Here is a 55,988-nt window from a genome sequence, read left to right as displayed (position 1 = left end):
GCCGCCTCGCTGGCCGCCGCTGGCGCTTCGGCCCAGACGGCGCCCAAAAAGGACGAAGAGACCAAGCTGGACACCGTGACCATCACCACCAGCACGCGTTCGGCCAAGGCGGTGGACAAGATTCCCGGCGCGGTGACGGTGATCTCCGAGCAGGAGATTGCGGACGTCGCCAAACTCACGCTGGACGCCACCGCCGTGCTGACGCGCACTGTGCCCGGCTACGGCGAGGCTTCGCAAAACCTGGCGGGCAATGGTGAGACGCTGCGCGGCCGCACTGCGCTGCGCCTGTTCGACGGCGTGCCGCAGACCATGCCGCTGCGCGATGGCAACCGCACCACGGCCTTCACCGACATGGGCATCGTTGGCCGCATCGAGGTCATCAACGGCCCGTCGGCCACCGAAGGCATTGGCGCCTCGGGCGGCATCATCAACTACCTGACCAAGGTGCCCACCAAGATGGGCAACGAGTTCCAGCTGACGTCGCAGTACGCCACCCAGTTCAAGGAGGACAGCGCCGGCTACCGCGTGGGCATGGTGTTCACGCACAAGGAAGATGCCTTTGACTTCCTGGGCGCCACGTCGAGTGCCGAGCGCGGCATGGAGTTCGACGGCAACGGCCGGCGCATCGGCATGGGCCAGAGCGGTTCCACCAACGACAGCACCAGCCGCAACCTGTTCCTGAAGCTGGGCTTCAACTTCGGCGCGCAAAACGAGCAGCGCATCAGCTTGAGCGCCAGCCGCTACCACCTGGACGGCAAGGGCAATTACGTGGAGGTGGTGGGCAACCGCGCCACCGGCATCCCCGACACCTCGGTGCCCGGGCGCACGCCGGGCGGCCTGGCCGAGTTCAACGCCTTCAACCAGTACGCGCTGAAGTACACCAACGACGACCTGTTTGGTGGCGGCCTGAGCATCCACATCTACAACATGGACGAGCACACCCGCTTTTTGTCCGAGTGTGGCACCACCGACTGCCTGCCGCTGAAGGCCGACCAGTCCAACCTGAACCGTGGCAAGCAGGACCCGCTGATCGCCCCGATCGGCACGCTGGTGGAACAGTCCGAGACCCAGTCGTTCAAACACGGCATCAAGACCAACTGGAGCACCGACCACCTGGGTGGCATCAAGGACCTGGAGTTGAATGCCGGCGTGGACGTGGTGTCTGACCGCACCGAGCAGAAGCTCGCGCTGACCAACCGCCTGTGGGTGCCGCCCATGCTGTACAAGAGCGTGGCGCCCTACGCGCAGCTGGCCTACACCTTTGGCATGGCCACCTTGAGTGGCGGCGTACGCCACGAAGGCGGCCAGCTGCAGGTGGACAGCTACACCACTGTGTGGGCGGTCAACCGTGCCTTCGTCACCGGCGGCACGCTGGAATACAGCGAGACGCTGCCCAACCTGGGGCTGGTGCTGAAGTTCGCGCCCGAGTTCTCGGCCTTTGCCTCCTACAGCAAGGGCTTCACGCTGCCCAATGTGGGCATTCCGCTGCGCAACGTCAACGTGCCGGGCCGCTCGGTCACCGGCCTGTTTGCCGACCTGCAGGCGGTGGTGGCTGACAACAAGGAAATCGGCTTCACCTGGAAGGGCAAGCAGGGCTATCTGCAGGCATCCACGTACCGCTCCTACTCGGAGCTGGGCTCTTCCATCAGCGGCAACGCCACGGTGGGTGACCTCGTCCTGACACGCAAGCCGGTGTCCATCTCGGGCTACGAGATTTCCGGCGAGTACATCTTCAACAAGGAATGGCGTGCCAACGCGCTGTACTCACACGTGGCGGGCACCACCTCGTCCGCCCAGGTGACACCGGGCCAGCCGCTGCCGCCGCTGAACCTGCAGCTGGGTGTGAACGACGTCAGCCCGAACAAGCTGATCACCTCGGTCAACTGGAAACCCAACGACACCTGGAGCGTGCGTGTGGGCACCACCACCTTCTTCGAGCTGACCACCAACGCCGGCACAGGCAGCGCCGAGCATTCCGATGCCTACACGCTGGTGGACCTGGGCGTGAACTACGACATGAAGAAGTACGGCACGCTGTCGCTGGGGGTGGAAAACCTGTTCAACCGCTACTACCTGCTGAGCTACTCGGCGCACGACCTGTTCCAGAACTTCTTCTCGGGCCGTGGCCGCAAGGTGTCGATCAACCATACCATCACGTTCTGAGGCTGGCCGCCTGCGGGCGGCCGTTTCGGGGGTCTTGTGCCGGTGTTCACGCACCGGTTTTTTTTGCCGTGAAACAACTGCTGATTCTGGGTGCGCTGGCTGTGTCAGCATGGATGGGAGCCAGCGGCGCGCTGGCTCAGGGGGCGGCATCTGCGCCTGCGCCCGCTGCCGACGCGGTGGTGCAGGGCTTCTCCACCCAGCGGCTGGAGCGCCTGCACCGCTTCACCGAGGAGCTGACGCACAGCGGCAGCTACCTGGGCGCCATCACGCTGGTGGCGCGCAACGGCCAGGTGGTGGACTTGCGCGCGCATGGCTGGCGCGATGTGGCCAAGACTTCACCGATGCCGGTGGACGGCATCTTTCGCATCCACTCCATGACCAAGACCATCGCCAGCGTGGCCGCGCTGCAGTTGATGGAAGAGGGCAAGCTGACACTGGACGACCCGGTGGCCAGGTACCTGCCTGAGTTTGCCAACCTGCGCGTGATGAGCGGTGGCACGGCCGATGCACCGCTGTTGCGCGCACCGCGCGGACCACTGACCGTGCGCCACCTGCTGACGCACACCGGCGGCTTTGCCACCGGCGGCGCCCAGGGCAATGACGAGGCGGTGAAGCTGTTCAACCGCTACGACCCGCACAACGCCGCCACACTGAAGGACTACGCCACCTATGTGGCCAGCCGGCCGCTGGGGCGCGACCCGGGTGAGCGCTTTGTCTACGACGGCGTGGGCCTGGAGGTGCTGGCCCGTTTGCTGGAAGTGGTGGACGGCCAGCCACTGGACCAGTTGCTGCAGCGGCGCGTGCTGGGACCTCTGGGCATGAAGGACACAGCCTTTGTCGTGCCTGCGGCGAAGCGCGCGCGCATCGTCGACATGACCACCACCGACGCCCAGGGCCGCCTGCTGCTGGCCGACACGCCCAGCGCCCGCCAGCCTGGCATCTCCTTGAACAACTACCCCAGCGCCGCCGGCGGCCTGTATTCCACCGCGCAGGACTACCTGCGCTTTTGCCAGATGCTGCTGGGCGGCGGCACGCTGGACGGCGTGACCGTCCTGGGCCGCAAGACGGTGGCGCTGATGCAGCAGAACCAGTTGGCCGGCGTAGAGTTGCCGGCCGGTCAGTTGCGCGATGGCGCGGGCTTTGGCCTGGGCGTCTACGTGGTGCTGGACGTGGCCCGTTACGGGCTGGGCTCGGTGGGGCAGTTTGGCTGGTCCGGCTCGGGCAGCACCTACTACACCGTGGACCCGCAGGAGCAGATGGTGGCGATGCTGATGATGCAGCACCTGCCCCAGGGCCTGCCGAAAGACCCGCCCAAGGTCAGCCAGCGCTTTTACACCCTGGTGTACCAGGCCCTGGTTCGCTGACTGTCGCTGGCCCCTTGTGGGCCGCATTGGCGGCCCTACCCAATCGCTATAGGATGTACCCATGAGTTCCGACGACGCCCAATCCGAACACCTGAACCCCTGGCCGCCGGTGGACCGCGCCACACCGGTGAAGACCGAGTACAAGTTCTCCCACGTCACCACCGGCCGTTACCTGCCCACGCCGGGCAAGGCGCCGGGCTGGCCGTTTGCCGAAATCGGCCACTGGAAGATGGACGTCACCGGCACCGCCGACGACTGGCTGCGCGAGCTGCAGGACTGGCGCAACGAGCACCTGACGCGCATAGGCTACAGCGACGCCAACTACCGCCGCCCCGAGCTGCAGTGGGCGCAGCGCAATTTCGTGCACGCGCAGATGATGGTGGAAGACCGCTTCTTCTACGACCCCGAGGCCGGCAAGTACACGGTGGACCGTTACCTGGACGACCTGGAGCAACGCTTTGGCGGCATAGACAGCGTGCTGATCTGGTACGTGTACCCCAACATCGGTGTCGACGACCGCAACCAGACCGACCTGGCGCACGACATGCCCGGTGGCCTGGAAGGCCTGAAGGGCGCCATCGCCGACTTCCACCGCCGGGGCGTGCGCGTGCTGCTGCCCACCAAGCCCTGGGACAAGGGCACGCGGGACCAGGGGCAGGAAGACTGGGTGGCGATTGCCGAGATCATCAAAGCCGTGGATGCCGATGGCATCAACGGCGACACCTACAACGGCGTGCCGCGTGCCTTTTTCGACGCCGGCCTGGCCGTCGGCAAGCCGCTGGTGCTGCAACCCGAGAGCACCATCTCGGCCGAAGAACAATTGATCTGGAACGTGCAGAGCTGGGGCAAGAAGGTGCCACCTGACGTGGTGCCGCCGGTGGCCAAGTTCAAGTGGCTGGAGCCGCGCCACATGATCAACCTGGAAAACCGCTGGGGCCGCGACCGCACCAACGACTTCCAGTACATGTTCTTCAACGGCGTGGGCTACAACGCCTGGGAAAACGTGTGGGGCATCTGGAACCAGCTGACGCCGCGCGACGCCCATGCCTTGAAGCGCATTGGCGCGCTGTACCGGGCCTTTGCGCCGCTGCTGGTCAGCATGCATTGGCGGCCCTATGCGCCCACGCTGCAGGCCGGCGTGTTTGCCAGCCGCTTCCCGGGCGAAGGTCAGGTGCTGCACACCATGGTCAACCGAAATGAGTACGACGCGCAGGGTGAACTGATCGCCGTGGCGCATGAGGCGGGCACGCGCTACTACGACCTGTGGCATGGTGCCGAGTTGCAACCGCGCATGGACGGCAAGGGCCAGGCCGTGTTGTCGTTGTTCATGGAGCCGCGCGGCTTCGGCGCGCTGTTGGCGGTGGCGGCAGGCGCGGAGGTGGCCGGGCTGGACAGCTACCTGGCCAAGGCGCGTGAGCTGGCCCAGGTCACGCTGCAAAGCTTGTCGGCGCAGTGGGTGGACATCCCGCAGCAACTGCATGCCATCGCGCCCACACAGTCGGCGAAGGAAGCGCCAGCCGGCATGGTGAAGGTGCCGGCAGGTGAGTTCGATTTCATCGTCGGCGGCAATGAGATCGAAGGCCAGACCTGGGCCGGCGTGGACTTCCAGTACCCGTGGGAGAGCACGGCTCGCCGCAGCCACCGCCAACGGATGCAGTTGGATGCCTTCTTCATCGACCAGTACCCGGTGACCAACGCGCAGTTCAAGGCCTTCATGGACGCAGCGAAGTACCAGCCGCGCGATGCGCACAACTTCCTGCGCGATTGGGTCAACGGTGCGCCGCCTGCAGGGTGGGGCAACAAGCCGGTCACCTGGGTGGGCATCGAAGACGCCCGCGCCTATGCCGCCTGGGCCGGCAAGCGCCTGCCGCGCGAGTGGGAGTGGCAATACGCTGCGCAGGGCACGGATGGCCGCCTGTACCCTTGGGGCAATGCCTGGCGTGCCGATGCCGTCCCGATGCCCAACCGGGGTCGCACCCTGGTGGCGCCGGCCGATGTGGATGCGCATCCACAAAGCGAGAGCCCCTTTGGCGTGCGCGACCTGGTGGGCAATGTGTGGCAGTGGACCGACGAGTACAGCGACGCCCACACCCGCGCCGCCGTGCTGCGTGGCGGCAGCAGCTACCACCCGCAGACCTCGCACTGGTACTTTCCGCAGGCCTACCGGCTGGACCAGCATGGCAAATACCTGTTGATGGCGCCGTGCAAGGACCGCTCTGGCTGCATTGGTTTTCGCTGCGTGGTGGATGCCGCCTGAGTTTTGCGCTAAAAAGCTAACCATGACTACAAATACATCCCCGCCGCGTGGGAGCGCGGCCATGCGCCTGTCAGCTGGCGACCAGGTGCAACTGGGCGGCTTGCTGGGCAATGCGCTGGAGGCCAACCGGCACGGCCGCCTGTTCCACTTCATCACCGGGCCTGATAGCCCGGCCATTGCCCTGTTCGGGCCCGAACACACCAGCACCAACCTGGAAGGCGACTGGTACGGTGAGCATGCCGGCAAGTGGCTGGTGGCCGCTGCCAAGGCGGCCCTGCGCAGCGGTGACGATGCCTTGGCCGTGAATGTGAAAAGCGTGGCGGACTTCCTGCTTGGCGTGCAGGGCAGCGACGGCTACCTGGGCACTTATGCGCCCGAGCGCCGCTTCACGCGCAAGCAGCCCGCCGGGGTGCGCACCTGGGACGGCGCGCCCGGCAAACGCACCTGGGACATCTGGACCCACAGCTACCTGGTGCTGGGCCTGCTGGAGGTGCAGCGCCTGTTCCCCGACGATCCGCGCTACCTGGCCGCGGCCAGCGCCATCGGCAAGCTGTGCTGGCGCACCTTCACGCAGGGCGGCATCAACATCATCACCCTGGGTAACCACCACGGCATGTCGGCCACGGTGTTGCTGGACGCGGCGGTGGACCTGTACCTGGCCAGCGGCGACAACCAGCACCTGGAGCTGGCCAAGCTGATCCTGCGCCAGGCTGACCAGCACCCCGAGCTGGAGCTGCTGCGCCAGGCACTGGCCGGCACTGATGCGGCCGAAATCGCCACCGGCAAGGCCTACCAGCTGTGCTGGAACCTGGTGGGCCTGGCCAAGCTGCACCGCGCCACCGGCGACGCGCAGTACCTGACGGCGGTGCACAACGTGTGGACCAGCATACGCCGCTACCACCTGAGCCTGGGCGGCGGTCCCTGGGGCGGCGTGGGCCACCGATCGCGCGAGGTGTTCAACCACCACACGGTGTTCAGCCCGCAGGGCTATGTGGAGACCTGTTCGGTGCTGGCCTGGATACAGCTGAACCGCGAGTTGCTGGCCATCACCGGCGAGCCGCGCTTTGCCGAAGAGATCGAATGCAGCGCCTACAACGACCTGCTGGGCGCCCAGGCGCCCAATGGCGAAGACTGGTGCTACTACACCTTCCCCAACGGCAAGCGGGTGCACACCACCTATTGGCGCTGCTGCAAATCCAGCGGCGCAATGGCGCTGGAAGAGTTGCCGGCGATTGCCTACGGCATCACCTCAGCCGATGAGCTGGTGGTCAACCTGTACGGCGCCAGCCGCGCCGAACTGCAGCACCCCAGCGCCGGCAGGGTGCGCCTGGTGCAGGTCACCGACTACCCGTTTGTCGGCGCCGTGCGCCTGGTGGTGCAGCCCGAAGAAGCCGGTGCGCAGTTCGCCGTGCTGCTGCGCGTGCCGGCCTGGGTGCAGGGCGCGCAGGTGGCGCTGAACGGCCAGCCCTGGGACCAGATCGTCACCCCCGGCGGCTACGTACGCGTGGAGCGGCGCTGGCAGGCCAATGACGTGCTGACGCTGGAATTTCCCATGCAGCCCACCGTGCACACCCGGGCCAGCAGCAGCGTGCAGGAGTCGCGCGGGCCCGAAGGGGAGCCCATTGCGCAGGAGGTGATGCACTATGACCACCTGGCCATCACGCGCGGGCCGCTGGTGTACGCGACCACGTTGATCGATGGCTTCAAGACCGCGGAGACGATCCGTATAGCCGACGACATGCCCAGCGACTGGCTGGAGGTGTTGCCACCGCCGGTGGCTGCGTCGGGCGAAGAGGGCGTGCCGGCGGCCGAAGGGCCTGCGATACGCATGCACCTGGGGTACCGCGAGCCGCTGGTGTTCCAGCCTTACTTCGAGGCGGGTGGGCGCAAGGATGGGGTCTGGCGGCTGACGTGGATGCAGGTGGTGCGGGGCACCCCGCCGGCATAGGCGGGATGATCCAGCCATGCCGGGCTACGCCGGCTGGTCGCGCGGCACCTGCTGCAGGTACTGAGCCAGCGTCTCACCCGTCAGCGGCTTGACCATCACCACAATGGTGTTGGTCAGCTTGCCCATGTCCACGTTCTCGCGCGTGCGCACCGGGGCAAAGCCCAGCGACTGCCAGAAGCGTTCCGCCCGCGCATGGCCTTGCACCACGCCCAGGCGCAGCCAGGTGGCCCCGTTGGCCGCGGCCCAGTCTTCCAGACCCTGGTACAGCGCGTGGGCGATGCCGGTGCCGTGCAGCGAGTCGGCCACCATGAACAGGCCGACGTGCCAGATGTTGGGCGCCAGCAGGTCGGTGACCACATTGGCCATGGCCACCAGCGTGCCGCTGGCGTCCGCGTAGCCTATGACCCATTTCTTCGTGTAGCTGAAGCCGGCGGGCAACTCGCCGGTGATCTCCTCCATCGCCTCGCCCACTGCGGCCGGCTCGCCATTGACGATGACGAAATAGTCTGCATTGGCATCAAAGAAGGCTTGCAACAAGGGTGCCTGCGCCGGCGCCAGCTCCAGCGTGTGCAACTCGGGCAGCGGCGAGGGCGGCAGCGTGACTGTGGCGGGCGTGCTGCCAGCGTCCACCGGCTGCTGCGGATGTTGCGGCAGCCCGTCATGCACCGTGAACCAGTCCGCTTTTGAGTCGGTGTAGATGTGCATCTGCGGCGGCGTGTCCAGCGGCGTGTCCAGTCCACCCAGGCGCAGCCGCATCTGTTCCCCCTGGCTGACGTAGATGGGAGAGCCGCATTGGCCGCAGAACCAGCGGCTGACGCCTTTGTCGTTGGTGTGGGCCTTCAGGGCACCCTGGCCTTGCACGACGGTGAAGTCGGTCATGGCCACCACCGCGTTGGCCGAGAACGCCGAGCCGCTGAGCTTGCGGCACAGCGAACAGTGGCAGTAATAGGCCTGACCCAGCTCGCCGCGGATTTCGTATCGCACCACGCCGCACAGGCAGCCGCCGGTGTGCAAAGAGGTTCCCATGCGCCAACTGTAGCGCGATACCGGCCTGTCAGCCTGCCAATTCCAGTGTTCGGACTGACACGTCACCCTCATCCACGACCAGCTCGCCGATCGAAATAGGCAGTGTGAAGCGCCGCGGCCCCGCGCTGCCTGGGTTGACGAACAGCACGCCGTCGCGCTCCTGCGTCAGCGGCTTGTGCGAATGGCCCGACACCACCACGCGCACGCCCGCAGCAGCCGGATCGATGTCCAGCTCGCCCAGGTCGTGGATCACATACAGCCAGATGCCAGCCAACTGCACCAGCTCGGTTTCGCGCAGCGCCTGCGCCCAAGGGCCATGGTCATTGTTGCCGCGCACGGCGGTCAGCGGCGCGATGGCCTGCAGTTGGCGCAGCACAGCGGGCTCACAGATGTCGCCAGCGTGCACGATGTGGTCGCAGCCGTGCAGGAAGGCCAACGCCTGCGGGCGCAGCAGGTTGTGGGTGTCGGAGATCAGGCCAATGCGCATGGCGGCATTGTCGGCGCTGGATCAAAAAGGCGCTCGGCTGGCGGCTGGCTGGACGGGGGCCGCCTCCACGGCCGGCTTGGGCAAGGCCGCCAGAAAGGCTTGCACCGTCTTGGCCGAGTTGCTGGATGCCAGTGTCAGGAAGGTGGCCATCTCGTTGTGCCGGTCGTCGCCACCGGCCAGGTCCGACAGGCTGCGAAAGGCGATGAAGGGCACGCCATTGGCATAGGCCACCTGGGCTGTGGCAGCGCTTTCCATGTCCAGCACCCGGGCTTGCAATGTCTTGGACAGGAAGTCGCGCATGGCCGCGTTGTCCATGAAGGCCGAGCCGGAGACGCCGTTGCCGCCCACCACCAGCCTGGGCTGGTGCGCCAGGCATTTGCCGGTGCTGGTGCAGCGCTCCAGCGGCAGGGCTTGGGCGTCTTGTGCCATCTGGCGTGCTGCCGCCAGCAGCGCCGCATCGGCCGGAAACCAGAAGCGGCGCTCTGGCGCCGCCAGCCCGGCGCGTGTGACTTCCGTGGCGCGCGGAAAAATCATGCCGAAATTGGCCATGTCGGCGCGCAGGAAGGCGGGCGGCTCATGCCGCCCGGGAGCGGTTTCGCGCGCGAACACCGACTCCAGGTACTGCCCCCATTGGTCCGCTACCACCACGTCGCCAATGGCCAATCCCGGGTCCACGCCGCCGGCGATGCCGGAGAACACGATGGCCTTGACGTTGAAATTGTCGACAACCCGCTGCGTGCTCATCGCCGCATTGACCATGCTGATACCGCTGAGCAGCAGCACCACGTCCTGGCCCTGCAACTGGCCGGTGGTGAAGCGCTGGCCGTGGATGTCTGTGGTCTGGGGGGACTTCAGGTTGGCGAGCAGGAGTTTCAGTTCCGGCTCGAAGGCGCTGAGGATGGCGATGCGCGGCTGGGCGTCAGAGGGGGTGGCGGCATAGACGCCATTGAGAAACAGCAAGCTCAAGCAAAGCAAAAAGATCCCTGGCCTTTGCCAGTGCCCAGACGCTGTCAAAGGCTGTTTGCGCATGATGTTGTCCAATCGCTGCTTGTCGACGCCGTGGCGTTGCATGGGTGGTTCTACCGCTGTTTGCCGCTGGGCCTTTGTCCCCGCCCCACGTTGGCTGCCTCTTGAATGAACGCCTTCACCAACCGCAGCCGAATCGTCGATCGCGACCACACAATTCCAATCCTTCTCGGCTCACAAGGCTCCGGCAACGGCAGCTTCACCACATTCAACCCTTCTGGCCACGGCGTCGCCCAATCCGGCACCAGGCTGACGCCCAAGCCCCGGTCCACCATCACCGCAATCGCATTCAGCGCGTTGATCTCAAACCGTTCCCTGGGCGTGATGCCGTTGGCGCGCAGGTAGCGGTCGGCCTGGTGGCCGCCCCACTGGTTGCGGTCGTAGCGTATCAGCGGCTCGCTGCCCAGCAGTTCGTGCGCGCCGCGCTTGGCCATGCTCTTGGGCGCCAGCACCACCAGCGGCTCCTCGCGCAGCAGCTCCCAGCCCACGCGCTTGGACAGGGCAAAGGGCGCCTCCAGCACGATGGCGGCGTCCAGCTCGCCGCTCTCCACCGCGCTGTACAGTTCGGGCGAGTAGCCGGGCTTGATGAACACCTTGATGCGCGGGAAGCGTGCCACCATCAGCGCCAGGATGTCGGGCAGGATGCCGGTCAGCGCGTTGGTGCCGGCGCCTATGCGCAGTTCGCCGGCGGTGACGTCGTCATTGGCCACGGTGTGCAGGTCCGACACCTCGCGCAGCAGGTTGCGGGCGCGCTCCAGAATGCGCACACCGGCCTCGGTGACGCTGACGGTGCGGCCCGAGCGGGCGATCAGTTGCGCGCCAATTTCGCGCTCCAGCGTGCGCACCTGCTGGGCCACGGTGGCGGGGGTGATGTTCAGCAACCGGGCGGCCGCCGCCATGGAGCCGTTGTCCACCACGGTGACGAAGGTGTGCAGAAACTGGGTGTCCATGGCGCGGTTGGAATAGCAAACAAAATATAGGGTTTGAATATAGCATCAGATGGTTTTTATTGCGATTCAAACTCCAGATACTCTGGGGACCTGTTCGTCAGCAGGCCCTACCGATTGCAATAACAAGATGGTCATGCGCAGCAAACTGTTTGTCCCCGGCACGCGCCAGGAGCTTTTCCACAAGGTCTTGTCCGGGGTGGCGGACGCGATCTCGCTGGACCTGGAGGATTCCGTCGCACCGGACCTGAAGCCGGCCGTGCGGGTCTACGTGGGCGAGTTCCTGCGCAGCGATGCGGCCCGCAGCACCGCCAAGACACTGATCGCCCGCGTCAATGCGCAAGACACCCCCCATTTCGAGGCCGACGTGCTGGCCGTGGCGCAGCCCGGCCTGGCCATGCTGAACGTGCCCAAGCTGGAGAGCGCCGCCGACGTGCTTGCTGCCGTGGCCCAGCTGGAGCGCGCAGAGGCGCGCAACGGCGTGGCCAGCCCCATCACCATCCTGGCCAACATCGAAACGCCCAAGGCATTGCGCAATGCCGCCGAAATCGCTGCTGCGCACCCGCGCGTGGTCGGCCTGCAGTTGGGCCTGGTGGACCTGTTCGAGCAACTCAACATGGACCGGCGTGACGCCGCCAGCGTGCATGCCGCCATGTTCGCGGTGCGCATGGCGGCCGGTGAAGCGGGCGTGTTCGCCTGCGACAGCGCCTATGCCGACATCCCCAACCTGGAGGGCTTCCGCGCCGAGGCGCTGCGTGCCCGTGCCATGGGTTTCGTCGGCAAGAGCTGCATTCACCCCAGCCAGGTGCCGGTGGCCAACGAGGTGTTCCGCCCGTCGGACGACGAAATCGCCTTCTCGCAAAAAGTGCTCAGCACGCTGAGCAGCGCCGCACCCGACGCCGCCGGTGTCTTCACCGTGGACGGCAGGATGGTGGACGCGCCCTTCATACGCCGCGCGCAGCGCACCGTGGCCGTGGCCCGCTCGCTGGGGCTGGCGCAATGACCGTGCCTCACAACACCGCCGGCACACCCACCCCGGCGCGCGGCCCTTTGTCCGGCGTGCGCGTGCTGGATCTGAGCGCCTACATCGCCGGCCCCTATGGCTGCACACTGCTGGCCGACATGGGCGCCGACGTCATCAAGATCGAGCCGCCGGTGGGTGACAACCTGCGCAAGTACCCGTCCACGCTGGCCAGCGAGAGCCGCGCCTTCCTGGGCATCAACCGCAGCAAACGCGGCCTGGTGCTGGATTTGAAGCAGGCCGAAGGCCTGCAGGTGCTGCACCGCCTGCTGGCCAAGACCGACGTGCTGGTGCACAACTTCCGCCCGGCCGTGCCGGCACGTCTGGGGATTGCCTACGAGCAGTTCCAAGAGACCTACCCACGTCTGATCTACTGCGTGGTCAACGGCTACGGCGAGACCGGCCCGATGAAGGACAACGCCGGCTACGACCAGGTGCTGCAGTCCATGACCGGCATCTGCCAGATGCAGGGCAAGCTGGGCCAGGTGCCCGAGATCGTCTACGGCTCGGTGGTGGATTACTACGCCGCCTCCATGGTGGCCAGCGGCGTGGCCGCCGCGCTGTACGAGCGCGAACGCAGCGGGCGCGGGCAGTATGTGGGCGTGTCGCTGCTGCGCAGCGCGCTGGCCATGCAGTCGGCCCGCTTCATCTGGGCCGACGGCGAGGGCCGCCACGTGGGGCGCGACATGCGCTCGGGCGGCGTCACCGGCCTGCACCCGGCACGCGAGGGCTACATCTACCTGTCGGCCAACACCCCGCATTTCTGGCAGGCGCTGTGCGACAAGGTGGGCCTGCCCCAGCTGGCCGCCGACCCGCGCTATGACACCGTGCGCAAGCGGGCGGACGCCGCGCACGAGATCCTGCCCCAGCTGCACCAGGCGCTGCAGCAGCACACCGCGCTGGAGTGGGAAGCCATCTTCGGCCAGGAGGTGCCCAGCAGCGCCGCCCGCACCATTGGCGACATGTTCGACCACCCGCAGGTGCTGGCCGAGGGCATGGTCACTACGCTGGAGCACCCGGCGGTGGGCCGCTACCAGGGCTTCACCGGCCCGGTGAAGTTTGGCAGCACACCCGGGCCGGCCGCCTTTGCCGCGCCGATGATGGGCCAGCATTCCGGCGAGCTGCTGCTGGAGCACGGCTACAGCACGCAGGACGTGGAGCACCTGCGTGCCCAGGGCGTGGTTGTCTGATGACTGGCTTCACCCCATGCTGACGCGGACCACATCCTTGTTCCGCCGCTTCTGCGCGGCCTCGCTGTGCGGCTTGATGCTGCTGTGCGCCGCCCTGCAACCGGCGCATGCCGATACCCTGGTCAGCATCGGCACCGGCAGCCTGCCGCCCTTGCCCGGCGGCGCGCCAGCCACCCAGTTGCTGACCCTGGGCGACCAGCCCATGGCGTTGACGGCTGACGCCGCCTGGCTGTTGGCGCCGGACCAGAAGGCCTGGGTGCGCAGCGCTTGGCAGCCGCCGGCCAACCTGCTGCGTGTCAGCAGCGACAAGGCGCAAGCCTTCCTGCTGCTGGCCCCCGGCGTGGCCGGTGCACCGCCGCAGGTGCAGCGCATCACCCTGGCCAATGGCCAACCCCTGGCTGCCAAATTGCCGGCGCTGCCGTTGCTGGCGGCGGACCCCTGGCTGGCCGTGCTGGACGGTTCCCTGTATGTGGCGGGGACCGATGCCAAGGGGGCGCTGCTGCTGCAAGGGCTGGCGCTGGATGATCCGGCCGCCGCCTGGAGGCCGGTGGCCGCCACCGGCCCCGCAGGCTTGCAGCTGACTTCCATGGTGGGCCAAAAAGGCGGGCTGTACGTCACCGCCCAGGGCACGGACGGCAAAGACAAGCTGCTGCAATGGACGGTGGCCGGCGGTTGGTTGGACAAGGCTGCGGCCCCGGGCAGCGTGCTCACCGGCAGCGCCCGCGCCATGGGCCAGGCGCACATCACCTACCTGGTGCAGGGCAACGGTAGCGCCGCGCCGCAATGGCAGATGTTCCACACCATCACCGGCTCCTGGGCCTCGTTGGGCGACCCCAAGGCGGCCGGCGCGCGCCTGGGCGCGCCGTGGCGCACCGGCATGCTGTGGGCGCTGCCTGGCACGGCAGGCGAGGGCGCCGCCTTTGCCTATGCCCAGGTGCAGCCGACCCAGTTCCTGCTGAGCTGGTTCGACTGGCTGATCATCGTGGTCTACCTGGTGTCCATGCTGGGCATGGGCCTGTACTTCTACCTGCGCGAAAAGCGCGCCTCCACGGCGGATTTCTTCGTCGGCGGGCGCACCATCCCGTTCTGGGCAGCAGGCGTCAGCCTGTATGCGGCCAACACCAGCTCCATCAGCTACATCGCCATCCCCGCCAAGGCGTTCGAGACCAACTGGCAGTACCTGGGCAACAACCTGATCGCCGTGCTGGGGCTGATGTTCGTCGCCGTGTGGATCGTGCCGCTGCTGCGCCGGTTGAACCTGATGTCGGTGTTCCATTACCTGGAGTCGCGCTTCCACCGGGTGATACGCACGCTGGCCAGTGCCTTGTTCATGGCGGTGCAGATCGGTAGCCGCATGAGCGTCATCCTGTTTTTGCCGTCGCTGGCCATTGCCACCATCACCGGACTGGAGGTGACCTGGAGCATCCTGATCATGGGCGTGTTCACCATCGCCTACACCGCACTGGGTGGCATGAAGGCGGTGATCTGGACCGACTTCGTGCAACTCATCGTCAAGATGGGCGGCATCTTCTTCGCCATCGGTTTCATCGTCTACATGCTGGACGGCGGTACCCAGCAGCTGATGGCCGTGGCCCAGGCCGAGCACAAGACCAAGCTGCTGGATTTCAGTTTCGACCTGACCAAGGCCACGGTGTGGGGCTTCCTGTTCTTGGTGCTGTTTGACGTCGTGCTGACCTTCCCCAAGGACCAGGTGCTGATGCAGCGCGTGCTGTCCACCAAGGACGACCGCGACGCCGGCCGCTCCATCTGGACCTTTGCCGCCATCATGATTCCCGCCGGCGTGCTGTTCTACGGCGTCGGCACGGCGTTGTATGTGTACTACCAGAGCCACCCAGAGCGCATGAACCCGCTGCTGACCATAGACGCCACCTTCCCGCTGTTCATCGCGGCCGAGCTGCCGGTGGGCGTGCGCGGGCTCATCATCGCCGGCATCCTGGCCGCCGCCATGGCCACCTTGTCCAGCATCATGAACAGTGTGGCCACGCTGGCCTCGGTCGATTTTTACGAAAAGTGGGTCAAAAACCCCAACCCCAAGACCAGCGTGCGCTTTGCCGAGGCCATGACCGTGGTCACCGGCCTCTTGGGCATGGGGGTGGCGCTGCTGCTGAGCCGCTTCGACATCCACTCGCTGTTTGACATCTCCATTGAACTGGCCGGTTTGCTGGGCGGTGGCTTTGCCGGCGCCTACACGCTGGGCATGTTCACCCGCCGCGCCAACTGGCAAGGCCTGGCCATCGGTGTGGCCGTCAGCATCACCCTGACCACGCTGGCCTGGTTCATGAAGCTGGTGCACCCGTACTTTTACCTGGCCATCTCCATTTGCCTGTGCATCGTGGTGGGCTATGCGGCCAGTTGGCTGTTCCCGGCACCGGCGCCCGAGTCGCTGAAGGGTCTGACCATTTACGACTAGGGCTTGGCCCTGGGGCCCCCGGGGTGGGGTATGACCACCTGGTCGTGGTTTTCCGTCATTTGGCGCCGCTGATCTGCATTTCGTCACTCGCGGCTGGGTCGCTGCGCGGCCAATTGCTATGCTGCGCTGTTTTCTGATTGACACAACAAAACAGGGCGCGCTGGAGGAAGAACATGAAGAACTGGATCAAGTGGACGGTGGTCGTGGTGCTGGCACTGGCCATCGTGCTGGCCGGCGTGGCTGGCTTTGGCATCTGGCGTGGCCACGCCAAGCGTGAACGCGTGGTCGCCCAGCCGGCCTACATGCTGGCCATGCGCGACGATGCCGCCGCCGTGGAGCGCGGCCGCTACCTGTACCTGTCGCGCGGCTGCACCGAGTGCCACGGCACCAACGGCGCCGGTCGCATCTTCGCGGACGACGCCAAGATGGGCCTGCGCCTGGGCGGCCCCAACATCAGCCCCGGCACCGGCAACGTGGTGGCCAACTACCGCCCCGAGGACTGGGAGCGCGCGCTGCGCCATGGCATCAAGCCCAATGGCCGCACGCTGATGGTGATGCCCTCGGAAGACTACAACCGCTTCACCGACGAAGACCTCGCCTCCCTGGTGGCCTATGTGCGCCAGATGCCGCCGGCGCGCGGCGGCAAGGCGGTGCTGGAGCTGCCCCCGCTGCTGATGGCCATGTATGGCTTCAACCTGATTCAGGACGCCGCCGAGAAAATCGACCACAGCCTGAAGCCCTCACAGCCTGTCGCCCAGGCCGTCACCGTGGAGCATGGCCGCTACGTGGGCCAGATGTGCGTGGGCTGCCATGGCGCCAAGCTGTCGGGCGGCAAGATTCCCGGCGCCCCGCCGGACTGGCCTGCCGCCGCCAACCTGACGCCCGGCCAGGGCGGCACCATGGGTGCCTACCCCGACGCCCAGGCCTTCAAGGCCATGCTGCGCAACGGCAAGCGGCCCGATGGCAGCGCGGTGAGCAAGGTGATGCCATTTAGCGCGTTGGGCATGATCAACGATGTGGATGCCGAGGCGCTGTACTTGTACCTGAAGTCATTGCCGCCGCTGGCAGCCGGCGGGCGCTGAGCCGTACCCCGCTTGGCGCGGGGGGGAACTCACGTGCGTGAGCGGTACATCCACCCCACCAGGAGGCCCAGCAGTGCGGTGCGCAGCAGGTCAAAGCCAATCTGCTTGGCCACCAGCAGCGGCGGCAGGGGCTGCACCACGTAATAGATCATGTAGGTGGGCACCACCGTGAGGAACGCCACCAGCAGGCCAAAGCGCAGGCCCTGGCCTGCCCAGGGCCTGTGGTATTCCACGCCGCGCTGGTAGATGGCCACGAAGGTCAGCGCAATGAACACATGGGCCAACAGCATCAGCGGGAAATACTGCTGGCTGTCTTGCGGCGTGCGCATGATGCCGGTCAGCGCCAGGTAGTCGGCCTGCAGCAGCAGGCCATGGAGCAAAAAGTCCGTGGCCATGGCGGCCACAAAAAACACCAGCGACGCCAGCCAGAAAGTCTTGCCCATGGTCTCGTTTCCTTGTTGTGGTTGTTGCGACAGGCCACTGTACTCCGGCTTGGCCCGCGGCGCCATCTGGCGGCGCCTGGCCTGTGCGGCTAAGATGCGTGGCTTTGAAGCCTGGGAGATCGTGATGCGTTTCAAGCAAGCAGCCATCGTGCTGGCTCTGGCCGGCCTGGGCGCCGCCAGCACCCTGCATGCCGCCACGCCGGCCAAGGCGGTCGCAACCCAGGGCGCCGTGAACTCGGCCAACGGCCAGCTCAGCATACGGCACCAGAAGTACGCCTTGGCCAATGGTCTGGAAGTCATCCTGGTGGAAGACCACCGGCTGCCACTGGTGGCCTTCAACCTGTGGATACACGCCGGCCCGCGCAACGAGGCCAAGGGCCAGACCGGCTTTGCCCACCTGTTCGAGCACCTGGTGTTCGCCGGCACCAAGCACCTGCAGCGCGGCGAGACCGACAAGCTGGTGGACGCCGTGGGCGGCACCGATTACAACGGCACCACCAACTTTGACCGCACCAACTACTTCTTCACGCTGCCCTCCAACCAGCTGGAGCTGGGACTGTGGATCAAGTCCGACATGCTGGGCTACATGACCGACGAGGTGGACTCCACGTCGCTGGCCAACCAGCAGGACGTGGTGCGCAACGAGCGCCGCCAGAGCCGCGAAAACCGGCCCTATGGCGTCACCACCGAAGTGGTGTACCAGGCGCTGTTCCCCGAGGGCCATCCCTACCGGGCTTCGGTCATTGGCTCGCATGCCGACATCCAGTCCATCAAGCTCGACGACGTCAAGGCTTTCGCCCGCACCTACTACCGGCCCAACAACGCCACACTGGTGTTGGCAGGCGATTTCCAGCCGGCCCAGGCCAAGGCGCTGGTGCAGAAGTATTTTGGCGCCCTGAAGACCGGTGAACCGGTCAAGCCGGTGGTGGCCGCGCAGCCGGTGCTGACCGGCGAGCAGCGCGTGCAGGTGACGGACCGGGTGGAGCTGTCGCGCCTGGACATGGCCTGGCACACGCCAGCCATCTTCAAGCCCGGTGACGCTGAGCTGGACGTGGCATCCAGCATCCTGGGCGAGGGCAAGGCCAGCCGCCTGTACAAGACATTGGTGTACGACAAGCAATTGGCGCAGAGCGTGTCTGTCAACCAGGCGTCGCTGAGCCTGGGCTCGGTGTTCAGCATCGAGGTGCTGGCGCGGCCGGGCAAGTCGTTGGCCGAGATCGAGGCACTGGTGGACGCTGAGCTGGCCAACCTGGCGCGCAACCCGCCCAGCGCCGCAGAGGTGCAGCGCGCCGTGGCCGGCATACAGACGCATATGCTGCAGCGGCTGGAAAAGGTGACCACGCTGGCCGACACGGTCAACAACTACAACCTGATGGCCGGCGACCCCAACTACCTGGGCAAGGACCTGGCCCGTTACCGCGCCCTGACACCGCAGGCGGTGTCCGGCGTGGTGGCTTCGCTGTTGCGCAAGGATGCCCGGGTGGTCGCCATCACCCTGCCTGGCGCCCAGCAGTTGGGGCCGGAGATCCCCACGCCGGCCATGCCCACCACGGTGGTCAAGGGTGAAGCGCTGAACGCCGACGAACCCTGGCGCGCCAAGCAGCCAGCCGGCGGCAAGGCCAAGCCGCTGGTGCTGCCGGCGGGCAAACGTTTTGTGCTGGCCAACGGCCTGACCGTGGTGCACGTCGCCAAGCCCGGCCTGCCGCTGGTCAGCGGCACGCTGGTGCTGCGGGCCGGCCAGTTGGCCAACCCGTTGGACAAGCCCGGCCTGTCGGGTTTCACCGCTGCCATGCTGCAAGAGGGCACGGCTACACGCACGGCGCAGCAGATTGCCGATCAGGTGGCCGATCTGGGCGCCACGCTGAACACTGCCAGCCGCAGTGAAGACGCCCGGGTCGAGCTGTCCAGCATGAAGGCCAATTTCGCCAATGGGCTGGAACTGTTGGCCGACGTGGCCCTGCACCCGGCCTTTGCATCGGCTGAGGTTGAGCGCATACGCGCCGCCAGGCTGGGCGCGCTGGCCCAGCAGCGCACCCAAGCTTCGGCGCTGGTGGGGGTGGTGGCCAGCCAGGCCCTGTTCGGCGCGCAGCATCCGCTGGGTGAGGGCGCCTTGGGCACCGAGGCCAGCCTGCGCGCCATCGACATCGCCGCGCTGAAGGGCTTCTGGCAAGCCCACTACCGGCCCGACCAGGCGGCCCTGGTCGTGGCCGGCGACATGGGCGAGGCCGAGCTGCGCAAGCTGGCGCAGCGCCTGTTTGGCGCCTGGCCGCGCCCGGCCGGCAAATTGGCTGCCACGGCCGTCGCGCCGCAGCCCACCGCGGCCCGCGTGGTGCTGGTGGACAAGCCCGGCGCGCCGCAGACCGCGCTGAGCGTGGTGGCGCTGGCGCCCTTGGCCAGTGACCCGCATGCGCAGGACATCGACATCATGAACGCCGGCATGGGCGGCTTGTTCACTTCGCGCATCAACCACGAGTTGCGCGAGGTCAAGGGCTACACCTATGGCGTCTATTCCGGCTACGCGCTGGGTCGCGCCAGCGGCCGGGTGGCGATACGCGGCAGCGTGCGCACCGACGTCACCGGCGCGGCGCTGACCGACATGTTCAAGCAGATCGACGGTGTGCGCGCCGCGCCCATGGATGCGCAGGAATTCAGCCGCGTGCGCAATGCCCAGCTGCTGGCGCTGCCCGGCCTGTTCGACACCAACCAGGCCATCGTGGCCGGCTACGTCAACGACTGGGCCAACGGCCTGCCGGCCGAGAGCATCACCAAGCTGCCGGGCAAGCTGGCGGCGGTAACGCCTGCCAGCGCTTTTGCAGCTGCCAAGGCCTATGCCGATCCGGCCAAGTTCATCGTCGTGGCGGTGGGTGACAAGGCCAAGGTGCTGCCCCAGTTGCAAGCCTTTGGCCGCCAGCCGCTGGAGATGCGCGACAGCTCTGGTGTGGTGCTGCCTGAGCAAGCCGCTTCGAAGTAGTCCGCTTCCCACTCACTGTTTCTGAGCGGTCACCTTCAGCAAACGTATGGTGTAGTGCGCCAGCTGGCTGTCCTCACGCATCAACTGGCCCACGAACTGTTTGGGCAAACGCAGTTCGGTGAAGTCCCGCAGCGGCTGCGCCACCAGCACTGTGCCGTCGGAGGGCAGGGTGCTGGCCGGCGCGTCATGCCAGCGCCAGGCGTGGCCGCTGGTCTCGGCCAGTTCGTTGAGCAGGGTGGCGGCGCCATCCGCATAGGTCAGCAGGTAGAAGCTGGTGTCCGCCTGCAGCGCGCGTGGCAGGTCCCGCGCCAGCGGCCCGGTCCTGAACACCTGCAACACCGGTTGGTCGCTGAAGAATTCAAAGGCCTTGAAATAGTCCAGCTTGTAGACATAGGTGGGGTGTTGGGCCATGCCCAACGTCTGCAGGGCCACCTTGCGGCCCATGTTGTAGTCCTGGTTCAGCCGGTTGTGAAACTGGGCTGAAAAGCTGAACAGCGCCAGCGCTGCCCCCGCGCCCACCGTCAAGGCCTGCGCCAGGCGGGACTGGTGGCGCAGCACGCTGGCGGCCACGCCCGCCGTTGCCGCCAGCAGCAGCGGCAAGGCCCACGCCGCCTCGCCGCGCCACAGCGGTGGCAGGCTGATGCCCAAGGTCAGCAGCAGCACCAGCACGCTCAGGCCCCCATGGGTCAACAGCCACCAGCGCGGGTAGCCTGCAGCGCGCTCGGCCAGCCAGGCGGCGCACAGCACGACGCCATACGGGAAGACCAGGAACATGTAGTAGTCCATCTGGTAGCGGGTGGCGCTGAAGACCAGCAACGCCGACAGAAAAGGGGACCACAGCAACACCTCGGGCAGCGTCAGCGCGACAAGGGTGCGCGCCTTGCGCAGGCGATCCAGTGTGTCCAGCAGCGCCGCCATCAAGGCCCAGCCCCATGGGAAGAAGGTCCACAGCAGGTTGTGCAGGTAAAACAGCGGGTCGCCCTGGGTGTTCTTGATCGGGCCGGTGTTCAGGAAGCGGCCAAACTGGCTGTCCCAGAAGAAGAAGCGCAGGCCGGAGACGCCCGTGCGGTCGAACATCTCTTTTTCAGGGTGCAGGTCGAATTGCAGGTAGAGGCACACCAGCTCCGGACTGGTGGCCAGCAAGACCAGCGCGGCCAGCGCCAGCCAGCGCCAGCGCGAGTAGCCGCGTGGTGCGCGCCAGCGGTACACATGCACCGCCAGTGCACCCACCCCCAGCAGCACGCCAGCGATCAGCCCCTTGGTCATCAGGGCGCATCCGCCCAACAGCGCAGCCAGCAGGGCCCAGCGCCACTGGCCACTGAACTCGAAGCGCAGCAGCGCGTAGGTGGCGCCCGGCATCAGGCCCAGCAGGTAGACCTCGGCGCGCTGGTCGTAGGCGCTCAGCATCAGGCCGAACAGGCTCACATACAGCAGGCAGGCCAGCGCGGCCACACGCTGCTCGTGAAAGAAGCGCGCCAGCTTGTGGGTCTGCCAGGCGCCCAGGCCAAAGAACAGCAGGCCCGGCAGCAGAACGGCGCGCTCACCCACACCCACCAGCTTGAAGGCAATGGCCATCATCCAGAAGGGGAAATGCGGCTTGTCCAGCCAGTCCCGGCCCAGGTAGGTCAGGTTGACCCAGTCGTCGTGCAGCGCGATGTTCCTGGCGATCACCGCATAGACCATGGCATCGCCATCCACGGCGGGGAAGGCCAGGCACAGCCCGCACACCAGCAGGCCCAGCGCCCAGCTCAACGCCAGCAGGGTGTGGGCGGAGGGCAGTTTGGCGGAGATGGCCGTCGTTGGCGCGGCAGCGGCATGCAGGTCAGTCACGCGCAACGGATCTTCAGAGGCAGGTGGAGGACGAGGTGGCTGGCAAGGCCGCTGTGGCACGCCGCAACGCCGCGCGCGCCAGCAGCCGGGTCGAGTCCAGGGTGGGCAGGGGGGAATTGGTGTCGTTCATGATCAAGGGAATCTCGGTGCAGCCCAGCACCACGGCGTCGCAGTCCTGCGACTTCAGCCGCGCAAACACCTGCTGAAAGCGCGCCACTGCGTCGGCTTTGAACACCCCGCGCACCAGTTCGTCCATGATGATGCGCTGGATGTCGTCGCGCTCAGCCTCACTGGGCAGCAGGCACTCCAGGCCACGCCGTGCCAGCGCATCCGGGTACACCGCGCTGTCGACCAGCCAGCGGGTGCCGGTGACCCCCAGCCGGCGGTAGCCGCGCCGCACGGCCTCGGCCGCCACCTCGTCGGCAATGTGCAGCCAGGGCCGGGGCGACTCGGGCAGCACCAGGTGCAGCGCCTGGTGGATGGTGTTGTCGGGGCAGATCAGAAAGTCCGCTCCGGCGCTGGCCAGCTTGCGCGCCGAGCGCAGCATCAGCTGGGCCACGCCGTGCAGATCGCCGCGCTCCAGGCACACCACGTAGTCGGCCAGCGGCAGCGTGTGCAGCGAGATTTCCGGGTGCGCATGCGGCCCCATGAAGCCGGCGCCTTCGGCGCACAGCGTGCGGTAGCACAGCGCCGCACCCTCGGCCGAGCAGCCGACGATGCCGATGTGCAGTGCTTGTGCCGTGTCCATGATCAGCGCGCAGTTTAGGGCAACACGGCGATGCGTGCAGCCCATCGCGCTGCTGAACCGCTGGGCGGCCGTCGGGTTTCATTCGCGGCCGGCCGGAACTCAAGTCCCCAGCGTGGCCTGCAGTGTGATCTCGGGCACGGCCGCCAACGCCTTGGACAGCGGGCAGTCGCGCTTGGCCTGGGCGGCAATCTGCTGGAACGTCGCCTCATCCATGCCAGGCACCACGGCGCTCAGCGTCAGCGCGATGCGGTCAATGGCAAAGCCTTCGCCCTGCTTGGCCAACCGCACCCGGGCCTGGGTGTCTGCGGACTGGGTGGCGAAGCCGGCCTTGTCACAGGCGAATGAAAACGCCATGGTGAAGCATGCAGCATGTGCCGCGCCCAGGATTTCCTCCGGATTGGTGCCGCGCCGGTCGTCTTCAAAGCGGCTGGCAAAGCCGTAGGGGTATTTTTCCAGCGCGCCGGTATCGGTGCTGATCTGGCCCTGGCCGGCCTTGCCCCGGCCTTCCCAATGCACGCTGGCGCTTTTTTCGATGCTCATGGGTCTGTCCTTCGCGGGAATGCGGTTGAGTTCCGCAACAGCGAGTATGCGGACAGGCTGCCAGCCACTCTGTGCGCCTGCGCACAACGGCGCTCGAATGGCAGGCCAATCCGGACGATACGCTAAAGCATTCGCTAAAATAGATCTTTATGCGACTTACTGTATTCACCGACTATGCGCTGCGCGTCATGCTGGTGCTGGCCTCGCGCACGCAGGAACTGGTCACGATCGCCGATATTTCGGGGGCCTTTGGCATTTCCCAGGCGCATTTGATGAAAGTCACCCACGTGCTGGGCAAGACCGGCTGGGTGGAGACCGTGCGCGGGCGCAATGGCGGCATGCGCCTGGCCGCCGATCCCCGCAAGCTGCGCCTGGGGCAGGTGGTGCGCCAGCTGGAGGCCGATTTCGCGCTGGTGGAGTGCCTGGGCGAGGACAACCAATGCGTGCTCACGGGCCAGTGCGGCCTGGAGCAGGCGTTGCTGCTGGCCCGTCAGGCGTTCTTTGACGTCATGCAGCGCTACACCCTGGCCGACCTGGTGGACAGCAGCCCGGCGCTGGCGGCCCTGGGACTGTGGCAGCCCATCACCTGGACGACCGGTGCAGCCGCAACCAAACCCGTCGCCAAACCCGTGACAAAAGCCACTGCCAGCGCGCGTAACCGCGGCTGACGCTCGGCAAATTTCCGCAGGCTGGCGCCTAGGCCAGCAGCTTCAGCAATTTGCGGATATCACCCTGGCAGGCCTGTTGGGCCTGCGCTTCTATGCCCCGGTACAACGCGATCAACTCGCGGCCGGTGTCGGTCAACTGGCTGCCGCCGCCATGCTGGCCACCGGTGGCCGAGGCCACCGCAGGCGCCTTCAGCGCCTGGTTCAGTTCGGCAATCAGCAGCCAGGCGCGCCGGTAAGACATGCCCAATTGCTTGGCGGCCGCAGTGATGGAGCCGGTCTGCGCCATCGCCTCCAGCAGCTGCACCTTGCCCGGGCCGATGGCAATGGTCTCCCCCGTCATCACCCGCATGCGCAGCTTCAGCGCCGGCTTGGCGTTGACGGTGACAGGTGCTGGAGCAACTGGGGCTTTGGTGGATCGGGTGGCAGGCATGGGCTGGGCAGTGCGCAAGGCTATTGTGCCGGCATTTGTGGAAAACTCTTCTGCTTCACCGTCATGGCGGGGTGGGGGGTTGCAGCACCTGCTGGGCGTCGGCGCGCAGGCGTTGGGCAATGCTGCCGGCCAGGTGCAGGCGGCGCAGCAGCCAGGGGCTGAGGTCTTGCGTGAACGGGTCGGGCAACACCACCGGGCCAGCTGCAGCCTGCGCCGGCGTGGCGGCTGGCAGTGTCGGCTGGGCCTTGGCGGTCAAGGTGCCGTCGATGGTCGAGGCGGCCAACTGCAGCGGTGCGCGTATGGTGTCGGCGTTGAGCCGGCCGCGGCGCAGCAGCAGCATGGTCTTGACGGCAGTCAGCTGCCCCAGCAATTGGTAGCTGTGCGCCAGCAGCCGCCCCAGCGGCTCCAGCGGCGGGCGCACCGCGCGCGGCTCCGACAGCGAGCGCTGCGTGGCCTGCACCAGCGCCGACAGGCTGTCGTGCGCCTCGCGCCGGGCCAGCCGCCAGCCCAGTTCGGTCTGGTTGTCCACCGCCTGCAGCTGGCCCAGGCCCAGCGCCTCGCGGGCGTGGCGCGCCTGCGCCGCCAGCGTGCGCGCCACCAGTGCCGGAATCTGTCCGCGTTCCCACGACGGCAGCACATAGCTGAAGGCCCAGGCCAGGGCCACGCCGATCAACGTGTCCGACACCCGCTCCAGCAACTCGAAAGCCGGGCTGGCGCCGCTGTGCAACAGGTGCGCCTGCAGCAGCGCCATCACCGTGGCCGCCACCACGGTGACCAGGTAGCGCCGCACCGCAAACGCATGCGCCACCCCCTGGCCCACGGTGATGATGGCCAGCAACAGGGCCAGCGGTGCATGCAAGGCCAGCAGGCCGCCGACCAGCAGGCAACCCAGCAGCGTGCCGGCCACGCGCGCGTTGCGCCGCTCCAGCGTCTGCGCCAGGCTGCCGCGCAGCACCACGGTGATGGTCAGCAAGATCCAGTAATCATGTGTGCCCCAGGGCAGCGCCATGCTGATGATCTGGCCGGCGGCGATGGCCAGCGCCGCGCGTATCGCATGGCGCAGCGGCGGTGCGTCCCAGCGCCACAGGCCGGTAAACGGCTGCCACGACCAGTGGGTGGGGCTGATGAACATCTGCCAGGTGGCACGCACCAGGGCCAGATCCGGGGCGATGTCGCCACGCGCCAGCGCAGTGAGGCGGCGCACCTCTTCATGGATGTAGCCCATGCGGTTGATCAGGCCGCGCGCCAGGATGTCCGGCGCCGGGCCGGCTGGTTCATCGCCGTCATCGTCAGAGGGCGGCGGCAGTTGGGGGCGCATGCGGTCGTCGACAAAAGGCGCCGGCTGGCGGCCCAGCAGCAGGTCGTCAGCCAGCAATTCCAATTGGCTGGCCATCGCCTCCAGCTCGCTGCGCAGCGCCTGCAGCACCTGCATCTGCTCGGGCTGTGTTTTGAGCGCGTCCAGGTCCAGCTCGCAGGCCACCAGGTGGTCGCGCGTCTCCAGGATCTGCATCAGCATGGCCGCCAACTGCTGGCGCCGCGCCGTCTGGGGGGATTCCAGCAGGATGTCGCGTGCCGCCTGCAACTGGTCGGTCAGCGCCGCCAGGTTGCGCAGCAGCTGGCCCACCAGCGGGTTGTCCTGCCCGTCGTCGGGGGCCGGCGTGAACTGGCGCGCCTGGGTGCGCGCCAGCGCCGCCACAGCCAGCAGCGTGTCGGCCAGCATCTGCACCCGTAGCCGGGCGTTCAGCAGGCTCCAGGCCAGCGTGGCATAGACGATGTAGCCGAAGGCACCCAGCGCGAAATACAGGCTGGTCATCGCCACCGACGCCTGGGCCTCGCTGGGCGGCGCCGCCATGGAAAAGATCATGGAGAACATCACCGACACCGAGATCGGAATGCCCCGCTTGCCCCAGGCCGCGCCGAGGAAGGCGGCGAAGCTGGCCACCACCAGCAGCACGGTGAGCTGCAGCGGCTGCTGGTGCAGCACCTGCACGGCCCAGAACAGCGGCGGCCCAATCAGTGCTGCCGGCAGCAGTTGCCAGAACTTGCCGCGCCTCGGGCTGGGCTGGTCAGGTGGAATGGCCACGATCACCCCCACCGAAGCGGTGGCTGCCGCGAAGCTGCCCAGGAAGGCATGGGCCAGCGCCGACACCAGCAGCAGCCCCACCGCTGCGATGGCGCCGTTCATGACGTAGTAGCTCAGCAACACACGCAGGGCGACGCGCAGGCGGCTGTCGGGGGCGGAGGGGAGCAGCATGACGGGCTGGCGGGCGGTGGGTTATCCCGGGCGGGTCGCCGGCGGGCGTGGACGCAGTCTAACCCCGAGCGCGCGACCGGCTGGCTTGCGCAGGCACCTGCGCCAGGTCAAACACGGGGCACGTACCTCTTGTGGGGCTTGCTGATCTGGTTTAACGTGAACAGGCAGGTGGCTGCAGTCAACAACAACATTGGGGCGTCAAGCATGAACGGGTTCAATCTGTCTTTGGGGGCCAAGCTGTGGCTGGCTTTGGCGGTGGTCGTCGGGCTGCTGGCCGTGACGCTGGGTGTGGCCACATCGCGCGGCACGGCGCTCACCACGCGCCAGGATGCCGCCGCCGACAGCCAGACCAAGCGGCTGGCGCTGGTCAACCGCTGGGTGCGCTTCACCGAGGTCAACGTCACCCGCGTCACCGCCAGCATCGTCAGCGCCGATCCGGCGGTGGACGAGCTGTACAAGGAGATCATCCCGGCCAGCATTGCGCAGATTTCCGAGATCCAGAAAAGCATTGAGCAACTGGAGATGGACGCCGACAGCAAGGCCCAGTTCGCCCAGATCGGCGAGGACCGCAAGGCGGTGTTGGCCTCCTTGGCCAAGGCACGCGAGCTGAAGAAGGCGGGTGACCAGGCCGGCGCTGTGGTCGAGGTCAAGAAAGTGTTCCTGCCGGCCAGCGACAAGTACGTGAAAGCGCTGCAGCGCTTCATCGACCTGCAGGGCAAGAGCGCCGATGTGCTGCAGGCTGATTTCGTGCAGCAGCGCACCGACAACAGCCGCTTCGCCCAGGGCATGGTGCTGTTGCTGATCGTGCTGCTGGTGGGCGGCACGGTGCTGCTGGTGCGCCAGATACGCCAGCCGCTGCGAGACGCCATTCGCGTGGCCGAAACCATTGCCTCGGGTAACCTGGGCGTGCATGTGGACACCAGCCGGCCCGACGAGTTCGGCGAGATGATGAAGGCGCTGGGCCACATGAAGGACCAGTTGACGCACCTGGTGGCCGACGTGCGCCGGGGCACCGAGAGCATCACCACGGCCAGCGAAGAGATCGCCATGGGCAACCAGGACCTGGCCAACCGCACCGAGCAGACCGCCTCCAACCTGGAAAAAACCGCCTCCAGCATGGAGCAGTTGACCGCCACCGTGAAGCAATCGGCCGACTCGGCGCGCCAGGCCAACCAGTTGGCCAGCTCAGCGGCGCAGGTGGCGCAGCGTGGCGGTGAGGTGGTGGGACAGGTGGTGTCCACCATGGACGAGATCAACGCCAGCTCGCGCAAGATCAGCGACATCATCAGCGTCATCGACGGCATTGCCTTTCAGACCAACATCCTGGCACTGAACGCCGCCGTGGAGGCGGCGCGCGCCGGCGAGCAGGGACGGGGCTTTGCCGTGGTGGCCTCTGAGGTGCGCAGCCTGGCCGGCCGCTCGGCCGAGGCGGCCAAGGAGATCAAGACGCTGATCAGCGCCAGCGTGGACAAGGTGGCCGGCGGTTCGCGCCTGGTGGCCGAGGCCGGCCAAACCATGACCGAGATCGTCAGCTCGGTGCAGCGGGTGACCGACATCATGGGCGAGATCAGCGCCGCTGCGTCTGAACAGTTCCAGGGCATCACCGAGGTCAACAGCGCGGTCGGCGTGCTGGACCAGATGACGCAGCAGAATTCCGCGCTGGTGGAGCAAAGCGCGGCTGCCGCTTCCAGCATGAAGGAGCAGGCGCACCGCTTGGCCGAGGTGGTCGGGGCCTTCAAGCTCAGCGCAATATAGCCCCCACGTCCGGCACTGCGTGTCCGTCCTGCCCCCCGAGGGGGCCGCAAATTCCCTTGGGGCGGCCCGGCGGGAATTTATCGCGATCTTCGTCAGGGGTAGTCGTACTTCAGCGAGTGGCAGCGGTAGGCTTCGGTGCGGTAGGGGAAGGCGATGCTGTCCTGGCCGCGCAGGGCAGGGTGGGTGTCCACCAGGGTCTGCAGTTGGCGTGCCACGTCAGCTTTCTGAACGGCCGGCAGTGAGGCGATGAAGCTGACCGACAGAAACCGGTCCAGGATGACCTGCTGCGCACTGCCCACATGCTGGTAGCTGAACGTGGTCAGTTCCAGCGGTGAAAACAGGTGGCTGCCGCCGGCACCGGCGAAGGGCCGGCGCCAGTCGCCTTTGTAGAAGCGCGGGGCATCGCCCTCGTGCGGGGTGATGATCTCGGTGATAGCGGCCACCCAGTCCACCGCCTCGTCGCGCACATTCCACACCAGGCCCAGCCAGCCGCCGGGCGCCAGCACCCGTTGCATCTCGCGCAGCGCGTTTTCGCTGGCGAACCAGTGAAAGGCCTGCGCGCACACCAGGGCATGGGCGCAGCTGTCGGGCAGCGGCATGGCTTGCGCGCTGCCGGCCAGCGCCTGCACGCCGGGCAGCGCGGCGGCCAGTTGCTCGCGCATGGCCGCCACCGGCTCCACCGCCAGCACCCGGGCGCCGGCCTGTGCCAGCACCTTCGTGAACTTGCCGGTGCCCGCACCCAGGTCCACCACCGTGTTGCCGGGTTCGACTGCCAACGCCTGGGTCAGCCAGGGCAGCAGTTCGGGCGGGTACTCGGGCCGGCCGCGCGCGTAGGCCTGGGCCTCGGTGGAAAAACCTTGTTGGGCGGCATGGTGCAGGCTGCTCATGTAGGCATTATCCGACGTGCAGGCTTGTCCTTGGCCGCTTGTAAGCCCCTGGGCCGAGGCCCAGAATGGCAACATGGACTACCGAAAAGTTGACCAGGCCACCGCTTTTGTTCGCACCCAGATGGCCAAGAACAACGGCGAAGTGATTCCCTGGGGCCGCTACCAGCAGTTGGTCAAAGACCACCTGTGGGACCCGGATCTGCCGGCCAAATTCAAGATGCCGCCCGAGTACCACTACGCCTATCTGCGCGGCAAGGGCCTGAGCGATGCCGACGCCATCGAGCGCATGGGCTTGGGGGACAACGAAGCCAGGCGCCAGGCGCCGGCTGAGGAAGAAAGCGTCTGGGACAAGTTGAAGTTCTGGCGCTAGACCGTCGGCCCAGACGCGGTTTCTGCGTTATTCGGCCTCGATGCCAGCCGCCTTGATCACTTTGCCCCACTTGACCGTCTCTGCTGCCTGGAACTTGGCGAGTTCCTCGGGTGTGGTGGTCCAGGCGACGACGCCGGCATTGTCATAGAACGTCTTGGCGGCGGCGCTGTGGGTCCCCGCGACCAGCAGCTCCTGCAGGCGCTTGACCACGGCTGGCGGCGTAGCCGCAGGCACGTAGGCGGCAAACCAATAGCCCATGTCGTAGCCCTTGACGCCGGCTTCGGCGATGGTGGGCACGTCGGGCAACAGCCCCAGGCGCTTGTCGGTGGAAACCCCCAGCGCGCGCAGCTTGCCGGCCTTGATTTGCGGCAGGCCGGTGGCGGTGTCGGTGATCATCATGTCGATCTGGCCGCCCAGCAGGTCGATGATGGCGGCGGGGTTGGCCTTGTAGGGCACGTGCAGGATGTCGGTGCCACTGAGCTGCTTGAACATCTCGCCGGCCACGCGGCTGGACGAACTGCCGCTGCCAAAGCTCAGCTTGCCGGGCCGCTTGCGCAGGTCTGCCAGCAAGTCGGCTACGGTCTTGTAGGGCGCTTCGGCGCGCACCACCAGCACCTGGCCACCCTTGCCCAGACCGGTCAGCGGCTGGAAGTCCTTCACCGGGTCGTAGGGCAGCTTCTTGTACAGGTGCTCGTTGGCGGCGTGCGTGGTGTTGGTGGTGATCAGCACCGTGTAGCCGTCGGCCGGCGCCTTGGCAGCCACGCCGGCTGCCGTCATGCCGCCGGCACCGGCGCGGTTGTCCACGATCACGGCCTGCTTGGTGTCGGCGGTGATCGATTGGCCCAGCGCGCGTGCCAGCAGGTCGGTGGCGCTGCCGGGGCTGAAGGGCACGATGAAGGTGATCTGCTTGGCCGGGTAGGGATCAGCCGCCATGGCCGCGGACACGGCCATCGTCAGGGCCGTGGCGGCCAGCAGTTTGGAAAAGAAGTGTCTCATGTGTTGCCTCGTTGTGGTCTGAGTGGATGGGTTGGGTTGGAACAGTGCTTGCCGTTCAGTCGGCGGGATCGGGAATGTCCATGCTGAGCAAGGCCGAGCTGAGCGACTTGCCGTGCGCATCCAGCGCCAGCGAGCGTGTCACGCCACCACCCAGTGCCAACTGCAGGACAAAATTGAATGCACCCAACTGGGGCAGCTCGTAGCGCACCACGCTGCCGTGCACCACGCCAGCAAACAGCTGCTTGACGCTGTCCTCGGTGACGTGCTGCTTCAAATGTGCATAGTGGCGCGCCTCAAAAGCGATCAGCGAGATGTTCGAGGTATTGCCCTTGTCGCCGGTGCGCGAGTGGGCCAGTTGGCGCAGTTGCATGTCAGGCCTCCAGCAGCGCTACGGTGGGCGCCACCCGTTCGCGCGGCAGCAGCACAGACTGTACCGCCAGCACTTCCTTGGCAGACTGTGTGGCGCCGCCACCGCCGGCCGGCCCGTTGGTGTACAGCGTTTCCACTTCGTTGCCGATGCGGCGGGCCTCGGCCAGCGTGGCGGCGCGGCCGGCCACGCGCAGCCGCACTTCATAGGGTTCAGCGGCTGAGGCGGACAGGGTAGGGCCATGCAGCGCGTCCACGCCGATCAGGTCCAAGCGCAGCTCATGGCATTGCACGCCCGTCAGTTGCAGGCGTTCCCGGACGATCTCCAAGGCCAGCCGCGCGCGCGCCAGCGCGCCAGGCCCGGCGTAAGACATCTGGCCCTCACCGATGTAGCCGTCCACATAGCCCACCGATACCTTCAGCGTGGGTGTCCTGGCGCTGCCGCGCCCACCGGTGACCCGCACGCGGTCCGAACCGATCTGCGCCACCTGGACCTGCGAGAAATCAGCTGTCACGTCGGGCTGGAAATAACGTGCGGGGTCGTGGATTTCGTACAGCAGTTGCTCCGTCACCGTGGCGGTGTCAACGCGCCCGCCGGAACCCTCCACCTTGGTGATGACGACAGAGCCATCGGCGCTGACCTCCCCGATCGGGAAACCGAGCCGCGCCAGGTCTGGCACGTCCTTGACGCCGGGGTCGGCGAAATAGCCGCCGGTGATCTGGCCCGCGCATTCCAGCAGGTGGCCCACCACCGTGGCTTGGCCCAGGCGGTCCCAGTCATCCATGGCCCAGCCGAATTCGTGCAGCAACGGCGCCATGAACAGCGCCGGATCGGCCGATCGCCCGGTGATGACCACGTGCGCACCAGTGCGCAGCGCGTCCACGATGGGCTGTGCACCCAGGTAGGCGTTGGCGGATACCACCCGGTCCCCCAGCGAGGACAGGGGCGCACCCGTTTCCTCCAGCCGGTAGTCACCCTGGCGCACGACGTCCAGCACGTCGTCCCCCAGCACCGCCGCCACCTTGAGCCCGGCCAGGCCCAGCGCACGCGCCACATCCACCACCTTGCGGGCCGCTGCCAGCGGATTCGCGGCGCCCATGTTGCTGATGATGCGCGTGCCCTTGGCCTGCGTGGCGGCCAGCACCGCGCGCATGCGCCGCTCCAGCAGCGGGTCGTAGCCCAGCGTCGGGTCTTCGCGCCTGGCCTTCTGCGCCAGCGCAATGGTCCGCTCAGCCAGGCATTCGAACACCAGGTAGTCCAGCCGCCCGTGCTGCGCCAGCTCCACGGCAGGTTCGATGCGGTCACCGGAATAACCGGCGCCGGCGCCGATTCGGATCACTTTCAAGGTTGTGTCTCGATGTGCATGGTTGGGCGAAACTGTAGGGCAAGTGCGGTAAGCTGTGAAATCGAAAATTCAAATGAATTGATTTGAAATGCAGATCAATATATCCACCCGCCACCTGCGTGCCTTCATCACGCTGGTGGGTGAGCGCAACTTCACCCGCGCGGCAGCGGCCAGCCACCTGTCCCAGCCGGCATTCAGCGCGCTGATCCGCCAACTCGAAGAGTCGCTGGGCATCCGCCTGTTTCAGCGCAGCACGCGTGTGGTCGAACTGACGTCTGAAGGCATCGAGTTCGAGGCGTCGGCGCGGCAGATACTCGACAGTGTGGAGGCGGCGCTGGCCAGCGTGAACGACAGCGCCACCTTGCGCAGGGGGCGCGTCTCGGTGGCGCTGCTACCTTCATTGGCGGCGGACTGGTTGCCTGCGGTGCTGGCCGGGTTTCGGGCCAAGTACCCGGGGGTGGAAACGCAGGTGGCCGATGTGTTGTCGGAACCCTGCATCGAGGCCGTCCGCAGCCAGCGCGCCGACTTCGCGCTGGCTGCCACGCGCGCCGACACCTCGGAGCTGCGGGCAGAGCGTTTCTGCAGCGACGGCTTCCACCTGGTGTGCCCGCTGAGGCACCCGCTGTTGGAAATGGCGCAAGTTCGCCCCAAAGACGTGGCGGCCTGGCCCTTCATCCACCTGTCGCGCACCTCCAGTGTGCGCCAGTACATTGATGCGGCGACCAATCCGCGCACCTTTGCATCCATTCTCGAGGTGGACCAGCTCGCAACGGTCAGTGGCATGGTCAGGGCGGGCCTGGGCGTCAGCATCGTGCCGGCACTGGCGCTGTACCAGTTCAGGTCGCCGCAGTTGGCCACGCGGCCCATCCGCTGGAAGGGCCTGACGCGCACCATCTACCTGGTGCAAAGGAGGGATCGCTCGCTGTCCATCGCGGCACAGGCATTCAAGGATTGGCTGCTGGCCCACCCGCCGCATATCGTTGAAGCAGCCTAGGCGCGCGCCAGTCCCCGCCAACACCCTGGCCGGCCCTGGGGAGGCGCTGATTAAGTCCTCGTCATGCGCGTTCGACTCAAAATCGGATGATTTGCCCGCCAACATGATGCAGCCGGTACTGAATGTACCGGCAAGGCATTTGGTGGGCAAAGGGCCGGTTTTGAGCCGAACCCGAAGGGGCGGTGTTTTGCGGGCGATGCGCGGCGTTGCCAAACCAGGCAAGGCGTTCAGCCTTGCCTTGGGTTTGGCGCCTTGCGCCTCATCCCGCAAAACGCCGCCGCGCACGACGAGGATTTAATCAGCGCCTCCCTAGCCAATGCCAGCAACAACGCGTAGCATGGCGCCATCCATCCAAGGAGGAATGACCATGCGCAAGTTGCTGCTGCTGTGGGTCGGCGTGCTGGCGTTGCTGTGCGGCGCCGCTGTCCAGGCCAAGGTGCTGGGTGTGGAGTTCAACTTCGCGGCGTTCACCGGTGACCTGGCCAAGGACAAGGTGGAACTGGTGCCGGGCAAGGTGGTGGTGTTCGTCAACAACGTGCCGGTGGCGCAGCAGGACATTTCCAAGCAGAGCGTGCCGGTGATCTTTGACAACCGCGAGGTCGGTGGCGCGGTGTGGATCACCGCCAAGTCCATGGGGCCGTCGCTGCGGCGCGGCAAGAACAAGCTGCGCGTGGAGTTCCAGCCCGCCGGCGCCGCGCCTTATGCGATGCAACTGCGCTGGGCCTTCGTCACCGACCAGGTCAAGCGCACCGAGACCGGCCCTGGCCAGGGCAGCGCCACCAACCAGGCCGACGAGGGCGCCGACAACCGCAAGGGCCTGACCGGCAAACTGGTGGTGGAGCGCGAATTCAGCGCCGATTTCCCCGACGACCTGCCCTGGCACCGTTATCCGCCGGTGACGGCGCTGACCGATGCCGACAAGCAGGCGCTGGCCGCGCTGGTGGCGGCGCGCGCGCAGACCTTCAAGCCCGACTTCGCGGCGGTCTACCAGATGCTGGACAAGGCCAGCGTGCCCGGCATGCAGTTGAACGTGGCCGGCATCAAGAAGTCCAAGGTCCTGGATCAGGGCTACGCGGCCGGTGTGCGCATTACCGCGCCGGCGGTGGACAAGATCGAATTCACGTTGACCGGCAACCCCGAAGTGGTGCTGCGCGGCAACAAGGGCGCCGACCTGTACCCGATGGACGTCGCGGCCATCAAACGCGTCAAGGGCGAGGAGGCGCGGTTCGGCGTCGGCATGGTGCTTAGCGTGCTGTACCCGCAGCAGATGGTGGTGGTGCGCGACCCGGCCGGCCAGTGGCAAGTGGCGTACTAACTGGCCCCCGCGTCCGGCACTGCGTGTCCGTCCTGCTTCAGGACTGCAACTGCAGCGTCTTGACGATGCGGTTCTCGTTCTTCTCCCCGGCACCGCTGGAGTTGCTGTGCGATTCTCGGCGCACCGTCAGCAGCCGGTCGCCGACCTGGGTGTAGACGCGCTCGTCCTCGGTTTTTGACTCGAAGCTGACCACCACGAAGGCGCGGCCCGACACGCTGTCGCGCCGCTTGCTGGCCAGCGGCGTGCCATCGGCGCCGATCCACACCTCCAGCACACTCTCGAAATTCTTCACGTACTTGCGGTCCTTGTCGCTGAGCTTGTCCACCGAGTACTCGAACGTCAGCTGCCGCGCCGGCTTGCCGTTGTAGGTGTCGGCCTTTTCGCTTTTGAAGCTGGCCTCCTCGATGTCGCGCGCCAGTTGTGCGGCGCTGGACAGCAGCGGGTTCAGTTCGGTGGAGCGCATCTCGCGCAGCGCCAGCAGGGTGGGGGTTTTGCTTTTGTTGGGATCCTTGCTGCTGGCGCGTTCCTCCTGTTCCACGCGGGCCAGCAGTTCACGCGTGTACAGCACCTGCAGGCCACGCGCGCCGTCTTCCATGCTGATGCTGGCCTGGCCATTGCGCTCCTGCGCGTCCTTGCCCTCGCCATTGCGTTGCCAGGTCTTCACCTCCAACTGGGCCTTCACCGGTGTCTGGCCTGGCAGGCGCGCTAGCGCGGCCTTCAGGTCGCCCAGGCCGTCTGCATGGGCGGCGGCGCCCAGCAAGGCGGCGGCGGCGATCAGCCCGTGCAGGATGTGGTGTTGAGTGGAGCGGATGAATCGCATGCATTGTCCAGTTGGTGAATGACAAGGTGCGCAGTGTGCGCGGACAACGCCACGGGCGCCACGGTGTCGGCCAAAGCAGCGCTGCACGGATTGCACGGTACTGGAATCTGCTACCTTGGGCCTCCCGCGCCCGGCGGCCAAGCCGTTACAGCCAATGCACGGCGTTGCGGTAGGCATGCCAGCTGGCGTGGCCCAGCAGCGGCCCCACCAGCAGCAGGCCCAGGCACCATGGGCTCAGCAGCGCCAGCGCCACCAGCGCCGTGATCTGCAGGCCCCACAGCAGCATCACGCCGGTGTTCTGATACACCACCTGCACGCTGGTGACCGAGGCGCTGATGCCGTCCAGGTCACGGTCCAGGATCATCGGCATGGAGACCACCGAGATGCTGAAGACCAGGGCGGCAAACACGCCGCCCACCGCCGTGTAGGCGGCTACGAACTGCCAGTTCTGCGGGTTGAAGATGGCCTCAATCACGCTGCTGGTGGAGGGCATGCCCGTGTTGAAGGCGATGGCGAACACCACCAGCGAGGCGCGGCCCCACAGCAGTTCCAGCACCATCAGCACCAGCACCATCAGGCCCATGCTGGGCAGGTGACGCTCCCAGCAGGTGGCGGTGGCGCCCAGCGTCACCGGCAGGCCTTGCTCCTGCCGGCGGCTGCTGTCGTACAAGCCCATGGCCAGGAAGGGGCCGACCAGCAGGCAGCCGGAGGCGAATGACATGGTGTATTGCGGCTGGCTGCGGAACACCGCGCCCAGCAACAGCGCCATCAACCAGAAGCAGGCGCCATAGAACAGGCTGATGCCCGGGTGGCGCCGCAGGTCGCGCCAGCCCGCGCGCAACCAGCGGATGCCATCGCCAGGGCGCAACGCCTCCAGCCGCTTGCTGGGGGCGGAAGAGGGCGGAGGCACATACAGGGGCGCCTCGTGCGCCAGGTGCTCGTTGGGGGGCGTGGCGGGTTTCTCCATGGCGGTGAGCCTAGGGCCAGCAGGAGGGCTTGGCTACTGCGGTTATCACTGAGTGGCCGCATTGGTCTGGCTGAAGGGGAGGGGTTTGCTGCCGGCCGGTGGACCTGTCCGACACCGGGCGTCGCGGCCAAGCGCATTTGGTTACGGTACCATATTCGTTGCGGGGAAGGCGCCGTCTTCACCCCTGAACCCCCATGATGTCGTCCATGCCTTCCCACCTGTTTGCCACCTGCCTTCACCGCTTAGCCTTGGCCTGGTTGCTGGCCGCGTCGGCTTGCGGCCAGGCCGCTGCCGCCGACGTGGAGGCGCTGACCGAAACGCTGCCCCCGTTGAGCTACGAGGTCAACGGCCGGGTGGTGGGCTTTTCCAGCGAATTGTTGGACATGATGGCGCTTGATGCTGGCATCAGCATGAAAAAACAGGTGCTGCCCTGGCAACGCGCCTATGAGATCGTCGGCCGCCAGAGCAACACGTTGATCTATTCACTGGTGCGCACGCCGGAGCGCGAGGCCTTGTTCCAATGGGTTGGCCCCATCAGCACCCGGCGGATGATGGTGTACAAGCACCGGGATCGCACGGACATCGCGGTGAAGACGCTGGACGACGCGCGGGCCTACCGCATCGGCGTCACGCTGGAATCGGCGGCCGCCAGGAGCCTGGCGCAGCAGGGTTTTCCACGCGCGGGCGGCCAGCCAATGCAAGCCAGCGGGCCGGGGGCCGGGCTGGACATGGGGCTCAATGACCAGATCAACGTGAAGAAATTCCTCGCCAGGCGTTTCGATCTGCTGGTGATGCTGGACTGGGCCGCCGCCTACCATGCGCGCAACGAGGGCTTGGACCCGGAGGAGTTCCAGCCGGTGTTGGTGCTGGACGACGCCAGCAGCTACTGGTATGGCGTCAGCCTGAGCACCCCACCCGAGGTGGCGAAAAGGCTCAACGCGGCCTTGCAGAAGATCAAGAGCGACGGCCGTTACCAGCAGTTGCGTCAGAAGTACCTGTCCAAGTCCGCGAAGTAGCTGGCGCGCCCGCGGTCGCAAATTCCCTTGGGGCGGCCCGGCGGGAACTCACAACCGTCGCAGCGGCAGCTTCTTCCACACCAGCCGGTAGTAGGTGGTCTGCAACGCCAGCATGGCGGTGAAGGCCACTGGGTAGGCCATCCATACGCCATCCAGCCCGAACTGACGACTCAGCAACCAGGCGGCGGGCACCTGCACGCCACCGATGGCGAGCATGGACAGGGCGGTCGGCACCAGCACCACGCCGCTGGCCCGCATCAGGCTGGACAGCACCATGGACATGCCCATCACCACGCAGCTCCACAGCATGATGTGCAGCAGCCCCTGGGCGATATTGACCACCGCCGGGTCGGTGATGAACAGGCCCAGCACCGGGCGGGAGAAGGCATAGCCCAGCAGCACCAGGGAGCCGGTCAGCAGCAGGTTCATCACCATGCCGGTGCGGGCGATGTGGCCCAACGTGTGGCCGCGCCCGGCGCCAATGGCCTGGGCGCCGAAGATGGAGCAGGTGATGGCGATGGACATGGCCGGAAACTGCGCGTACGACACGATCTGGTTCACCGCGCCATAGGCCGCGGTGGCCTGCGAGCCAAAGCCGTTGACCAGGAACAACACCGCCACTTCGGAGATGGAGATGGTGATCATGGTCAGCGCAGTGGGCAGGCCCACACGCAAGATGCTGCCCAGCAGCGCGCGCCGGACGCGCAGGTGGGGCTGCAGCGCGGCGTTGGGCGCCAGCACGTGGCCCTGGCGGTGCAGGCGCCAGACCAGCCACAGCAGCGCCGCCCCTGTGGACAGCAGCGACGCCCAGGCACTGGCGGCCACGCCCAGGCGCGGCAGGCCGGCCCAGCCAGCAATCAGCGCGGGTGTCAGCAGCAGGCCCACGGCGGTGGACACCACCAGCGTCAGCAGCGGCGTCTTGGCGTCGCCCACACCGCGCAGCATGGACGTGATCAACAGCAGCAGGAAGAGCAGTGGCGCAGAAAACAACATCACCCGCGCGTAGCTGGCTGCCTCTGGCAGCACGTCGGCCGGCGTGCCCAGAAGATGCAACAGCGGCCCGGCCAACGGCCCGCCGAACAAGGCCACCAGCACGCCCATCAGCAGGCCCACGCTGAGCATGGTGCCGGCCACCGCGCGCACGCGCTCGTAATCCCTGGCTCCCCAGGCCTGGCCTATCAGCACCGCCGCACCGGAGCCCAGGCCAATCATCACCGCGATCAGCAGAAACAGCAGCGGAAAAACGGACGACACCGCCGCCATGGCCTGCACACCCAGCATCTGGCCCAGGTAGATGTTGTTGACGGTGCCCGACATGGACTGCAGCACGTTGCTGGCCAGCATAGGCACCATGAAGCCCAGCATGTGCTTCCACAGTGTTGGCGCGGGCTGTGCCGGCGGCGCGGCGCCCAACGGGCGCGCAGGGAGAGAGGAAGAGGGGGTACTCATGGAAACACTCACAAAAACAGGGAGAAAGAAAAAAAAGCGCTGGCTCAGTTGCCGAACACCGGCGCCATCAGCTTGAACAGGTGCTTGCGCACGTCGGCCGGCCAGGCGCCGGTGTGGGCGTCCAGGCGCAGCGGGTCGGCGGCAAACAGCGCCCGGCTGGCTTCCTCGAAACCCGGTAGATCGCCGGCGATGAGGGACATGAACTTGTAGGCGGTGTTGGTGGCCTGCTTCAGCCGGTCACGCACCTCGTGTTCGCGCCGCGCGCTGTCGACCAGCTTGCGCAGTGCCACCGAGGCGCCGCCCGGCTGCGTGGCCAACCATTCCCAATGGCGCGGCAGCAGTGTGATCTCGCGCGCCACCACGCCCAGCCGGGGGCGGCCGGGGCCGCGCGCGGCTTCTGCGGCCGGCATGTCGTGTTGCGGCGCCGGCTCGGCAGCGGTGGGGGGTGCTTCAGAGACGGCGGGGCCAGCCTGCTCGCGCAGCCGCTGGACAAACACCTGCTCTGAGCCGCGCCAGTCCAGCTCCAGCACCTCGCTGCTGCTGTCCTGCAGCACCAGCACGGGCAAGGGCCGTTCCAGATGGGCGCTGGCGTCCAGTGCGCGTTTGGCGATCAGCGCCACGTGTTCCAGCGTGCCGCTGCCAATGCAACGGTGACCTTCAAAGACTGTACAGGGGGTATCCAGGGCGAACATCATTTAATCCGGGTAAATTCGAGTGAATGGATTTTATACGGGTTTAATTTGGTCTGTCAATATTACCCGGTTAAAATTAGTCGACGTCCAGCAAATCGCGTCCCCAGACCTGGCGAAACAGGAACAGCAGCGCTTGCAGGGCCTGGCGGTGGCCGGCCGGCGACAGGCGCGGCCGCTCTGCCAGCGTGGCCAGGAAGGCGTTGACTTCGGCCGTGCCCAACTCGTGCAGCGGCCAGACCTGGCCGGGCGACTGTTGCTGAGCCTGATGCCAGCGCAGGAAGGCGCGCGCCCAGCGCAGGTAGCTGGTCTCGGTCTGCGCGCTATAGTGAAACAGGCGCACACGCTCACGCAGCTGTTCCAGCACCTGCCGGGTTTCGTTGTGAGGCATCGCCAGGTGTCCAAAACCTAGATATCTGTACATTTATACAGTATATTTGGCGAAGCCGGTCATCGCAAGTTTTTTCGTGACCGTGCCTTTGATACCAGGAGGAATCCCCATGCCCCTTGCCCGTCGCACCGTCGTCACCGCGCTCGTCGCCGCCCCCTTGGCCGCATGCCAATCTGTTGCAACCCAACCCCTGAAGGAATCAACACCCATGTATGGCTTGATTGGAAAATTCCGCTGCCAAAGCGGCCAGCGTGATGCGCTGGCCGCCATCCTGACGCAGGGCACAGGGGCCATGCCCGGCTGCCTGAGCTACATCGTCGCGGCCGATGCCACCGACCCCGATGGCCTGTGGGTCACCGAGGTGTGGGACTCGGCCGCCAGCCACAAGGCGTCGCTGTCCTTGCCGGCGGTGCAGCAGGCCATTGCCAAGGGGCGGCCGCTGATTGCCGGTTTTGGCGAACGCTTCGAGACCCGCCCGCTGGGTGGCACCGGCCTGGCTGCAAAGTAGCAGCAAAGGGCGTAGCATGCGCCTGTACGAGGAGGACACCATGTCGTCAAGCGATCGCATCCTGGGGCTGAGTCTGGTGCCGCGCATCGCGCTGGCCGCCGTGCTGCTGGGGGCTGGTGCAGCGGTGCTGGCCAAGCAATGGCTGCCGCACAAGCCGTTGTTGCAAAGCTGGCTGCAGGTCGGTCTTGGTGTGGGCACCGTGGTGCTGTGTCTCATCGTGGCAACCCTCATCACACTGAGCTTGATGCAATGGATGCTGCGGCACGGTGGCATAGACACGCAGTGGCTGTGGTTCTCCAGCGATCCCCCCGGTCTCGAGCGGCCGCGTCGCTGAAAGCGCCCCTGCTGTGTTGATCCAGGGCAGCTGCCATTGCGGCAACATCGCGTTTGAACTGAGCTGGCAGCCGGAGCCGGAGTACATTCCGGCGCGGGCTTGCGATTGCTCGTTTTGCACCAAGCATGGCGGTGTGTGGACGTCCAACCCGGCGGGCGCCTTGCGCGTGCGGGTGCGCGACGCTGCGCGCGTTAATCCCTACGTGTTTGGCAGCCGCACCGCCACTTTCCACGTCTGCGCTCAGTGCGGCATCGTGCCGGTGGTGACCAGCGTGGTCGCGGGCCGGCTGTATGCGGTGGTCAGCGTGCATGCGTTCAACAATGTCGAGCCTGGCAGACTGCGCCAGGCCAGCGCTTCGTTCGATGGCGAGAGCACCGAGCAACGCCTGGCGCGGCGCGCGCGCAACTGGATTGCCGATGTCCGTTTCGAATCGGTGCCCGACAACGAGAGGGAGACGTGATGGACGATTCCGTGTTGTCGCTCAGTCAATGGCTTCTCCACCGGGCTGATCAGCCTGTGGGCCGGCATCACCGTGCGCCAGCAGGGCACGCTGGTGTACCTGCTGGCCCTGGGCGTGCTGCTGGCCGGTGTGGGCCGGCTGGTGTCCATACGCAAGGTGGGGCTGCCGCAGCCCGCAGTGGTGTGGCTGGGCTATCTGGTGCCTGAACTGCTGCTGCCGTTTGTGATCTCCGGCGCCCAGTACGCCGGGCACTGAGCGCGGCTGACCAGCCGGCCCCATGCCGCTTAAACGCGCCGGCTCAGTGCCGGGGTTCTTGCGAACTGCTGCTGCCCTGCGCCATGCGCCAGGCGCGCGGGGCCAGCACGGTCAGGCTGTCATTGCGGCGCTGTGTCACGCGGCCGGCCACGCGGCGGCGCTCCGGCACGGGCAGGGCCGGGCCCGTGGCCGTCTTGGCTTCGTGCGTGGCGATTTCCTGCTGCAGTTGCTGCACGACAGCGTCTTGCTCGCCGTAGCGCGCCCGGAGTTTGCTCAACACGTGTTGCAGGTTGCCTAGGTGTCTGGACATGTCGTTCTCCACGATTGCGGCTGATGTTACGCGCTGGCGGCAAGCCCCACCAATCACTTTTCGCAATATCAGGCCGGGGTTTGTGTGAATGTCGTCATAACCCAGCTTACGCGTCATCAAATAGTCATGAATCGGTCATGGATTTGAAATTTCAAGCTTACAAAATGACGCAATGTGGCCTGAATCCGTATTGCAAGACCGTCCCCTGGTACGCTTTCGTACTCCCGCTTCCTCTGGCGCTGCTGATGCCTGGCCTGGTGACGATCTGGCGGCCATGCCCGGTGCCATCGTGCGGGGCAAGGGGCCGCTGGCCGCCTTCTTGCGTGAGCACCCGCTGCATACGGTGTTCCAGCCCATCGTCAAGCTGGACGGTGGCCAGACCCATGCGCATGAGGCGCTGGTGCGCGGCCCGGCCGGCAGCCCTTACGAGTTTCCTGACGCGCTGTTTCGTGCCGCCCAGCAGGAAGACCTGACGCCCGAGCTGGAGCGGCTGTGCATGGTCACCGCGCTGCGCTGCTGGTCGCAGCAGCAGCAGGCCGGGCGGTTGTTCCTGAATATCAGCGCCCAGGTGCTGATTTCCACGTGGCGCCAACGCGGGCGCGAGGCGCTGGTCTCGTTCCTGATCGGCCAGGGCCTGATGCCGCGCATGCTGGTGCTGGAGATCACCGAGCACGAGCGCGTGACCGACATGGACGAGTTGGCCGCCGTGGTGGCCGAAGTGCATGCCGCCGGCATGTCGCTGGCGCTGGATGACTTTGGCGACGGCCGCTCCAGCCTGCGTCTGTGGTCGCAGCTGAAGCCCGAGATCGTCAAGACCGACAAGTACTTCACCAAGGACGTCAGCAGCAACGCCGACAAGCTCAAGACGCTGCAAGCACTGCAGCAGATCGCTGCCGTGTTCAACACCGAGCTGGTGGCTGAAGGCGTGGAAACGCTGGACGACCTGCGCGTGCTGCGTGACCTGGGCATCCACTATGGCCAGGGCTACCTGCTGGGCCGACCCAGCCCCTCGGGCGAGCACACGCTGGCGCCGGCACCCCTGGAGGTGCTGATGGACCGCCGCGTGGCGGTGTTCCCCGAACTGGGCCGGCGCATCTACGGCGGTCAACTGCGCACGGTGGCGGTGATGACGCCGCCCACGGTGACGGCCAAGGCCACCATCGACGAGGCCGCCAAGCTTTTCCTGGCCAACCCCGATGTGCATGCCATGGCGCTGCTGGAGGGCGAGCGGCCGGTGGGCATCATCAACCGCCAGCAGTTCATGAACGACTACGCCAAGCCCTACTACCGCGAGGTCTGGGGCCGCAAGTCCTGCGTGGCGCATGCCAACCTGGAGCCGCGTGTGATCGAACGCGAGCATGACGTCGACCAGCTGATCGGCATACTCACCTCGCAAGACCAGCGCTACCTGAACGATGGTTTCATCGTGGTGGAGAACGGCCGCTACGTGGGCCTGGGCAGCGGCGACCAACTGGTGCGCTCGGTCACCGAGACGCGCATCGAGGCGGCGCGCCACGCCAACCCGCTGACCTTCCTGCCCGGCAACATCCCGTTGACCCAACACATTGAACGTTTGCTCAAGAGCGGCGCCAACTTCGTCGCTCGCTATGCTGACCTGAACCATTTCAAGCCCTTCAACGATCGCTACGGCTACTGGCGCGGCGACGAGATGCTGCGCCTGCTGTCGCGCACCGCGGTGGAGCATTGCGACCAGCGGCGCGACTTCGTTGGCCACGTGGGCGGCGACGATTTCGTCATCCTGTTCCAGAGCGAGGACTGGCGCGAGCGCTGCGAGCAGATTGTGGGCACCTTCAACGACCTGGCGCGCCAGCTGTTTGATGAGCAGGCCATGGTCGCCGGCGGCTTTGAGGCCGAGGACCGCTATGGCGAACTGCGCTTCTTCCCGTTGACCACGCTGTCCATAGGCGCGGTGAAGGTGGAGGGCCTGCGCCCGCGCTCGGCCGAGCAGATTGCCAGCCAGGCGGCGCTGGTCAAGCATGTCGCCAAATCCACCGGCAGCGGCTTGGTGGTGCGCAACGCCGCGCTGTCGGCATGAGCGCTGCAGGCGCCGCCCTGCCGCTGACCGCCGGGGCGGCCGGCTACGGCGCCGACCCCTGGGGGCTGGTCTGTGGCTTCGCCTTCGGCGCTGACGGCCAGGCCCAGGCAGCGACGGCGCAGCAGGCGCTGGACCTGTTGGCGAACACCGGGCAAGCCGGCCAGGCCGGCTTCGTCTGGCTGCATTTCAACCTGGCCCATACCGCGTCGGAGAAATGGATACGCGAGCACCTGGCGTTGCCCGAGCTGTTTCACGAGGCGCTGCGCGAGGGTTCGCGCTCGACCCGGGTGGAGCTGAACGATGACACGCTGCTGGCGGTGGTCAACGACGTGCACTACGACTTCGCTTTCGAGCCCGGCGACATCTCCACACTGTGGCTGTCGGTGGGGCCGCGGCTGGTGGTCAGCGCCAGGCTGCAGCCGCTGCGCTCCATCGACCGGCTGCGCGACGCCGTCAAGCACGGTGCGCGCTTGCATTCCAGCGTGGAGCTGCTGGTGCACCTGATGCACGACCAGGGCGACGTGCTGGTCAACATCGTGCGCGGCACCACCCAGCGGGTGGATGAGATTGAGGACCAGCTGCTGTCGGGCCGCTTGGCCAAGAAACGTGCCGACCTGGGCGCGTTGCGCCGCCTGCTGGTGCGCCTGCAGCGCCTGTTGGCGCCCGAGCCGGCGGCGCTGTTTCGCCTGCTGCAAAAGCCGCCGCCCTGGGTGCTGGACAACGACGTGCAGGACCTGCGCCAGTCCACCGAAGAGTTCGGCGTCGCGCTGCGCGACATGGCCGGCCTGCAGGAGCGCATCAAGCTGCTGCAGGAAGAGATTGCCGGCCTGGTGGCCGAAGAAAACAACCGCATCCTGTTCGTGTTGACCATGGTCACGGTGCTGGTGCTGCCCATCAACATCATTTCCGGCTTGTTTGGCATGAACGTGGGCGGTGTGCCGCTGAACCAGCACCCCTGGGGTTTCTGGATCGTTGTCGCCATCGTGGCTTCCTTGACGCTGTTGGCGGTGTACGTTGCCATCCGCAAATGGCGCCAATGAGATGGGCAACACCACGGGCCTGACGCGCAGCTTCCACTGGGTCATTGCGGTGCAGTTCCTGTCGGCCGTGGCCGACAACGCGCTGCTCATCATCGCCATCGCCCGCATGGACGAGCTGGCCGCGCCGGCTTGGGCGGTGCCCCTGCTCAAGCTGTGCTTCACGCTGTGCTACGTGCTGCTGGCGCCTTTCGTCGGTGCGCTGGCCGACCATTGGCCCAAGGGCCGGGTGATGGTGGCGGCCAATGTGCTGAAGACCATGGCCGCGCTGGTGCTGCTGTGCGCCGGCAACCCGCTGCTGGCGATGGTGGTGGCCGGCCTGGGTGCCGCGCTGTATGCGCCGGCCAAGTACGGCCTGCTGTGCGAGATGTTGCCGCCGCAGCTGCTGGTCAAGGCCAACGGCTACTTCGAGGGCAGCACGGTGTGCGCGGTGATCCTGGGCACGGTGCTGGGGGGCTTGTTGGTCAGCCCGGCGTTGCGTGGTCTGGTGCTGCCACAGACCTGGGCCGGCCTGGTGGGATTGGACACCACGCTGTTCGCCGCCATGCTGGCCCTGCTGGCGCTGTACATGCTGGCCACGCTGCTGAACCTGGGCGTGACCGACAGCGGCGTGCGCTATACCCGTCACACGCTGGCGCCGCGCGCGCTGGTGCGCCGTTTCCTGCATGAGAACCGCCTGCTGTGGCGCGACCCGCTGGGCGGCCTGTCGATGGCCGTCACCACGTTGTTGTGGGGCATAGGCGCCACGCTGCAACTTTTGGTGCTGCGCTGGGCCGGCGAGGCCTTGGGCCTGCCGCTGGCGCAGGCCGCCTACCTGCAAGGCGTCACCGCGCTGGGCGTGGTTGCCGGCGCGGTGCTGGCCAGTCACCGCGTCACGCTGGTCGGCGCCCCCCGGCTGCTGCCGCTGGGTATCGTGATGGGGCTGGCGGTGCCCGCGTTGGTGTGGGTGCAGTCCGTGGCGCTGGCGGCGGCGCTGCTGGTTGGGGTAGGGGCCATGGCGGGCTTTTTCGTCGTGCCCATGAACGCGCTGCTGCAGCACCGTGGCCATAGCCTGTTGACCGCCGGGCGGTCGATTGCGGTGCAGGGTTTCAACGAGAACGCCGGCATCCTGGTGATGATGGCGGTGTACGCGGCTGCGGTGGCCTTGCAGGCCTCGCTGCTGCACCTGTTGTGGGGTTTTGGCTTGATGGTGGCGATGGTGATGGCGCTGATCACGCTGCGCCATCATTTGCGGCAGAGGGCGCTGCTGGCGCTGTCTTGAAACCTTCACCAAACCATCATCAGTCTGTTGCACAAGCGCCTTAGTCTTGCGCCTGTGAACGACACCGAAGCCCTCATCGTCGAGTCATACGCCAGCAGGCCGGCCAGCCTGCGGATCGCGTTGGTGACAGAGACCTTTCCGCCCGAAGTCAACGGCGTGGCCATGACGCTGGGCCGACTGGTAGAGGGTGTGTTGGACCTGGGCCACCAGGTGCAGGTGGTGCGCCCGCGCCAGGGCCGCACCGACAGCGCGCGCCAAGATGATTCGCTCAACGAGGTGCTGGCGCGCGGCTTGCCCTTGCCCAGCTATGGCGACTTGCGCTTTGGCATGCCGTCGCAAAACCGCTTGACCAAGCTGTGGCAGGAGCGCCGGCCCGACGTGGTGCACGTGGCCACCGAGGGGCCGCTGGGCTGGACCGCGGTGACGGCGGCGCGCAAGCTCAAGCTGCCGGTCACCAGCAGCTTCCACACCAATTTCCACATCTATGCTGGCCACTACGGCATGGGCCTGCTGAAGGCGCCGGTGGCGGCCTACCTGCGCAAGCTGCACAACCGCACTCAGGCCACGCTGGTGCCCACCAAGTCGATGCAAACCCTGTTGCAGGACCAGGGCTACCGCAATGTGGGCCTGCTGGCCCGCGGTGTCGCCACCGACCTGTTCCTGCCGCAGCAGCGATCGGCGGCGTTGCGCGCCAGCTGGGGTGTGGGCGAGCGCGACCCGGTGGTGGTCCATGTGGGCCGCCTGGCGAAGGAAAAGAACATCGGCCTGGTGCTGAACGCCTTTGCCGCCATCCAGACACACCACGTGGGCGCTAAATTGGTGCTGGTGGGTGACGGGCCCATGCACAAGGCGCTGCGCCAGGCCTGCCCCGAGGCCATCTTTGCCGGCATCCAGAAGGGCCAGGCGCTGGCCGCACACTACGCGTCGGGCGACCTGTTCCTGTTCCCCAGCCTGACCGAGACCTATGGCAACGTGGTGCCCGAGGCACTGGCCAGCGGCCTGGCGGTGCTGGCCTACGACTGCGCGGCGGCGCAGGAGCTGATCCAGCCCGGCTACAACGGCATGCTGGTGTACCCGGGCGACGAGGCGGCTTTCCTGAACGCGGCTGTGGCTTTGGCTGGCGACGCGCAGGCGCTGCAACGCATGCGCGCCAATGCCGCGCCCAGCGTGGCCCACATCGGCTGGAATGCCGTGTTCGAAGGCTTTGTGGCCACGCTGCACAAGGTGCTGGACCAACACGGCAGGTCATTCACCTCGGCAGCCCCACGTGCTGCCCTCAGCGCGATCAACCCAACCAGCGCATGAGCGGCTGGCCCATGCGAATGGCCGCACCCTCCTGCACCCCCTCGCACAGCGCGAAGCCCTTGGGCACCAGCATCACTACGGTGGAGCCATGTTGAAACCAGCCCATCTCCTGGCCTTTGGCAAACGCTGCGTTGCAGGCCATGCGCCTGGGGCCGTCATAGGCCAGGTGCAGCAGCACGTCGAGGAAGTGAAAGCGCATGCTGGCCACCAGGATGGCGGCAATCGGCACCAGCGCGATGCGCTGCGCGCCCATGGGGCCGGCAGCGTCCAGCCGCATGCTGACGCAGGCGCGCTCGTTCTTGCAGAACAGCTTTTCCACGCGCTTCAAGGCGATGGGGTTGACGTTCCAGGTGTCGCCCGAGAAGTACTGCACGTCCTCCACCGTGCCGGCAGCCGGCGCGTGGAAGCGGTGGTACATGCTGGAGGTCAGCCGCAGCGTGACGAACTGGCCGTCGCGCCAGTCGTCCAGGCCCGCGTGCTCGCCCAGCAGGTCCTGCAGCGTGTACGGGAACCCCTTGGCCTGGTAGACCCGCGTGCCCTCGATCGCGCCACTGGCACCCACCAGCGCGTCCACCGGGCTGGCCAGCACCAGCGGATCCATCGCGATCGGGCGGGCACCGGGCTTCAATTCGCGCGTGAAGCAGGCCTGCATGCTGGCAAAGCGCTGTTCCTTGGCCTCGCTCAGGTCCAGGTCAGAGAAGTATTTCCAGATCGCAATGGAGGCCTTGGCCACCAGTGGCTGGCGTATCTGGCTGAAGCGGCCCATGGCTTGCGTGAGCCAGCGGCGCGGCAGGCGGTTGGTGATCAGGAAATTGATGTCTTCCTGGGCCAGGATGTTCTTGATGTGGTGTCGCAGGTTCATGCTGGGACCGCAGTTTGCGACAGTTTGTTGAAGGAGTGATGACAGTCATGGAAACAACCGAATTCAGCACCTGGGCGCTGTGGGGCGCCTTGGGCGGCCTGGGGCTGTACGCAGCGGCGGCGCTGAAGCAGCGCGCCCAGCTGTCGCTGGCCAAGCACCGCTCGCTTACCGGCCACCCGCGCATGGCGCGGCGCATTGCCGCGCTGCTGCCCAGCTACAGCTACGGTGCCAACAAGGTGTTCAGCGTGGACGGTGCGCCCGACGCCGTGCGCCAGCAGCGCACCGCCGCCTTCGCGGCGCTGACGCACGCCTTCGGCACCCGTTTCGCCAGCAGCCGGGCGCAGACCGTCGAGGTGGAGGGCGGCATTTCGGACCTGCAGTTTGTCGGCGCCTACCGGGTGCCGTTCCAGTTCCGCGCCCTGGCGCGCGACGCGCTGAAGATGGGCTCCTTCATGCAGGCCAGCCGGGGCGTGACGGTAACCGACCTGGACGGCAACACGTTTTATGACCTGACCGGCTCCTACGGCGTCAACCTGTTTGGCAACGACTTCTACAAGACCTGCATTGACGAGGGCGCCGACACTGTGCGCGCGCTGGGTCCGGTACTGGGCTCCTACCACCCGGTGGTGGCCGACAACGTGGCGCGCCTCAAAGCCCTGTCGGGGCAGCACGAGGTGTCTTTCCACATGTCCGGCACCGAGGCGGTGATGCAGGCGGTGCGCCTGGCGCGCTACCACAGCGGGCGGCCTAAGCTGGTGCGCTTCTGCGGTGCTTACCACGGCTGGTGGGGCGGCGTGCAGCCCGGCATCGGCAACCCGGTGACACAGAGTGACACCTTGACGCTCAAAGAACTGGACGACACCACGCTGAAAGTGCTGCGCAGCCGTCGCGACATCGCCTGCATCCTGGTCAACCCCTTGCAGGCGCTGCACCCCAACGGCGCCGCGCCCAGCGACTCGGCGTTGCTGGACAGCTCGCGCAGCGCCGGCTTTGACCGCGTGCGCTACACCGCCTGGTTGAAGGAATTGCGCAGCATTTGCAGCGAACGCGGCATCGCGCTGATCTTCGACGAGGTGTTCATGGGCTTCCGGCTGGCACCGGGCGGCGCCCAGGACTACTTCGGCGTGCGCGCCGACATGGTCACCTACGGCAAGACGCTGGGCGGCGGCTTGCCGATAGGTGTGGTCTGCGGCCAGCGCGCGTGGATGAAGCGCTTTCGCGAAGAGGCGCCGGCCGACATCTGCTTTGCCCGCGGCACCTTCAACGCCCATCCCTACGTGATGGGGGCGATGAACGCCTTCCTGCAACGGCTGGACAGCCCCGCCATCCAGCACCTGTACCAGGACCTGGACGGCGTGTGGGACCGCCGCGCCGCGCTGCTGAACCAGCGACTGCAAGATGCCGGCATGCCGGTGCAAGTGGCCAACATGTCGTCGGTGTGGACCGTGCTGTACACCCAGCCGGCCTGCTACAACTGGCTGTTCCAGCACTACCTGCGGCTGGAGGGGCTGGCTTTGAGCTGGGTGGGCACGGGTCGGCTGATCTTCAGCCTGAACTACACCGATGCCGACTTCGAGCAGGTCTGCCAGCGCTTCGTGCGCGCTGCCCAGGCCATGCAGCAGGGCGGCTGGTGGTGGGCGGCCCCAGGCCTGACCAACAAGGGCATCAAGCGGCGCGTGCTGCGCGAGCTGTGGGCGCAGCGGCGCGCAGGCTGAGCGGCAAGGCCATGGCCTGCAACGCAAAAGGCCCCGCGAGGGGCCTTTTCAAGCGCGGTCCCTTGCGGGGCCATTTCAAACGCGTCGGTGCCAGTTGCTCAGGCGTGGCCGGGCTGGCGCGGCTCGATCAGCTCGCCGCGCAGCAGTGCCGCCGGCGCCTTGTGGTACAGCAGGATGTCGTGGAACGGGTCGGTCAGGATCTTGGTCATCCACACCAGGCCAGACTGCACGTCCTTCAGGAAGAACAGGTGCACGGTGCGGAACAACAGGCCGCCCACGCCCACGAACAGCCACAGCCAGCCCACGCTGCGCATGAAGTCCTGGAAGCCCGTGTAGGGGTCCATCAGGCCGAAGAAGCTGGGGCTGGCCCACAGCAGCAGCGGGGCCCCGGCCCAGATGGCCATCAGCACGATCTTGCGGCGCAGGTTGTAGCCGACCTTGATGTTTTCCTTGTGCTCGTGCGTGGCCTGGTTCACGTGGTCGTAGCCTTTGGGCTCGAAGAAGAAATGGCCGGATTGGCGGCTGGTCATGGAGACCAGCCAGGCGATCAGCGCGGCCAGCGCCGGGTCCTTGAACAGGACGGCATAGGCCACCACGAAGCTGATGGCGCTCACCAGGTGCAGCGCCTGGTTGATGCGGCTGTGGTGGTAGTAGCGGTGGTCGTCCCAGCGCTGGATGCGAAGCTCTTCAAAGAAACGTGCCATGGTGTGTCACTCCTTGGCGCGGACTATACGGCCTCATGCATGGCATTTTGATGACATTGAAAATGACAAGAAAAAGTCTGACTTCCCTGTGCCGCCAATTCGCAACGGTACTGGCCACAGCGCTGCTGCTGGGCGCGTGTTTCGCGGCCGCTGCGGCCAACCTGGACGGCACGCATGTCAACGGTACGCTGCGCCTGGGCCAGAGCGACCTGCAACTCAACGGCATGGGCCAGCGCCGCGCAGCCCGGCAGCCAGGCTCGTTTTGTCATATTTCTGACTTTTTGCCTGCCTACAGTCAGTGGCTTGTGCGTGACCGAACCACAGGTGATCCCTTGAATGCCGACCACAGCGAACTGATTGAGCGCATACAGCGCGACTTGCGCGACAGCTACGACGAGGAGCTGGAGCTGGAATTGGAGGACCGCGACCTGGGCATCCCCGGCGCCGAGGGCCGTGGCGAACCCGGCGACGACGAGCGCGCCTATCGCAAGCAGTATTTCCGCGAGCTGTTCCGCCTGCAGGGCGAGCTGGTGAAGCTGCAGGACTGGGTGGTGGCCACCCGGCACAAGGTGGTGATCCTGTTCGAGGGGCGCGACGCCGCCGGCAAGGGTGGCGTCATCAAGCGCATCACCCAGCGGCTGAACCCGCGCGTGTGCCGCGTGGCGGCGCTGCCGGCGCCCAACGACCGCGAGCGCACGCAATGGTATTTCCAACGCTATGTGGCGCACTTGCCGGCGGCTGGCGAGATCGTGCTGTTCGACCGCAGCTGGTACAACCGCGCCGGCGTCGAGCGGGTGATGGGCTTTTGCAATGACGAACAGTACGAGGAGTTCTTCCGCTCGGTGCCCGAGTTCGAGCGCATGCTGGCGCGTTCGGGCGTGCAGGTCATCAAGTACTGGTTTTCGATCTCGGACGAGGAGCAGCAGATGCGCTTCCTGGGTCGCATCCACGACCCGCTGAAGCAGTGGAAGCTCAGCCCCATGGACCTGGAGTCCCGCCGCCGCTGGGAGGACTACACCCGCGCCAAGGAAGTGATGCTGGAGCGCACCCACATCCCCGAGGCGCCGTGGTGGGTGGTGCAGGCCGACGACAAGAAAAAGGCGCGTTTGAACTGCATACACCACCTGCTGGGCCAGATGCCCTACGAGGAGGTGCCGCATGCCGCCATTGCCCTGCCCGAGCGCGAGCGACGCAACGACTATTCACGGCGCGAATTGCCGCAGCAGATTTTCGTGCCCGAGGTGTTCTGAAGGCTCGTCGGCGTAACAAAGGCGTCACAGCACCGGGCTACATTTCTTCACGGGGGCATGGGGCCCCTTGCTTAATCTCGTAGCAGCCGTCGCAAGACGGGTTTGACCCGGCCTCCGTGCCGGGTCTTTTCTTTTCGCCGGCCTCCGTGCAAGTCTTTTCTTTTCGCCGGCCTCCGCGCAAGTCTTTTCTTTTGGACGCCGACTGTGCTTCAATCTGCCATGGCATCCGAGGGCATGTCCCTACAACACCAACACCGGAAGACCTTCTTGCGCGCGCCTTGCGTCCCTGCCGCTGTCTGCCTGTTCGCCGTGCTGGCCATGGCGCCAGCTGCGTATGCGGCCCACCCGCTGCAGACCGAAGACACAGGTACCCAGGGCACCGGCAATGTGGAGCTGGAAAACGGTTTGCTGTGGTCGCGCAGTGCCGGCAACCGCTTGTTCAGCTACCAGCCGCAGTTCTCATGGGGCCTGTCGTCGTCGTTCGACCTGATCGTGCAACCATCTTGGCTCAGCAGCCAGGACAGCGGCAGCCCTGCACAGCGCGGCCGTGGCGACACCAACCTGGACATCAAGTGGCGCTTTGCCGCAGCGCAGCCGTGGTCCCTGGCGCTGCGCGCCGGCCTGACCTTGCCCACCAGCACCAACAACGGCACAGGTGCGCTTGGCCTGCCCGATGGGCGCTACGGCAGTCATGCGCTGCTGGCCGTCACCTGGGACGCCGCCGTGTTCACCATGCATGCCAACCTGGGTCTGGCGCTGAACCCGCAGGGCAGTGGCGCGCGTGCGCGCGTGGCCACGGCGTCGGCGGCGATGATGTGGGTGCTGACGGAGCGGATTGCGTTGACGCTGGACTGCGGCCAGAGCTCCAACCCCGACCCCCGGCGTACCGCCTGGGAAGGCAGCACGCTGGCCGGTGTCATCTACAGCGTGCAGCCCGGCCTGGACGTGGACCTGGGCTACCAGACCAGTTGGCGCGCGGCCCAGCCCTCGCACCAATGGCTGCTGGGGTTGACCTACCGGTTCGCACCCTGAATGCCCCTTGTCCGAGCACGGCTTGATCGGCGCGCCGGTCATTACACTTGCTGCTCTGGCCCGCTGGTGTGCGGGCGCCGGGTTGTCCTGTTTCAGCCCGTGAAAACAACTGTGAGGAGACTGTCATGAAACTGCGCAATCGGGTCCTGGTCATCGTGCTGGTGGCGCTACTGGGTATCGCGGCCACCGGCGCCCTGGGCCTGCAAGCCCTGCGCAGCAACATGCTGGAGGAGCGGCAAGAGCACATCCTGAAGGTGACGCGCCTGGCCACCGGCGTCATGGACCGCTACCAGAAGCAGGAAGCCGCTGGCAAGATGACGCGTGAGGAGGCGCAGGCCAAGGCCAAGGAGGCGCTGTCGGGCCTGCGCTTCGAGGACGACTACCTGTTCGTGCGCACCTTTGACAACCGCATGCTGGTGCACGCCGATCCGGCTCGGGTGGGGCAGGTGGACAAGGGCTCCAAGACGGCGGACGGTCGCCTGACATCAGAGCTCTACGTCGAGGGCCTGGCCAAAAGCGACCGGGTCTACATGGTGGCCTTCGTGCCGCGCCCGGGTGACGCCAGCAAGACGCCGGTGCCCAAGCTGCTGGGCGCAGTGCGCTTCGCGCCCTGGGACTGGATCGTTGGCAACGGCGTCTTCATCGACGACTTCGACAAGGCCTTCTGGTCGCAGGGGCTGCGCTTCATGGCGGTGGGCGGCGCGCTGCTGGCGGTGATGGTGGTGCTGGGCGTGGCCATGATGCGCGCCATACAGCGCCAGCTGGGTGGCGAGCCGCAGTACGCGGCCGAGGCGGTGAACCAGATCGCCAACGGCAACCTGGACCGCGTCATCCGGGTGGATGGCCCGGCCGACAGCCTGTTGGCTGCCATGCACCGCATGCAGGCCAATCTGCGCGACATGGTGCTGCGCATACGCGAAGGCTCCGAATCCATCCAGTCGGCCACTGGCGAGGTGGCCACCGGCAACCAGGACTTGTCCAACCGCACCGAGCAGGCGGCCGCCGCGCTGGAGCAAACCTCTGCGTCCATGCAGCACCTGGCCGACAACGTGCAGCAAAACGCCCAGGCTGCGGGGCATGCCAACCGGCTGGCCGCGCAGGCCTCCGAGGTGGCGCGCCGGGGCGGCGAGGTGGTGTCGCAGGTGGTCAGCACCATGGGCGAGATCAGCGCCTCGTCGAACAAGATCGCCGACATCATCGGCGTCATTGACGGCATTGCCTTCCAGACCAACATCCTGGCGCTGAATGCCGCTGTGGAGGCAGCGCGTGCCGGCGAGCAAGGGCGCGGCTTTGCGGTGGTGGCCGGCGAGGTGCGCAGCCTGGCTGGCCGTTCGGCCGAGGCGGCGCGCGAGATCAAGGCGCTGATTTCGTCATCGGTCAGCAGCGTGGAGGGCGGTGTGCAGCAGGTGCAACGCGCTGGCGGCACCATGCAGGAGATCGTCGCCGCAGTGCAGCAGGTGACCGACATCATCGGCGAGATTTCCGCCGCCACCAACCAGCAAAGTGCCAGCATCACCGAGATCGGTGGCGCCATTTCGCACATGGACCAGATGACACAGCAAAACGCCGCGCTGGTGGAGCAGGGAGCTGCGGCTGCCGCCGCGCTGCGTGAGCAGGCGCAGAGCCTGAACCGCGTCATTGGCGCCTTCCATGTGGCCTGAGCGGTGTTGGCTGGTGACGGTGGTCACAGGTTGTGACGATGCAGTGAACCGGGCTGCCATTTCGGGTGTCCAATAACGGCGTTTACCTGTTCATTGCCGAGAGGTTTGCCATGAAATTGATGCCATCCCTGTTGCTGTCCGCCGCCCTGGCCCTGAGCCTGGGCGCCTGCTCCACACAGCCCTTGCCGCCACCGCCCGACCACTCCAGCCAGTTCAGCGCCGACTGGCGGGAGCACACCCGCGCCATGTTCAACACCGGGCGCGGCCCGAGCGGCAACATCGCCTGGGAAGTACCGACCATCCTCGGCCGGGGTGAATACCGCCTGCTGTCGCGCACCGGCAATGGGGCCGAGGTGATTCCCGGCCAACGTGTCAAGATCGATGGCGCCATCAACAAGAAGATCTATGTCATGCTGCCCATGGGCTACAGCCAGGTCGAGGTGCTGGACGAGAAGTACATCCTCGATCCCAAGCTGAAGGCCGACGCGCGCTTCTGACGGCTCGTCCGCGTTAGTTTGAAGGCCCGCCGCGCTCGGGCAGGCCGCCTTTGCTCTGCCCCTTGCTGCGGAACATGGCGCTGTCGCTGCGCGCCAGCAGGTCCGCCGGTGTGTCCCCTGGCTGGGCCTGCGTCAACCCAATGCTGACGCTGACGTGCAAGCCCGGGTCTATGGCCGGCCAGCGCAGCGCGGCGATGGCGCCTTGCATGCGTTCGCTCACCTCGGTGGCCATGTCCAGCGGTGTGCCGGGATACAGCACCACGAACTCATCGCCGCCCAGGCGGGCCGGCAGGTCGGTGTCGCGCAGTGTGGCCTGCATCACCTGGGCGATGGCCTTGAGCACTTCGTCACCAGCGGCATGCGAGTGGCGGTCGTTGATCTGCTTGAAGTCGTCCAGATCCAGCAGCGCCACGCACAGTGCGCGGTGGCCGTTGGCCTGGGTGCCCAGCAGGTTGGCCAGTTCCTGCTCAAAGCGCCGCCGGTTGGCGATGCCGGTCAGCGAGTCCTCAAACGACAGGCGCTCCAGCTCCTGCGAGTGCTTGATCAGTTGCTGC

At 66.6% G+C, this 55,988-nt stretch carries 52 protein-coding genes (2 of these 52 running past the window's edge); 28 read left to right on the top strand and 24 right to left on the bottom strand.

The annotated features are described in order from the left end of the window. The 4 genes from AC1DX2_RS24060 to AC1DX2_RS24045 all read left to right on the top strand — a co-directional run. On the top strand, positions 1–2,163 hold the 3' portion of the coding sequence (locus AC1DX2_RS24060; RefSeq protein WP_477198961.1) for a TonB-dependent receptor. It extends 60 nt beyond the left edge of the window; only the last 2,163 of its 2,223 coding nucleotides appear in the window; its start codon lies off the left edge, out of view; the stop codon is at positions 2,161–2,163. Positions 2,164–2,231: 68 nt separating this feature from the next. Further along, entirely contained in the window at positions 2,232–3,527 is a 1,296-nt protein-coding gene (locus AC1DX2_RS24055; protein WP_477198960.1) for a serine hydrolase domain-containing protein, read from the top strand. Between the two features lie 61 nt (positions 3,528–3,588). Then, on the top strand, positions 3,589–5,784 hold the full coding sequence (locus AC1DX2_RS24050; protein WP_477198959.1) for a formylglycine-generating enzyme family protein: 2,196 nt from the start codon (positions 3,589–3,591) through the stop codon (positions 5,782–5,784). Between the two features lie 61 nt (positions 5,785–5,845). Further along, positions 5,846–7,732, top strand: a complete 1,887-nt coding sequence (locus AC1DX2_RS24045; RefSeq protein WP_477198958.1) for a glycoside hydrolase family 127 protein — start codon at positions 5,846–5,848, stop codon at positions 7,730–7,732. A gap of 24 nt (positions 7,733–7,756) precedes the next feature. Here the strand turns inward: AC1DX2_RS24045 and AC1DX2_RS24040 are convergent, their stop codons facing one another. The 4 genes from AC1DX2_RS24040 to AC1DX2_RS24025 all read right to left on the bottom strand — a co-directional run bounded on the left by AC1DX2_RS24040 (position 7,757) and on the right by AC1DX2_RS24025 (position 11,221). Next, complete coding sequence (locus AC1DX2_RS24040; protein ID WP_477198957.1) at positions 7,757–8,758, bottom strand: GNAT family N-acetyltransferase; 1,002 nt, start codon at positions 8,756–8,758, stop codon at positions 7,757–7,759. Between the two features lie 28 nt (positions 8,759–8,786). Beyond that, positions 8,787–9,245, bottom strand: coding sequence for a metallophosphoesterase family protein (locus tag AC1DX2_RS24035; RefSeq protein WP_477198956.1), 459 nt, complete (start codon positions 9,243–9,245; stop codon positions 8,787–8,789). A gap of 21 nt (positions 9,246–9,266) precedes the next feature. Further along, positions 9,267–10,211, bottom strand: a complete 945-nt coding sequence (locus tag AC1DX2_RS24030) for a 5'-methylthioadenosine/S-adenosylhomocysteine nucleosidase (protein ID WP_477198955.1) — start codon at positions 10,209–10,211, stop codon at positions 9,267–9,269. A 113-nt stretch (positions 10,212–10,324) separates the two neighbouring features. Further along, a complete protein-coding gene (locus AC1DX2_RS24025) occupies positions 10,325–11,221 on the bottom strand; it encodes a LysR family transcriptional regulator (RefSeq protein ID WP_477198954.1) in 897 nt (298 codons plus the stop codon). A 133-nt stretch (positions 11,222–11,354) separates the two neighbouring features. On the opposite strand from AC1DX2_RS24025, the gene AC1DX2_RS24020 reads away from it, so the two are divergent. The 4 genes from AC1DX2_RS24020 (at position 11,355) to AC1DX2_RS24005 (ending at position 16,942) form a co-directional block, all read left to right on the top strand. Beyond that, positions 11,355–12,221, top strand: coding sequence for an HpcH/HpaI aldolase/citrate lyase family protein (locus tag AC1DX2_RS24020; RefSeq protein WP_477198953.1), 867 nt, complete (start codon positions 11,355–11,357; stop codon positions 12,219–12,221). Further along, positions 12,218–13,429, top strand: coding sequence for a CaiB/BaiF CoA transferase family protein (locus tag AC1DX2_RS24015; protein WP_477198952.1), 1,212 nt, complete (start codon positions 12,218–12,220; stop codon positions 13,427–13,429). Before AC1DX2_RS24020 ends, AC1DX2_RS24015 begins: the two co-directional genes overlap by 4 nt. 16 nt (positions 13,430–13,445) lie before the next feature. Beyond that, positions 13,446–15,860, top strand: a complete 2,415-nt coding sequence (locus AC1DX2_RS24010; RefSeq protein WP_477198951.1) for a sodium:solute symporter family protein — start codon at positions 13,446–13,448, stop codon at positions 15,858–15,860. Between the two features lie 173 nt (positions 15,861–16,033). Further along, positions 16,034–16,942, top strand: coding sequence for a c-type cytochrome (locus tag AC1DX2_RS24005; RefSeq protein ID WP_477198950.1), 909 nt, complete (start codon positions 16,034–16,036; stop codon positions 16,940–16,942). Positions 16,943–16,971: 29 nt separating this feature from the next. Here the strand turns inward: AC1DX2_RS24005 and AC1DX2_RS24000 are convergent, their stop codons facing one another. Continuing rightward, positions 16,972–17,385: a hypothetical protein gene (locus tag AC1DX2_RS24000; protein WP_477198949.1), complete on the bottom strand. Its 414-nt coding sequence runs from the start codon at positions 17,383–17,385 to the stop codon at positions 16,972–16,974. 124 nt (positions 17,386–17,509) lie between these two features. Here AC1DX2_RS24000 and AC1DX2_RS23995 point away from each other — a divergent pair, with 124 nt between their 5' ends. Further along, positions 17,510–20,356 (top strand): M16 family metallopeptidase, encoded by a 2,847-nt coding sequence (locus AC1DX2_RS23995; protein WP_477198948.1) that lies wholly within the window; start codon positions 17,510–17,512, stop codon positions 20,354–20,356. Positions 20,357–20,368: 12 nt separating this feature from the next. On the opposite strand, the gene AC1DX2_RS23990 is transcribed toward AC1DX2_RS23995, so the two are convergent. The 3 genes from AC1DX2_RS23990 to AC1DX2_RS23980 all read right to left on the bottom strand — a co-directional run bounded on the left by AC1DX2_RS23990 (position 20,369) and on the right by AC1DX2_RS23980 (position 23,474). Continuing rightward, positions 20,369–22,186 (bottom strand): ArnT family glycosyltransferase, encoded by a 1,818-nt coding sequence (locus tag AC1DX2_RS23990; RefSeq protein ID WP_477198947.1) that lies wholly within the window; start codon positions 22,184–22,186, stop codon positions 20,369–20,371. Positions 22,187–22,199: 13 nt separating this feature from the next. Continuing rightward, positions 22,200–22,934 (bottom strand): aspartate/glutamate racemase family protein, encoded by a 735-nt coding sequence (locus AC1DX2_RS23985; protein ID WP_477198946.1) that lies wholly within the window; start codon positions 22,932–22,934, stop codon positions 22,200–22,202. Positions 22,935–23,033: 99 nt separating this feature from the next. Further along, complete coding sequence (locus AC1DX2_RS23980; protein WP_477198945.1) at positions 23,034–23,474, bottom strand: OsmC family protein; 441 nt, start codon at positions 23,472–23,474, stop codon at positions 23,034–23,036. 149 nt (positions 23,475–23,623) lie between these two features. Between AC1DX2_RS23980 and AC1DX2_RS23975 the strand changes: the two genes are divergently transcribed. Continuing rightward, positions 23,624–24,142 (top strand): RrF2 family transcriptional regulator, encoded by a 519-nt coding sequence (locus AC1DX2_RS23975; RefSeq protein WP_477198944.1) that lies wholly within the window; start codon positions 23,624–23,626, stop codon positions 24,140–24,142. Between the two features lie 28 nt (positions 24,143–24,170). Here AC1DX2_RS23975 and AC1DX2_RS23970 read toward each other — a convergent pair whose 3' ends face one another. Both AC1DX2_RS23970 and AC1DX2_RS23965 read right to left on the bottom strand, forming a co-directional pair. After that, positions 24,171–24,572, bottom strand: a complete 402-nt coding sequence (locus tag AC1DX2_RS23970) for a winged helix-turn-helix domain-containing protein (RefSeq protein ID WP_477198943.1) — start codon at positions 24,570–24,572, stop codon at positions 24,171–24,173. Positions 24,573–24,633: 61 nt separating this feature from the next. Further along, positions 24,634–26,826, bottom strand: coding sequence for an FUSC family protein (locus tag AC1DX2_RS23965; protein WP_477198942.1), 2,193 nt, complete (start codon positions 26,824–26,826; stop codon positions 24,634–24,636). A gap of 204 nt (positions 26,827–27,030) precedes the next feature. Here AC1DX2_RS23965 and AC1DX2_RS23960 point away from each other — a divergent pair, with 204 nt between their 5' ends. Then, on the top strand, positions 27,031–28,581 hold the full coding sequence (locus tag AC1DX2_RS23960) for a methyl-accepting chemotaxis protein (RefSeq protein ID WP_477198941.1): 1,551 nt from the start codon (positions 27,031–27,033) through the stop codon (positions 28,579–28,581). A 92-nt stretch (positions 28,582–28,673) separates the two neighbouring features. Here AC1DX2_RS23960 and AC1DX2_RS23955 read toward each other — a convergent pair whose 3' ends face one another. Then, entirely contained in the window at positions 28,674–29,468 is a 795-nt protein-coding gene (locus tag AC1DX2_RS23955) for a class I SAM-dependent methyltransferase (protein WP_477198940.1), read from the bottom strand. Positions 29,469–29,541: 73 nt separating this feature from the next. On the opposite strand from AC1DX2_RS23955, the gene AC1DX2_RS23950 reads away from it, so the two are divergent. After that, positions 29,542–29,838, top strand: a complete 297-nt coding sequence (locus tag AC1DX2_RS23950; RefSeq protein WP_477198939.1) for a hypothetical protein — start codon at positions 29,542–29,544, stop codon at positions 29,836–29,838. A gap of 27 nt (positions 29,839–29,865) precedes the next feature. On the opposite strand, the gene AC1DX2_RS23945 is transcribed toward AC1DX2_RS23950, so the two are convergent. The 3 genes from AC1DX2_RS23945 to AC1DX2_RS23935 all read right to left on the bottom strand — a co-directional run bounded on the left by AC1DX2_RS23945 (position 29,866) and on the right by AC1DX2_RS23935 (position 32,537). Continuing rightward, positions 29,866–30,789 carry a Bug family tripartite tricarboxylate transporter substrate binding protein gene (locus AC1DX2_RS23945; protein WP_477199048.1) on the bottom strand — a complete coding sequence of 308 codons (924 nt, stop codon included), beginning with the start codon at positions 30,787–30,789 and terminating at the stop codon, positions 29,866–29,868. Positions 30,790–30,889: 100 nt separating this feature from the next. Then, positions 30,890–31,204 (bottom strand): AtuA-related protein, encoded by a 315-nt coding sequence (locus AC1DX2_RS23940; RefSeq protein ID WP_477198938.1) that lies wholly within the window; start codon positions 31,202–31,204, stop codon positions 30,890–30,892. A gap of 1 nt (position 31,205) precedes the next feature. Beyond that, the gene (locus tag AC1DX2_RS23935) at positions 31,206–32,537 is read right to left on the bottom strand and encodes an acyclic terpene utilization AtuA family protein (protein ID WP_477199047.1); all 1,332 of its coding nucleotides are present in this window, start codon (positions 32,535–32,537) and stop codon (positions 31,206–31,208) included. 103 nt (positions 32,538–32,640) lie between these two features. Here AC1DX2_RS23935 and AC1DX2_RS23930 point away from each other — a divergent pair, with 103 nt between their 5' ends. After that, positions 32,641–33,540 carry a LysR family transcriptional regulator gene (locus tag AC1DX2_RS23930; RefSeq protein WP_477199046.1) on the top strand — a complete coding sequence of 300 codons (900 nt, stop codon included), beginning with the start codon at positions 32,641–32,643 and terminating at the stop codon, positions 33,538–33,540. Positions 33,541–33,907: 367 nt separating this feature from the next. After that, positions 33,908–34,855 (top strand): hypothetical protein, encoded by a 948-nt coding sequence (locus AC1DX2_RS23925; RefSeq protein ID WP_477198937.1) that lies wholly within the window; start codon positions 33,908–33,910, stop codon positions 34,853–34,855. Positions 34,856–34,892: 37 nt separating this feature from the next. On the opposite strand, the gene AC1DX2_RS23920 is transcribed toward AC1DX2_RS23925, so the two are convergent. Further along, on the bottom strand, positions 34,893–35,675 hold the full coding sequence (locus AC1DX2_RS23920) for a hypothetical protein (RefSeq protein WP_477198936.1): 783 nt from the start codon (positions 35,673–35,675) through the stop codon (positions 34,893–34,895). A 145-nt stretch (positions 35,676–35,820) separates the two neighbouring features. Further along, positions 35,821–36,642, bottom strand: a complete 822-nt coding sequence (locus AC1DX2_RS23915) for a DUF2189 domain-containing protein (protein ID WP_477198935.1) — start codon at positions 36,640–36,642, stop codon at positions 35,821–35,823. A gap of 206 nt (positions 36,643–36,848) precedes the next feature. On the opposite strand from AC1DX2_RS23915, the gene AC1DX2_RS23910 reads away from it, so the two are divergent. Beyond that, positions 36,849–37,658: a substrate-binding periplasmic protein gene (locus AC1DX2_RS23910; RefSeq protein WP_477198934.1), complete on the top strand. Its 810-nt coding sequence runs from the start codon at positions 36,849–36,851 to the stop codon at positions 37,656–37,658. Between the two features lie 48 nt (positions 37,659–37,706). Here AC1DX2_RS23910 and AC1DX2_RS23905 read toward each other — a convergent pair whose 3' ends face one another. The 3 genes from AC1DX2_RS23905 to AC1DX2_RS23895 form a co-directional block, all read right to left on the bottom strand. Continuing rightward, on the bottom strand, positions 37,707–39,107 hold the full coding sequence (locus AC1DX2_RS23905) for an MATE family efflux transporter (RefSeq protein WP_477198933.1): 1,401 nt from the start codon (positions 39,105–39,107) through the stop codon (positions 37,707–37,709). A gap of 44 nt (positions 39,108–39,151) precedes the next feature. Then, positions 39,152–39,802, bottom strand: a complete 651-nt coding sequence (locus AC1DX2_RS23900; RefSeq protein ID WP_477198932.1) for a DUF2239 family protein — start codon at positions 39,800–39,802, stop codon at positions 39,152–39,154. Between the two features lie 73 nt (positions 39,803–39,875). Continuing rightward, positions 39,876–40,187 (bottom strand): phage integrase N-terminal SAM-like domain-containing protein, encoded by a 312-nt coding sequence (locus tag AC1DX2_RS23895; protein ID WP_477198931.1) that lies wholly within the window; start codon positions 40,185–40,187, stop codon positions 39,876–39,878. A gap of 208 nt (positions 40,188–40,395) precedes the next feature. On the opposite strand from AC1DX2_RS23895, the gene AC1DX2_RS23890 reads away from it, so the two are divergent. From AC1DX2_RS23890 to AC1DX2_RS23875, 4 genes are read left to right on the top strand one after another with little or no spacing between them, the layout of a single operon-like run. Then, positions 40,396–40,695, top strand: a complete 300-nt coding sequence (locus tag AC1DX2_RS23890; RefSeq protein WP_477198930.1) for a putative quinol monooxygenase — start codon at positions 40,396–40,398, stop codon at positions 40,693–40,695. A 40-nt stretch (positions 40,696–40,735) separates the two neighbouring features. Next, positions 40,736–41,029: a hypothetical protein gene (locus AC1DX2_RS23885; RefSeq protein ID WP_477198929.1), complete on the top strand. Its 294-nt coding sequence runs from the start codon at positions 40,736–40,738 to the stop codon at positions 41,027–41,029. Between the two features lie 13 nt (positions 41,030–41,042). Next, a complete protein-coding gene (locus AC1DX2_RS23880) occupies positions 41,043–41,489 on the top strand; it encodes a GFA family protein (protein WP_477198928.1) in 447 nt (148 codons plus the stop codon). A 6-nt stretch (positions 41,490–41,495) separates the two neighbouring features. Beyond that, positions 41,496–41,744, top strand: coding sequence for a DUF4345 family protein (locus AC1DX2_RS23875; RefSeq protein ID WP_477199045.1), 249 nt, complete (start codon positions 41,496–41,498; stop codon positions 41,742–41,744). Positions 41,745–41,787: 43 nt separating this feature from the next. On the opposite strand, the gene AC1DX2_RS23870 is transcribed toward AC1DX2_RS23875, so the two are convergent. Beyond that, positions 41,788–42,054 carry a hypothetical protein gene (locus AC1DX2_RS23870; protein ID WP_477198927.1) on the bottom strand — a complete coding sequence of 89 codons (267 nt, stop codon included), beginning with the start codon at positions 42,052–42,054 and terminating at the stop codon, positions 41,788–41,790. 190 nt (positions 42,055–42,244) lie between these two features. Here AC1DX2_RS23870 and AC1DX2_RS23865 point away from each other — a divergent pair, with 190 nt between their 5' ends. Genes AC1DX2_RS23865 through AC1DX2_RS23850 form a run of 4 tightly spaced genes read left to right on the top strand, consistent with a single transcriptional unit; the run spans position 42,245 to position 47,713 of the window. Further along, positions 42,245–44,110: an EAL domain-containing protein gene (locus AC1DX2_RS23865; protein WP_477198926.1), complete on the top strand. Its 1,866-nt coding sequence runs from the start codon at positions 42,245–42,247 to the stop codon at positions 44,108–44,110. Then, positions 44,107–45,150 carry a transporter gene (locus AC1DX2_RS23860; RefSeq protein ID WP_477198925.1) on the top strand — a complete coding sequence of 348 codons (1,044 nt, stop codon included), beginning with the start codon at positions 44,107–44,109 and terminating at the stop codon, positions 45,148–45,150. The genes AC1DX2_RS23865 and AC1DX2_RS23860 overlap by 4 nt, the downstream gene beginning before the upstream one ends. Position 45,151: 1 nt before the next feature. Continuing rightward, positions 45,152–46,408, top strand: a complete 1,257-nt coding sequence (gene lplT / locus AC1DX2_RS23855) for a lysophospholipid transporter LplT (RefSeq protein WP_477198924.1) — start codon at positions 45,152–45,154, stop codon at positions 46,406–46,408. A 54-nt stretch (positions 46,409–46,462) separates the two neighbouring features. Next, a complete protein-coding gene (locus tag AC1DX2_RS23850) occupies positions 46,463–47,713 on the top strand; it encodes a glycosyltransferase family 4 protein (protein WP_477198923.1) in 1,251 nt (416 codons plus the stop codon). On the opposite strand, the gene asd is transcribed toward AC1DX2_RS23850, so the two are convergent. After that, positions 47,694–48,575: an archaetidylserine decarboxylase gene (gene asd, locus AC1DX2_RS23845; RefSeq protein ID WP_477198922.1), complete on the bottom strand. Its 882-nt coding sequence runs from the start codon at positions 48,573–48,575 to the stop codon at positions 47,694–47,696. The genes AC1DX2_RS23850 and asd overlap by 20 nt on opposite strands. A gap of 47 nt (positions 48,576–48,622) precedes the next feature. On the opposite strand from asd, the gene AC1DX2_RS23840 reads away from it, so the two are divergent. Continuing rightward, positions 48,623–50,290, top strand: a complete 1,668-nt coding sequence (locus tag AC1DX2_RS23840) for an aminotransferase class III-fold pyridoxal phosphate-dependent enzyme (RefSeq protein WP_477198921.1) — start codon at positions 48,623–48,625, stop codon at positions 50,288–50,290. Positions 50,291–50,388: 98 nt separating this feature from the next. Here the strand turns inward: AC1DX2_RS23840 and AC1DX2_RS23835 are convergent, their stop codons facing one another. Both AC1DX2_RS23835 and AC1DX2_RS23830 read right to left on the bottom strand, forming a co-directional pair. Then, on the bottom strand, positions 50,389–50,994 hold the full coding sequence (locus AC1DX2_RS23835; RefSeq protein WP_477198920.1) for a hypothetical protein: 606 nt from the start codon (positions 50,992–50,994) through the stop codon (positions 50,389–50,391). A 23-nt stretch (positions 50,995–51,017) separates the two neighbouring features. Further along, positions 51,018–51,341, bottom strand: a complete 324-nt coding sequence (locus AC1DX2_RS23830; protein WP_477198919.1) for a hypothetical protein — start codon at positions 51,339–51,341, stop codon at positions 51,018–51,020. On the opposite strand from AC1DX2_RS23830, the gene ppk2 reads away from it, so the two are divergent. From ppk2 to AC1DX2_RS23810, 4 genes are all read left to right on the top strand, one after another. Continuing rightward, positions 51,327–52,244 carry a polyphosphate kinase 2 gene (gene ppk2 / locus AC1DX2_RS23825; protein ID WP_477198918.1) on the top strand — a complete coding sequence of 306 codons (918 nt, stop codon included), beginning with the start codon at positions 51,327–51,329 and terminating at the stop codon, positions 52,242–52,244. The genes AC1DX2_RS23830 and ppk2 overlap by 15 nt on opposite strands. A 234-nt stretch (positions 52,245–52,478) precedes the next feature. Further along, the gene (locus AC1DX2_RS23820) at positions 52,479–53,276 is read left to right on the top strand and encodes a transporter (RefSeq protein WP_477198917.1); all 798 of its coding nucleotides are present in this window, start codon (positions 52,479–52,481) and stop codon (positions 53,274–53,276) included. 125 nt (positions 53,277–53,401) lie between these two features. Further along, positions 53,402–54,937: a methyl-accepting chemotaxis protein gene (locus AC1DX2_RS23815; protein WP_477198916.1), complete on the top strand. Its 1,536-nt coding sequence runs from the start codon at positions 53,402–53,404 to the stop codon at positions 54,935–54,937. Positions 54,938–55,047: 110 nt separating this feature from the next. Continuing rightward, positions 55,048–55,434, top strand: a complete 387-nt coding sequence (locus tag AC1DX2_RS23810; protein WP_477198915.1) for a hypothetical protein — start codon at positions 55,048–55,050, stop codon at positions 55,432–55,434. A gap of 13 nt (positions 55,435–55,447) precedes the next feature. Here the strand turns inward: AC1DX2_RS23810 and AC1DX2_RS23805 are convergent, their stop codons facing one another. Then, on the bottom strand, positions 55,448–55,988 hold the end of the coding sequence (locus AC1DX2_RS23805) for a diguanylate cyclase (RefSeq protein ID WP_477198914.1). It continues 1,076 nt past the right edge of the window; 541 of the gene's 1,617 nt are visible here — the last part of the coding sequence; the start codon falls outside the window, past its right edge; the stop codon is at positions 55,448–55,450.

It is taken from the genome of Hylemonella sp. P2_B10 (assembly GCF_056404875.1).
Note: the sequence above shows the minus strand (reverse complement) of the source record. Positions and strands in the feature narration are given on the sequence as shown.

What these genes read in the sequence shown, in the direction of transcription:
- AC1DX2_RS24050 (WP_477198959.1), top strand. Translation starts at nt 3,589, where the DNA reads ATGAGTTCCGACGACGCCCAATCCGAACACCTGAACCCCTGGCCGCCG.
- AC1DX2_RS24045 (WP_477198958.1), top strand. Translation starts at nt 5,846, where the DNA reads ATGCGCCTGTCAGCTGGCGACCAGGTGCAACTGGGCGGCTTGCTGGGC.
- AC1DX2_RS24040 (WP_477198957.1), bottom strand. Translation starts at nt 8,758, where the DNA reads ATGGGAACCTCTTTGCACACCGGCGGCTGCCTGTGCGGCGTGGTGCGA.
- AC1DX2_RS24035 (WP_477198956.1), bottom strand. Translation starts at nt 9,245, where the DNA reads ATGCGCATTGGCCTGATCTCCGACACCCACAACCTGCTGCGCCCGCAG.
- AC1DX2_RS24025 (WP_477198954.1), bottom strand. Translation starts at nt 11,221, where the DNA reads ATGGACACCCAGTTTCTGCACACCTTCGTCACCGTGGTGGACAACGGC.
- AC1DX2_RS24020 (WP_477198953.1), top strand. Translation starts at nt 11,355, where the DNA reads ATGCGCAGCAAACTGTTTGTCCCCGGCACGCGCCAGGAGCTTTTCCAC.
- AC1DX2_RS24015 (WP_477198952.1), top strand. Translation starts at nt 12,218, where the DNA reads ATGACCGTGCCTCACAACACCGCCGGCACACCCACCCCGGCGCGCGGC.
- AC1DX2_RS24010 (WP_477198951.1), top strand. Translation starts at nt 13,446, where the DNA reads ATGCTGACGCGGACCACATCCTTGTTCCGCCGCTTCTGCGCGGCCTCG.
- AC1DX2_RS24005 (WP_477198950.1), top strand. Translation starts at nt 16,034, where the DNA reads ATGAAGAACTGGATCAAGTGGACGGTGGTCGTGGTGCTGGCACTGGCC.
- AC1DX2_RS24000 (WP_477198949.1), bottom strand. Translation starts at nt 17,385, where the DNA reads ATGGGCAAGACTTTCTGGCTGGCGTCGCTGGTGTTTTTTGTGGCCGCC.
- AC1DX2_RS23995 (WP_477198948.1), top strand. Translation starts at nt 17,510, where the DNA reads ATGCGTTTCAAGCAAGCAGCCATCGTGCTGGCTCTGGCCGGCCTGGGC.
- AC1DX2_RS23985 (WP_477198946.1), bottom strand. Translation starts at nt 22,934, where the DNA reads ATGGACACGGCACAAGCACTGCACATCGGCATCGTCGGCTGCTCGGCC.
- AC1DX2_RS23980 (WP_477198945.1), bottom strand. Translation starts at nt 23,474, where the DNA reads ATGAGCATCGAAAAAAGCGCCAGCGTGCATTGGGAAGGCCGGGGCAAG.
- AC1DX2_RS23975 (WP_477198944.1), top strand. Translation starts at nt 23,624, where the DNA reads ATGCGACTTACTGTATTCACCGACTATGCGCTGCGCGTCATGCTGGTG.
- AC1DX2_RS23970 (WP_477198943.1), bottom strand. Translation starts at nt 24,572, where the DNA reads ATGCCTGCCACCCGATCCACCAAAGCCCCAGTTGCTCCAGCACCTGTC.
- AC1DX2_RS23965 (WP_477198942.1), bottom strand. Translation starts at nt 26,826, where the DNA reads ATGCTGCTCCCCTCCGCCCCCGACAGCCGCCTGCGCGTCGCCCTGCGT.
- AC1DX2_RS23960 (WP_477198941.1), top strand. Translation starts at nt 27,031, where the DNA reads ATGAACGGGTTCAATCTGTCTTTGGGGGCCAAGCTGTGGCTGGCTTTG.
- AC1DX2_RS23955 (WP_477198940.1), bottom strand. Translation starts at nt 29,468, where the DNA reads ATGAGCAGCCTGCACCATGCCGCCCAACAAGGTTTTTCCACCGAGGCC.
- AC1DX2_RS23950 (WP_477198939.1), top strand. Translation starts at nt 29,542, where the DNA reads ATGGACTACCGAAAAGTTGACCAGGCCACCGCTTTTGTTCGCACCCAG.
- AC1DX2_RS23945 (WP_477199048.1), bottom strand. Translation starts at nt 30,789, where the DNA reads ATGGCCGTGTCCGCGGCCATGGCGGCTGATCCCTACCCGGCCAAGCAG.
- AC1DX2_RS23940 (WP_477198938.1), bottom strand. Translation starts at nt 31,204, where the DNA reads ATGCAACTGCGCCAACTGGCCCACTCGCGCACCGGCGACAAGGGCAAT.
- AC1DX2_RS23925 (WP_477198937.1), top strand. Translation starts at nt 33,908, where the DNA reads ATGCGCAAGTTGCTGCTGCTGTGGGTCGGCGTGCTGGCGTTGCTGTGC.
- AC1DX2_RS23920 (WP_477198936.1), bottom strand. Translation starts at nt 35,675, where the DNA reads ATGCGATTCATCCGCTCCACTCAACACCACATCCTGCACGGGCTGATC.
- AC1DX2_RS23915 (WP_477198935.1), bottom strand. Translation starts at nt 36,642, where the DNA reads ATGGAGAAACCCGCCACGCCCCCCAACGAGCACCTGGCGCACGAGGCG.
- AC1DX2_RS23910 (WP_477198934.1), top strand. Translation starts at nt 36,849, where the DNA reads ATGCCTTCCCACCTGTTTGCCACCTGCCTTCACCGCTTAGCCTTGGCC.
- AC1DX2_RS23905 (WP_477198933.1), bottom strand. Translation starts at nt 39,107, where the DNA reads ATGAGTACCCCCTCTTCCTCTCTCCCTGCGCGCCCGTTGGGCGCCGCG.
- AC1DX2_RS23900 (WP_477198932.1), bottom strand. Translation starts at nt 39,802, where the DNA reads ATGATGTTCGCCCTGGATACCCCCTGTACAGTCTTTGAAGGTCACCGT.
- AC1DX2_RS23895 (WP_477198931.1), bottom strand. Translation starts at nt 40,187, where the DNA reads ATGCCTCACAACGAAACCCGGCAGGTGCTGGAACAGCTGCGTGAGCGT.
- AC1DX2_RS23890 (WP_477198930.1), top strand. Translation starts at nt 40,396, where the DNA reads ATGTATGGCTTGATTGGAAAATTCCGCTGCCAAAGCGGCCAGCGTGAT.
- AC1DX2_RS23885 (WP_477198929.1), top strand. Translation starts at nt 40,736, where the DNA reads ATGTCGTCAAGCGATCGCATCCTGGGGCTGAGTCTGGTGCCGCGCATC.
- AC1DX2_RS23870 (WP_477198927.1), bottom strand. Translation starts at nt 42,054, where the DNA reads ATGTCCAGACACCTAGGCAACCTGCAACACGTGTTGAGCAAACTCCGG.
- AC1DX2_RS23860 (WP_477198925.1), top strand. Translation starts at nt 44,107, where the DNA reads ATGAGCGCTGCAGGCGCCGCCCTGCCGCTGACCGCCGGGGCGGCCGGC.
- lplT (WP_477198924.1), top strand. Translation starts at nt 45,152, where the DNA reads ATGGGCAACACCACGGGCCTGACGCGCAGCTTCCACTGGGTCATTGCG.
- asd (WP_477198922.1), bottom strand. Translation starts at nt 48,575, where the DNA reads ATGAACCTGCGACACCACATCAAGAACATCCTGGCCCAGGAAGACATC.
- AC1DX2_RS23840 (WP_477198921.1), top strand. Translation starts at nt 48,623, where the DNA reads ATGGAAACAACCGAATTCAGCACCTGGGCGCTGTGGGGCGCCTTGGGC.
- AC1DX2_RS23835 (WP_477198920.1), bottom strand. Translation starts at nt 50,994, where the DNA reads ATGGCACGTTTCTTTGAAGAGCTTCGCATCCAGCGCTGGGACGACCAC.
- AC1DX2_RS23820 (WP_477198917.1), top strand. Translation starts at nt 52,479, where the DNA reads ATGTCCCTACAACACCAACACCGGAAGACCTTCTTGCGCGCGCCTTGC.
- AC1DX2_RS23815 (WP_477198916.1), top strand. Translation starts at nt 53,402, where the DNA reads ATGAAACTGCGCAATCGGGTCCTGGTCATCGTGCTGGTGGCGCTACTG.
- AC1DX2_RS23810 (WP_477198915.1), top strand. Translation starts at nt 55,048, where the DNA reads ATGAAATTGATGCCATCCCTGTTGCTGTCCGCCGCCCTGGCCCTGAGC.